56 protein-coding genes and 1 riboswitch (1 of these 57 only partly in view) are annotated in these 55437 nt (G+C 75.6%); of the genes, 31 read left to right on the forward strand and 25 right to left on the reverse strand.

All coding sequences use genetic code 11. The features are described 5' to 3' along the window. Positions 1 to 214 precede the first annotated feature (214 nt). Positions 215 to 1195, reverse strand: a complete 981-nt coding sequence (locus ACPCUX_RS15715; RefSeq protein ID WP_423389129.1) for a hypothetical protein — start codon at positions 1193 to 1195, stop codon at positions 215 to 217. Positions 1196 to 1807: 612 nt separating this feature from the next. Between ACPCUX_RS15715 and ACPCUX_RS15720 the strand changes: the two genes are divergently transcribed. Then, positions 1808 to 4069: a hypothetical protein gene (locus ACPCUX_RS15720; RefSeq protein ID WP_423389130.1), complete on the forward strand. Its 2262-nt coding sequence runs from the start codon at positions 1808 to 1810 to the stop codon at positions 4067 to 4069. Between the two features lie 134 nt (positions 4070 to 4203). On the opposite strand, the gene ACPCUX_RS15725 is transcribed toward ACPCUX_RS15720, so the two are convergent. The 3 genes from ACPCUX_RS15725 to ACPCUX_RS15735 form a co-directional block, all read right to left on the reverse strand. After that, complete coding sequence (locus ACPCUX_RS15725) at positions 4204 to 4884, reverse strand: hypothetical protein (RefSeq protein WP_137281267.1); 681 nt, start codon at positions 4882 to 4884, stop codon at positions 4204 to 4206. 71 nt (positions 4885 to 4955) lie between these two features. Continuing rightward, entirely contained in the window at positions 4956 to 6674 is a 1719-nt protein-coding gene (locus ACPCUX_RS15730; protein WP_423389131.1) for a tetratricopeptide repeat protein, read from the reverse strand. A gap of 19 nt (positions 6675 to 6693) precedes the next feature. Then, the gene (locus tag ACPCUX_RS15735) at positions 6694 to 8142 is read right to left on the reverse strand and encodes an ATP-binding protein (protein ID WP_423389132.1); all 1449 of its coding nucleotides are present in this window, start codon (positions 8140 to 8142) and stop codon (positions 6694 to 6696) included. A gap of 160 nt (positions 8143 to 8302) precedes the next feature. Here ACPCUX_RS15735 and ACPCUX_RS15740 point away from each other — a divergent pair, with 160 nt between their 5' ends. From ACPCUX_RS15740 to ACPCUX_RS15755, 4 genes are all read left to right on the forward strand, one after another. Further along, a complete protein-coding gene (locus tag ACPCUX_RS15740; protein WP_186381187.1) occupies positions 8303 to 8755 on the forward strand; it encodes a hypothetical protein in 453 nt (150 codons plus the stop codon). After that, the gene (locus ACPCUX_RS15745; RefSeq protein WP_423389133.1) at positions 8752 to 9108 is read left to right on the forward strand and encodes a winged helix-turn-helix domain-containing protein; all 357 of its coding nucleotides are present in this window, start codon (positions 8752 to 8754) and stop codon (positions 9106 to 9108) included. The genes ACPCUX_RS15740 and ACPCUX_RS15745 overlap by 4 nt, the downstream gene beginning before the upstream one ends. 86 nt (positions 9109 to 9194) lie before the next feature. Beyond that, a complete protein-coding gene (locus ACPCUX_RS15750; RefSeq protein ID WP_423389134.1) occupies positions 9195 to 9833 on the forward strand; it encodes a DNA-3-methyladenine glycosylase I in 639 nt (212 codons plus the stop codon). Positions 9834 to 9890: 57 nt separating this feature from the next. Next, positions 9891 to 11333 carry an L-serine ammonia-lyase gene (locus ACPCUX_RS15755; protein ID WP_137281271.1) on the forward strand — a complete coding sequence of 481 codons (1443 nt, stop codon included), beginning with the start codon at positions 9891 to 9893 and terminating at the stop codon, positions 11331 to 11333. Between the two features lie 12 nt (positions 11334 to 11345). On the opposite strand, the gene ACPCUX_RS15760 is transcribed toward ACPCUX_RS15755, so the two are convergent. After that, a complete protein-coding gene (locus tag ACPCUX_RS15760; protein ID WP_171468559.1) occupies positions 11346 to 11888 on the reverse strand; it encodes a DapH/DapD/GlmU-related protein in 543 nt (180 codons plus the stop codon). A gap of 20 nt (positions 11889 to 11908) precedes the next feature. Further along, on the reverse strand, positions 11909 to 13213 hold the full coding sequence (locus ACPCUX_RS15765; protein WP_423389135.1) for a glycosyltransferase: 1305 nt from the start codon (positions 13211 to 13213) through the stop codon (positions 11909 to 11911). Between the two features lie 153 nt (positions 13214 to 13366). Here ACPCUX_RS15765 and ACPCUX_RS15770 point away from each other — a divergent pair, with 153 nt between their 5' ends. The 4 genes from ACPCUX_RS15770 to ACPCUX_RS15785 all read left to right on the forward strand — a co-directional run bounded on the left by ACPCUX_RS15770 (position 13367) and on the right by ACPCUX_RS15785 (position 16953). Then, positions 13367 to 14017: a TetR/AcrR family transcriptional regulator gene (locus ACPCUX_RS15770; protein WP_232322674.1), complete on the forward strand. Its 651-nt coding sequence runs from the start codon at positions 13367 to 13369 to the stop codon at positions 14015 to 14017. Between the two features lie 39 nt (positions 14018 to 14056). Next, a complete protein-coding gene (locus ACPCUX_RS15775; protein ID WP_034654951.1) occupies positions 14057 to 14656 on the forward strand; it encodes a sulfite oxidase-like oxidoreductase in 600 nt (199 codons plus the stop codon). Beyond that, entirely contained in the window at positions 14649 to 15506 is an 858-nt protein-coding gene (locus ACPCUX_RS15780; RefSeq protein ID WP_085387059.1) for a ferredoxin reductase, read from the forward strand. Before ACPCUX_RS15775 ends, ACPCUX_RS15780 begins: the two co-directional genes overlap by 8 nt. Before the next feature lie 115 nt (positions 15507 to 15621). Continuing rightward, entirely contained in the window at positions 15622 to 16953 is a 1332-nt protein-coding gene (locus tag ACPCUX_RS15785) for a serpin family protein (RefSeq protein WP_423389136.1), read from the forward strand. Here the strand turns inward: ACPCUX_RS15785 and ACPCUX_RS15790 are convergent. Together ACPCUX_RS15790 and ACPCUX_RS15795 are read right to left on the reverse strand one after the other, a co-directional pair. After that, positions 16922 to 17536, reverse strand: coding sequence for a pyridoxamine 5'-phosphate oxidase family protein (locus ACPCUX_RS15790; protein ID WP_423389137.1), 615 nt, complete (start codon positions 17534 to 17536; stop codon positions 16922 to 16924). The two genes, ACPCUX_RS15785 and ACPCUX_RS15790, sit on opposite strands and share 32 nt — an antisense overlap. Before the next feature lie 95 nt (positions 17537 to 17631). Continuing rightward, positions 17632 to 18090: a hypothetical protein gene (locus ACPCUX_RS15795; RefSeq protein ID WP_051028531.1), complete on the reverse strand. Its 459-nt coding sequence runs from the start codon at positions 18088 to 18090 to the stop codon at positions 17632 to 17634. A 147-nt stretch (positions 18091 to 18237) separates the two neighbouring features. On the opposite strand from ACPCUX_RS15795, the gene ACPCUX_RS15800 reads away from it, so the two are divergent. Further along, positions 18238 to 19308, forward strand: coding sequence for an App1 family protein (locus ACPCUX_RS15800; protein WP_034654949.1), 1071 nt, complete (start codon positions 18238 to 18240; stop codon positions 19306 to 19308). Between the two features lie 66 nt (positions 19309 to 19374). Then, positions 19375 to 20232, forward strand: coding sequence for a hypothetical protein (locus ACPCUX_RS15805; RefSeq protein ID WP_423389138.1), 858 nt, complete (start codon positions 19375 to 19377; stop codon positions 20230 to 20232). Between the two features lie 149 nt (positions 20233 to 20381). Here ACPCUX_RS15805 and ACPCUX_RS15810 read toward each other — a convergent pair whose 3' ends face one another. From ACPCUX_RS15810 to ACPCUX_RS15835, 6 genes are all read right to left on the reverse strand, one after another. Then, positions 20382 to 21326 carry an aldo/keto reductase gene (locus ACPCUX_RS15810; protein ID WP_216608015.1) on the reverse strand — a complete coding sequence of 315 codons (945 nt, stop codon included), beginning with the start codon at positions 21324 to 21326 and terminating at the stop codon, positions 20382 to 20384. Positions 21327 to 21359: 33 nt separating this feature from the next. Continuing rightward, on the reverse strand, positions 21360 to 21776 hold the full coding sequence (locus ACPCUX_RS15815) for a MerR family transcriptional regulator (protein WP_171468565.1): 417 nt from the start codon (positions 21774 to 21776) through the stop codon (positions 21360 to 21362). 64 nt (positions 21777 to 21840) lie between these two features. After that, positions 21841 to 23028, reverse strand: coding sequence for a hypothetical protein (locus tag ACPCUX_RS15820; RefSeq protein WP_423389139.1), 1188 nt, complete (start codon positions 23026 to 23028; stop codon positions 21841 to 21843). Positions 23029 to 23151: 123 nt separating this feature from the next. Beyond that, positions 23152 to 23598, reverse strand: coding sequence for a DoxX family protein (locus ACPCUX_RS15825; RefSeq protein WP_009864071.1), 447 nt, complete (start codon positions 23596 to 23598; stop codon positions 23152 to 23154). Between the two features lie 36 nt (positions 23599 to 23634). Continuing rightward, the gene (locus ACPCUX_RS15830) at positions 23635 to 24282 is read right to left on the reverse strand and encodes a response regulator (protein ID WP_232322673.1); all 648 of its coding nucleotides are present in this window, start codon (positions 24280 to 24282) and stop codon (positions 23635 to 23637) included. 26 nt (positions 24283 to 24308) lie between these two features. Beyond that, positions 24309 to 25604 carry a sensor histidine kinase gene (locus tag ACPCUX_RS15835; RefSeq protein WP_144722978.1) on the reverse strand — a complete coding sequence of 432 codons (1296 nt, stop codon included), beginning with the start codon at positions 25602 to 25604 and terminating at the stop codon, positions 24309 to 24311. Between the two features lie 106 nt (positions 25605 to 25710). On the opposite strand from ACPCUX_RS15835, the gene ACPCUX_RS15840 reads away from it, so the two are divergent. Further along, a complete protein-coding gene (locus tag ACPCUX_RS15840; RefSeq protein WP_171468566.1) occupies positions 25711 to 26460 on the forward strand; it encodes a ZIP family metal transporter in 750 nt (249 codons plus the stop codon). A gap of 6 nt (positions 26461 to 26466) precedes the next feature. Here the strand turns inward: ACPCUX_RS15840 and ACPCUX_RS15845 are convergent, their stop codons facing one another. From ACPCUX_RS15845 to ACPCUX_RS15855, 3 genes are all read right to left on the reverse strand, one after another. Further along, complete coding sequence (locus tag ACPCUX_RS15845; RefSeq protein WP_061268954.1) at positions 26467 to 27111, reverse strand: lysophospholipid acyltransferase family protein; 645 nt, start codon at positions 27109 to 27111, stop codon at positions 26467 to 26469. A gap of 54 nt (positions 27112 to 27165) precedes the next feature. Next, positions 27166 to 28686, reverse strand: a complete 1521-nt coding sequence (locus ACPCUX_RS15850) for an amino acid permease (RefSeq protein ID WP_423389140.1) — start codon at positions 28684 to 28686, stop codon at positions 27166 to 27168. A gap of 142 nt (positions 28687 to 28828) precedes the next feature. Next, positions 28829 to 30451, reverse strand: coding sequence for a nucleobase:cation symporter-2 family protein (locus ACPCUX_RS15855; protein ID WP_423389141.1), 1623 nt, complete (start codon positions 30449 to 30451; stop codon positions 28829 to 28831). A 194-nt stretch (positions 30452 to 30645) separates the two neighbouring features. Here ACPCUX_RS15855 and ACPCUX_RS15860 point away from each other — a divergent pair, with 194 nt between their 5' ends. Then, a complete protein-coding gene (locus ACPCUX_RS15860) occupies positions 30646 to 31140 on the forward strand; it encodes a GNAT family N-acetyltransferase (RefSeq protein ID WP_423389142.1) in 495 nt (164 codons plus the stop codon). Positions 31141 to 31191: 51 nt separating this feature from the next. On the opposite strand, the gene ACPCUX_RS15865 is transcribed toward ACPCUX_RS15860, so the two are convergent. Next, positions 31192 to 32568 carry an 8-oxoguanine deaminase gene (locus ACPCUX_RS15865; RefSeq protein WP_043658049.1) on the reverse strand — a complete coding sequence of 459 codons (1377 nt, stop codon included), beginning with the start codon at positions 32566 to 32568 and terminating at the stop codon, positions 31192 to 31194. A gap of 141 nt (positions 32569 to 32709) precedes the next feature. Here ACPCUX_RS15865 and ACPCUX_RS15870 point away from each other — a divergent pair, with 141 nt between their 5' ends. Further along, complete coding sequence (locus ACPCUX_RS15870) at positions 32710 to 34032, forward strand: cation:proton antiporter (RefSeq protein ID WP_415297474.1); 1323 nt, start codon at positions 32710 to 32712, stop codon at positions 34030 to 34032. A 60-nt stretch (positions 34033 to 34092) separates the two neighbouring features. On the opposite strand, the gene ACPCUX_RS15875 is transcribed toward ACPCUX_RS15870, so the two are convergent. Then, a complete protein-coding gene (locus ACPCUX_RS15875) occupies positions 34093 to 35412 on the reverse strand; it encodes a glycoside hydrolase family 16 protein (RefSeq protein WP_085387044.1) in 1320 nt (439 codons plus the stop codon). 235 nt (positions 35413 to 35647) lie between these two features. Further along, positions 35648 to 36217 carry a TetR/AcrR family transcriptional regulator gene (locus ACPCUX_RS15880; protein WP_085387043.1) on the reverse strand — a complete coding sequence of 190 codons (570 nt, stop codon included), beginning with the start codon at positions 36215 to 36217 and terminating at the stop codon, positions 35648 to 35650. A 110-nt stretch (positions 36218 to 36327) separates the two neighbouring features. Between ACPCUX_RS15880 and ACPCUX_RS15885 the strand changes: the two genes are divergently transcribed. Continuing rightward, positions 36328 to 37170 carry an alpha/beta fold hydrolase gene (locus ACPCUX_RS15885; RefSeq protein ID WP_423389143.1) on the forward strand — a complete coding sequence of 281 codons (843 nt, stop codon included), beginning with the start codon at positions 36328 to 36330 and terminating at the stop codon, positions 37168 to 37170. Between the two features lie 70 nt (positions 37171 to 37240). Here ACPCUX_RS15885 and ACPCUX_RS15890 read toward each other — a convergent pair whose 3' ends face one another. Next, complete coding sequence (locus tag ACPCUX_RS15890) at positions 37241 to 38512, reverse strand: NYN domain-containing protein (RefSeq protein WP_114553626.1); 1272 nt, start codon at positions 38510 to 38512, stop codon at positions 37241 to 37243. 82 nt (positions 38513 to 38594) lie between these two features. On the opposite strand from ACPCUX_RS15890, the gene ACPCUX_RS15895 reads away from it, so the two are divergent. Genes ACPCUX_RS15895 through ACPCUX_RS15905 form a run of 3 tightly spaced genes read left to right on the forward strand, consistent with a single transcriptional unit; the run spans position 38595 to position 41095 of the window. Continuing rightward, a complete protein-coding gene (locus tag ACPCUX_RS15895) occupies positions 38595 to 39905 on the forward strand; it encodes an MFS transporter (RefSeq protein WP_423389144.1) in 1311 nt (436 codons plus the stop codon). Continuing rightward, positions 39902 to 40489, forward strand: a complete 588-nt coding sequence (locus ACPCUX_RS15900) for a sugar O-acetyltransferase (RefSeq protein WP_061268962.1) — start codon at positions 39902 to 39904, stop codon at positions 40487 to 40489. The genes ACPCUX_RS15895 and ACPCUX_RS15900 overlap by 4 nt, the downstream gene beginning before the upstream one ends. Before the next feature lie 3 nt (positions 40490 to 40492). Continuing rightward, complete coding sequence (locus ACPCUX_RS15905; RefSeq protein WP_085387039.1) at positions 40493 to 41095, forward strand: TetR/AcrR family transcriptional regulator; 603 nt, start codon at positions 40493 to 40495, stop codon at positions 41093 to 41095. Here ACPCUX_RS15905 and ACPCUX_RS15910 read toward each other — a convergent pair. Continuing rightward, complete coding sequence (locus tag ACPCUX_RS15910) at positions 41055 to 41636, reverse strand: GNAT family N-acetyltransferase (RefSeq protein WP_423389145.1); 582 nt, start codon at positions 41634 to 41636, stop codon at positions 41055 to 41057. The two genes, ACPCUX_RS15905 and ACPCUX_RS15910, sit on opposite strands and share 41 nt — an antisense overlap. Before the next feature lie 169 nt (positions 41637 to 41805). Here ACPCUX_RS15910 and ACPCUX_RS15915 point away from each other — a divergent pair, with 169 nt between their 5' ends. The 6 genes from ACPCUX_RS15915 (at position 41806) to ACPCUX_RS15940 (ending at position 45996) form a co-directional block, all read left to right on the forward strand. Continuing rightward, a complete protein-coding gene (locus tag ACPCUX_RS15915) occupies positions 41806 to 44103 on the forward strand; it encodes a carbon starvation CstA family protein (RefSeq protein WP_423389146.1) in 2298 nt (765 codons plus the stop codon). Next, positions 44100 to 44366 (forward strand): YbdD/YjiX family protein, encoded by a 267-nt coding sequence (locus tag ACPCUX_RS15920; RefSeq protein ID WP_415297478.1) that lies wholly within the window; start codon positions 44100 to 44102, stop codon positions 44364 to 44366. The genes ACPCUX_RS15915 and ACPCUX_RS15920 overlap by 4 nt, the downstream gene beginning before the upstream one ends. Positions 44367 to 44384: 18 nt before the next feature. Continuing rightward, positions 44385 to 44846 (forward strand): hypothetical protein, encoded by a 462-nt coding sequence (locus ACPCUX_RS15925; protein WP_423389147.1) that lies wholly within the window; start codon positions 44385 to 44387, stop codon positions 44844 to 44846. Between the two features lie 252 nt (positions 44847 to 45098). After that, positions 45099 to 45371 (forward strand): hypothetical protein, encoded by a 273-nt coding sequence (locus tag ACPCUX_RS15930; RefSeq protein ID WP_423389148.1) that lies wholly within the window; start codon positions 45099 to 45101, stop codon positions 45369 to 45371. Positions 45372 to 45391: 20 nt separating this feature from the next. Further along, positions 45392 to 45727: a type II toxin-antitoxin system Phd/YefM family antitoxin gene (locus ACPCUX_RS15935; RefSeq protein WP_415297481.1), complete on the forward strand. Its 336-nt coding sequence runs from the start codon at positions 45392 to 45394 to the stop codon at positions 45725 to 45727. Positions 45728 to 45852: 125 nt separating this feature from the next. Continuing rightward, complete coding sequence (locus tag ACPCUX_RS15940) at positions 45853 to 45996, forward strand: type II toxin-antitoxin system RelE family toxin (RefSeq protein WP_415297482.1); 144 nt, start codon at positions 45853 to 45855, stop codon at positions 45994 to 45996. Positions 45997 to 46018: 22 nt separating this feature from the next. On the opposite strand, the gene ACPCUX_RS15945 is transcribed toward ACPCUX_RS15940, so the two are convergent. Continuing rightward, positions 46019 to 46489: an META domain-containing protein gene (locus tag ACPCUX_RS15945; protein WP_170963617.1), complete on the reverse strand. Its 471-nt coding sequence runs from the start codon at positions 46487 to 46489 to the stop codon at positions 46019 to 46021. Between the two features lie 90 nt (positions 46490 to 46579). Between ACPCUX_RS15945 and ACPCUX_RS15950 the strand changes: the two genes are divergently transcribed. Beyond that, positions 46580 to 47200, forward strand: coding sequence for a hypothetical protein (locus tag ACPCUX_RS15950; protein ID WP_423389149.1), 621 nt, complete (start codon positions 46580 to 46582; stop codon positions 47198 to 47200). Here the strand turns inward: ACPCUX_RS15950 and ACPCUX_RS15955 are convergent. Together ACPCUX_RS15955 and ACPCUX_RS15960 are read right to left on the reverse strand one after the other, a co-directional pair. Then, positions 47178 to 48023 (reverse strand): siderophore-interacting protein, encoded by an 846-nt coding sequence (locus ACPCUX_RS15955; RefSeq protein ID WP_423389150.1) that lies wholly within the window; start codon positions 48021 to 48023, stop codon positions 47178 to 47180. The genes ACPCUX_RS15950 and ACPCUX_RS15955 overlap by 23 nt on opposite strands. A gap of 67 nt (positions 48024 to 48090) precedes the next feature. Further along, positions 48091 to 49056: an ABC transporter substrate-binding protein gene (locus ACPCUX_RS15960; protein WP_423389151.1), complete on the reverse strand. Its 966-nt coding sequence runs from the start codon at positions 49054 to 49056 to the stop codon at positions 48091 to 48093. Between the two features lie 86 nt (positions 49057 to 49142). On the opposite strand from ACPCUX_RS15960, the gene ACPCUX_RS15965 reads away from it, so the two are divergent. The 6 genes from ACPCUX_RS15965 to metE all read left to right on the forward strand — a co-directional run. Next, positions 49143 to 50315, forward strand: coding sequence for a sensor histidine kinase (locus tag ACPCUX_RS15965; RefSeq protein ID WP_034653820.1), 1173 nt, complete (start codon positions 49143 to 49145; stop codon positions 50313 to 50315). 59 nt (positions 50316 to 50374) lie between these two features. After that, on the forward strand, positions 50375 to 51181 hold the full coding sequence (locus tag ACPCUX_RS15970) for a LytR/AlgR family response regulator transcription factor (protein ID WP_409141560.1): 807 nt from the start codon (positions 50375 to 50377) through the stop codon (positions 51179 to 51181). After that, on the forward strand, positions 51178 to 51630 hold the full coding sequence (locus ACPCUX_RS15975; protein WP_409141507.1) for a heavy metal transporter: 453 nt from the start codon (positions 51178 to 51180) through the stop codon (positions 51628 to 51630). The genes ACPCUX_RS15970 and ACPCUX_RS15975 overlap by 4 nt, the downstream gene beginning before the upstream one ends. Then, positions 51627 to 53150, forward strand: a complete 1524-nt coding sequence (locus ACPCUX_RS15980; RefSeq protein ID WP_423389152.1) for a cation acetate symporter — start codon at positions 51627 to 51629, stop codon at positions 53148 to 53150. Before ACPCUX_RS15975 ends, ACPCUX_RS15980 begins: the two co-directional genes overlap by 4 nt. Positions 53151 to 53361: 211 nt before the next feature. Further along, positions 53362 to 53464: riboswitch (SAM riboswitch) on the forward strand. Positions 53465 to 53469: 5 nt separating this feature from the next. Beyond that, the gene (locus ACPCUX_RS15985) at positions 53470 to 54531 is read left to right on the forward strand and encodes a methylenetetrahydrofolate reductase (RefSeq protein ID WP_144679440.1); all 1062 of its coding nucleotides are present in this window, start codon (positions 53470 to 53472) and stop codon (positions 54529 to 54531) included. Between the two features lie 32 nt (positions 54532 to 54563). Continuing rightward, positions 54564 to 55437: the 5' end (the start) of a 5-methyltetrahydropteroyltriglutamate--homocysteine S-methyltransferase gene (gene metE / locus ACPCUX_RS15990; protein ID WP_137281301.1), read on the forward strand. The gene runs 1610 nt beyond the window's last position; 874 of the gene's 2484 nt are visible here — the first part of the coding sequence; its start codon is at positions 54564 to 54566; the stop codon falls past the right edge of the window.

Below are 55437 nucleotides of genomic sequence, written 5' to 3' on the forward strand. Positions count from 1 at the left end.
CGCCGTCCACCGCGGTCTTGGGCCCGTACCTCTTGGTCAGGCCGCGTGCTTCGATCATGCTCCCCCCTCGGGGTCGGTGACGATGACGCCACCGAACCTAGGGAGACCCGGGTGCCGGGCGATGCCCTCTCCTGGCCGATCTTCCGTCGGCACGTACACCGCTCGGGCGAAGCCCCCGTCCGCCGTTCGACCGACCCCTTGGCGGGAGGGAGCCTCAGTCGAGCTCGACGACGACGGCGCCGGACGGGTCACGCAGCACGGTGCCCTCGACCCTCACGGTGACCTCCAGCGGGCCCTGCGGCCATCGAGCACTCACCGTGTACGGGGCGGACGCGCGCACCTCCTCGCCGGCCACGAGGGAGAGCGGCTCCGCCTGGGCCCAGACGGCGGACGCCACCTCCACCCCTCCGTACCCCCGGAACACCCCGTCCGCGACGCTCTGCGGGCAGTCGCCGCCCGTGAGCCCGGAGGCGGTGCACGAGGCGAGCAGCTCGTCGATGCGCGCCTCGGCCTCGGTGGCCACCTCCGCGCGGAGCACGGGGTCGACGTGCAGCATCTCCGAGCGCAGCTCGGCTCCCGAAGGGGGTTGGACCGCGTCCATGTCCACGGGGAACTCCACCGTGAACGGCTCGCTGTCGCCGCCGTCGGGATCGATCGTGGTGAGGTCCTGAGCGTCGGCGAGCTCGAGGTCGTAGATGCCGGGAAGCAGCCGCAGCGGTCCCGACGTCGCGAGATCGACCGCGCCCGATCCCTCGACCACGATCTCCCCCGGGACGCCCGGACGGACGACCGGGAGACCGTGGTCGGACCAGACCGCGACCCTCGGCTCCCCTCCGACCGTCTCCGTGCTGACCACGAGCGTGCGCGCCTCCTCCTCGCCGTCGAGCCGGTACTCGACGTCCACCGAGGACTCCGGGCCGGACCCGGTCACGGAGGTGACGCGGGCCTCGACGGGGCGCACCGCCTCGGCGTAGACCGCGTCGTCGAGCGCGACCGGGCTGAGGACCGACGGATCGCTCAGCAGCTCGCCCGCTCCCGTGGCGTCGCCGTCGACGAGGCGGTCGAAGAAGGTGGTGACCACCTGCTCCGCAGCCCTCTCCTCGGAGCTCTGGAACGAGCACCCCGCCACCGCCAGCGGGACGACCGCGGTCGTCAGGCCGGCGGCCCACCTCGCCGCGCGTGACGACGCCCTCACCGGATCACCGCACCTGCTCGCGGACGGGCTCCGGAGCCGTCGACGGTGGTCCCGGGCTCGGCGTCGGTCTTCCGCGCCGTGCCCGGGCAGGACGACACGCCGGTCGGCGTACTGCGCTCCGTGCTGTTCCTCTTCCCCTTCTGCCAGACCCCCGCTCCGCCCCGGTCCCAGCAGCCGTCCGGAGCGTCACCGTCGAGCCGCACCGGAGCCCGCGCGTCGGGCGCGCCGTCGAGCACCGCCCTACCTTCGCCGATGAGCGCTGAGATCGCCTCATGAGCGGCGCGGCTCCGACTCCGGACGGCAGCGCTCGGGCTCCTCTCCGGCGCCCCGGGCGGGCGGCCGTTGCTCCGAGCGACGGTCTCGCGCACGGAGTACCTGATACTTCGGGCCCGTGACCGAATCGTGACGGCGAAAGTACCTAGTACTCGCTGTCCGTGGTGTCCGGGGCGTTGCTAGCGTCGCTGGGGATCTACCTGCTACTCCACGTCCCGCCAACGGTGGTGGGCGCACCGGCGCACTCCCGCGCCGAGCAGACCGGTACCCGCCTCTCCCGCAGCTCTCCCCTCGTGCCGACCGCCCCGCGACGACGCCGGGCGTGAGGAAGGACGACAGATGACGCAGCACGCTCTCCGACCGTCACGCACGCACACGGTCCTCACCTCCGTCGCGCTCGCCGTGCTGGCCCTCGCGGTCGCCGGCCTGGTCGCGTTCCTCCTCGTGTACAACGGCAAGGTCGCCGACGGCGCGACCCGCCTCGACGACGGCGCCGCCGAGCTCGACGCGGGCGCCGCGACCCTCGCCGACGGCACGACCGAGGCCCAGGCCGGCGCCCGCCGCCTCGCCGACGGGGCGGACGACCTCGAGGCCGGCGCGGGCGACCTCTCCGCCGGCGCTCGGAAGGCGTCCGACGGCGCCACCCAGCTCGCCACGGGCGGCGCCACCGCGCTGGACGGCGCGACCGAGCTCGCCGCCGGGGCGGACGAGCTCAACGCCGGGGCGGCACGCCTCGCCGCCGGGGCGGGCGACGCCGCGAGCGGCGCGGCCCGCCTCGCCGCGGGCAGCAAGGACCTCGACTCCGGGGCGGCACGCCTCGCCGCGGGGAACGCCCGTGCCGCCGACGGCGCGTCCCAGATCGCGTCGGGTGCGGGCACCCTGAAGGACGGCGCGGCCGAGCTCTTCGCCGGGAACGCGACGGCCGCGCAGGGTGCCGGGCTGCTCGCCGAGGGCACCTCGGCGCTCGCCAGCGGCGCGTCCGACCTCGCCGACGGCACGGCACGGCTCGCCGTCGGGGCGAGCACCGTCGCGGACGGCGCGTCGACGGTCACCACGGGCCTCACCGGCGCCGCGTCCGGCGCACGCGATCTCGCGACCGGGGCGAGCAGCGTCTCGGCGGGCGCGTCGACCCTGCGCGACGGCGTCGCCGCCACCGCCCGGGGCGCCGGCTCGCTCGCGCCGGGCGCGGCGACGGTCGCGGCGGGCGCCGAGCAGCTGTCCGCCGGAGCGAGCTCGTTGCAGGCCGGCACGGCGCTCCTTGCGCCGGGCGCGCAGCAGGTCGCGGCGGCGTCCGCCCAGCTCCGGGACGGCGCGACCGGACTCGCGGCAGGTCTGTCCACGGCTCGCGACGGCGCCGTCCGCCTGGCCGACGGGACGCGTTCGGTGGCCGAGGGTGCCGACCAGGTCCACGCGGGCGCGGACTCCCTCGCCGCACAGCTCCAGGGGCTGGCCGCGGCGACCGACGACCCGGCCCTCAAGGCGAAGCTCGACGCGCTCGCGGGTGCGGCGGGCTCGGTGCGCGACGGCGCGGCGCGGGTCGACGCCGGTGCAGGAGGGCTCGTCGCCGGCGCGTCCGCCCTGCGCGACGGGCTCGCGGGCGACTCCGGCGCCGCAGCGGGCGCGGCCCGGCTCGAGGCGGGTCTTCGGGACCTCAGCACCGGAGCCGCACGGGTGTCCACCGGCGCCCAGGAGGCGGACGCGGGCGCGACGCGGCTCGCGGAGGGTGCGGCCGGGCTCGCCTCCGGCGCCGCCGCGGTCTCCGGCGGGGCACAGAGCCTCGCCGCCGGGACGGCGCAGCTCTCCGGAGGGGCCGACGCCCTCGCCGCCGGTGCGAGCACGGTCTCGGCCGGCAACGCCTCGCTCGCCGGGGCGACCCGCGCCCTCGCCGACGGCGCCGCCAAGGTGTCGGGCGGCGCGACGACCCTGGCCGCCGGGAACGCGGCGTCGGCAGACGGCGCCGCCCGTCTCGCCGCCGGGAACACCGACGCGGCCGCCGCCTCGGCAGCGCTCGCCGAGGGCACGGCTCGCCTGGCCGACGGCGCCTCCCGGGTCGCGGGCGGCAACGCCCAGCTCGCCACCAAGACCTCCGAGCTCGCCGCAGGCGCGTCGGAGCTCGCGTCCGGCGCCGCCGACCTCAAGGCGGGGACGGCGAAGGCCGCGACGGGCGCGGGCGACCTCTCTGCCGGCACGGTGCGGCTGCGCACCGGCGCGGGCGACCTGTTCGCAGGGACCACGCGGCTGGAGGACGGGACGCTGCGCCTGCAGAACGGGCTCACGACCCTCTCGACGGGCGCGACGACCCTCGCCGCGGGCAACGCGGCGCTGGCCGAGGGCTCCGCGACGCTGCACGCCGGCACGACGACCCTGGCCGACGGCGCGTCCGACCTGCACGACGGCAGCACCCGCATCGCCGACGGCGCGGCCGCGCTCGCGGACGGCACGGGCACCCTCTCCGACGGCACGACGGAGCTCAAGGACAGCGTCGAGAACAGCCCCGTCGGACGGGTGTCGCTCGGCATGTCGGCGCTGGTCGGCGGGTCCGTGCTCGCGGGCGTCGCGGGCGTCGGGCTCGGGCTGCGCCGTCGGCTCGCGGCGGTCTGACGGACCGGCGCGCACGGCCGGGCGGCGTCCTCGCCGCCCGGCCCTCGGCTCGGGGGCGGCCTCACGTCGACGGTGCCGCCCTCGCGGGCGGCGGTCCCGGTGGACAGGACTCCGGGGTCGCCGCCCTTCTCTCGCTACCGGGCTGCAGGCCCGCCGCCACGGCGCGCGGCCGCGTAGCCGCGAGCGCGCAGCGCGTCCTCCCAGCCGTACGTGCCGAGGTGGCGCGGCGCGTGACCGGTGGGGTCGAAACGGACCTCGGGGTCGTCGCCGTCGTGCGCGGAACCCGTCTCGGGGCCGTGCAGCTCGATCGCGCCGAACCGGTGCCAGGCGCCGAGCGGGGTCGCCTCCAGCACCTCGAGCACCGGCGTGCCGACGACCCGCGCCGCGTCGTGGTCCGGCCGCAGGGCGAGCACGCGGGGACCGTGCGGCGACCGCAGCGGCATGAGCGTCGACAGCCAGCCGCCCAGCAGCGCGCGGCGCGGCACGAGGAGGAAGCGCGTGAGCCGCCCCCTCCCCGAGGAGGCGAACAGGACGTCCTGGGGCGCGCCGTCGTCGGTCCAGCGCACGGCGATCCCGACGACGTCCGGGAGCCCGCGCGGGAGGCCTGCCCCGAGGGACACGCGCACCGTGACGGGCGTGCGGCCCTGCGGGACGCTCGCCGCGCCCGCCTCGTCCTCCGCGACGACGAGCGTGCCGCGGAGGAGCACCCCGCGCGCGTGCATCGGGCGGCCGCCGCGCACGCGCGCGACCGTGCCGGTCACGGCCGCGAGCGCCGCGCCGACGGGTCGAGAGAGCGTCTCCACGAGTCCTGCCACGCGGCCACGGTCGCACCGCCCCGGGTCACCCGCACGGCCGCGGGCTCGTCACCCGCCCGGGGTGCCGGGGATCAGGGGGTCTGCTGCCCCGTGGAGCCCGGCGCCTGGAGATCCGAGAGATCCGGGAGGTCCGGCACGTCGAACGTGGGGACGTCGATCGTGGGGACGTCGAGGTCGCCCAGCCGCTCCTGGAGCTCCTCCTGGCGGACCCGGTCGTTCTCCTGGAGGCACGCGAGGCGCGCGGCGGGGCGCCCGGTGCACTCCTGCACCGCCGAGCCCGGGTCGCGCGGGGCACGCTCCTCCTGGACGTAGCGGCCGTCGGCGTCGTGCTCGTCGGGGGCGACGGGCAGCGCGGCGAGCGCGGCCGCCTCGGCGAGCAGCAGCAGGACCGTGGCGAGGACGAGGACGGCGCCGCCCAGCCCCGCGCGGACCGCGGCGGCCGTGCTCACGGGCGGGCGCTCGTCGGACACCGCGCGCTGCCGGGCCGCGACGCGCCACGCGGCCCACGTCCCGACGACGAGCGGCAGCACGTACGCCACCGCGGCCAGCGCCGCCACGGGGCGCGCGTCCTCGCGCGCGACCGCGCCCGGGCCGATGCTCCCGACGACGACCGCGACGATCCCGAGGACGACGGCACGGCGCACGACGGCGCCCCGCAGGCTCGCGCGCAGGGCCGCGATCCGCGCGGCTCCCGCCGTCCCGGGCGGCAGGTACCCGAGCTCGCGCGCCTGCGTGAACATCGCCGCGTGCAGCACCGCCGAGGTCACGGTCGTCAGGGCGAGCACGACCCCGAGCCCGACGAGGAACCAGCGGACGGCGACGGCGTCGCGCACGACGTAGAGCAGGGCGAGGCCCGCGAGGACGCCCGCCCACCCGACGGCGATCGCCACGACGGTGCCCCCGCGGAACGGGGTCCGGTGCAGGGTGCGGCGCAGCAGCCCGCGCGGGACCTGGAGCAGGACGGGCAGGACGCGCAGCGCGGTCACGCCCGTCCACAGGAGCACGACGACCCCCCAGACCGGCACGCTGCCCACGTGCGCGTCGCTCATCGCGAAGGCGACGACGAGCGCGACCGCCCCGACGAGCAGGACCGGCATCTCGACGAGCCGCAGCACCTGCTGCCACACGCTGAGGTGCAGCAGGTACCCGGCCTCGGCGTGCTCGGGGTTCATGGCGAGGACGCCGCTGTACCCCTGGGCGCTGCGGCTCGCGTCGAGCGCGAGGGCCGCGTCGAGGTAGAGGAGGTCCTCGTGCTCCGGTGCGACGGCGAGCCCCTGCCGCACGAGGGCGCGTGCCCGGTCGTCGTCCCCGAGGCGCGACCAGAGCCGGGCCGCCTGCGCGAGCCGGTCCGGGGCCTCGGGGGCGAGCTCGAGCGCCGAGGCGATGCGCTCGCGCGCGAGCCGCCGGTCGGTGCCGCGCACGCGCCCCGAGAGGAGGGCGTCCGCGAGCTGGAGGTGGTAGCGCGCGTCGTCGGGGTCGAGCTCGAGCGCGCGGCGTGCGGCGTCGCGCGCGCCCGGGACGTCACCGGTGTTCTGGCGCGCGACCGACAGCAGGTAGAGCGCGCCGTCGGCCGCGGGCTGGGCGGCGACCACCTGCTCCAGGAGGGGCAGCGCGTCGGCGGACCGCTGGAGGTGCAGCCGCACCCACGCGGCGGCGAGGAGGAGCCGCGGGTCGTCGGGGACGGCCGCGAGCGCCTCGTCGACCTCGTCGAGCGCGCGCTCGGGCCGCCCCATCTGGACGAGCATCTCGACGCGCGCGCCGACGGCGCGCGGGTCGACGGTCGTGGTCACCGTGGGCTGCCTCGCCGTCTCAGAGCATGCGTCGCGCGCGCAGGTACGCGGCGAGCTCGTCGTAGCGGCCGTCATTGTTCGCGAACGTCACGACGTTGCGCGCGGACTGGAGCCACGCCGTCGTGGACGGCCGCACGTCCGCGAGCGCCGACTCCATGTCGGCCATCGTGACGGGTCGCACCTGGCCGGACGCGATCGAGTCCATCATCGCCTTCTCGGCTGCCGTGGCCGCCAGGTGCTCCAGGTCCGCGCCGGAGAACCCTTCGGTGCGCCGCACGACGGCGCCCAGGTCGATCCCGGCGACGGGCCGCCCCGCGAGGTGGTGGCGCAGGATGGCCTCGCGCGCGGGCTCGTCGGGCGGCAGGACGAGCACGACGCGGTCGAACCGGCCCGGGCGCAGGAGCGCGGTGTCGACGTCCCACGGGTGATTGGTCGCGCCGAGCACGAACAGGCCGTCGTTGTCGGAGCCGATGCCGTCCATCTCCTGGAGGAGCTGGTTGACGACCGTCCGCATGCCCGACGAGCCGGAGTACTGCGCGCGCCTGCCGCCGATCGCGTCGACCTCGTCGAGGAACAGGACGGCCGGCGCGAGCTGCCGCGCCCGCTGGAACAGGGCGTGGAGGTTCTGCTCGCTCTCCCCGATGTACTTGTCGAGGATGTCCGCGAGCGTCACCGTGAGGAACCGCGCGCCGAGCTCGCCCGCGACCGCGCGCGCCATGTACGTCTTGCCGGTGCCGGGCGGCCCGTAGAGCAGCAGGCCGCCGCGCAGCGACTTGCCGAACGCCTGCGCGATGGCCTGGTTGCGCATCGGCTCCAGGAACGCCTCGCGGATGCGCTTCTTCACCGGCTCCAGTCCGCCGACGTCCGCCAGCGTCACCGTCTCGCGCGAGACCTCGAGCAGGCCCGACCCGTCGTCGGGGGCGTCGTCGCGCGCGGGCACGAGGAACGGCTGCCCGCCCCCGGGCGCCGGGTCGGCGTGGCCCTGCCCGGGTGCTGGGCTCGGGTCCGCGGGAGCGGGGCCCGGGGTGCCGACCGCAGGCTCCTCGACGAAGGGTGGCGGGACGCGCACGTCGAGCTCGTCCTCCAGCCGGTCCCAGTCGATGCCCGACGCCGGGCTCCCCGGCCCGGCGGGAGCGCCCTGCCCTGGGTGGTCCGGCGGCGCCGGGTGGTCGGACGGCGCAGGGTCGCCGGACGGCGCAGGGTCGCCGGACGGCGCGGGGTCGCCCGGCGCCTGCCCGGGCGCGGCGCCCGCCGGTCGCGACGCCGCCGCGGCGGACGCGGCCGCCTCCTGCACGAGCCGCAGCGCCTCGCCGTCGGCGGGGTCGATCCGCAGCCCGGCGCTCGCCTGCTCGAGCGCCTCGACGGGACGCCCCGCGGCGAGCAGGAGGCTCGCGTAGTGCACGCGCAGGGGCGCGCTCGTGGGCGCTGCCGCGACGGCGGCGGCGAGCGCGGCCAGGGCGTCGGACATGGGTGCTCCTCGGGGACGGCGTTCGGGACGACGGCGTCGTGCGGCCCGGGGCGGGGCACGGCCGGGACCAGTGTGCACGGGACCGGTGACGCGCACGATAGGGAGAGGTCCCCATGGAAACCACTTGCCATGATGGAAAGTAGATGCTTCGATGGCATCCATGAGCACCGACGACACGACCCGCACCGCACCCCTCGACGCGGCAGCCGCTCTCGACCGTGCCGACCGCCTCGCCGGCGCCACCCGGGCGCGCGGGTGGCGGTGGGTCCGGCTCTACCTGACGGGTTGGGCCGTCGCGAGCGTCGGGCTGGTGCTCGCGATCGGGCTCGGCGGCCGCGTCGGCTTCGTCGTCGGCATGGCGGCCTGGGTCGCGATCGTCACCGTCGGCGCCACGTGGGCGGGGCGGCAGGGTGCCCTGGCCGTCGGCACGCGACGCCGGATCGCCGTCGGCGCCGTGTCCTGGGCCGTGGTCTACGGTGCCGTGCTCGTCGCCGGGCTGGTGGTGTGGCCCGGCTCCGTGGCGTACTGGGTGCCCGCGGCGCTCGTGAGCGCCGTCCCGCTGCTCGTCGCGGCGTGGCGGCCCGCCCCGCGGGACGCGGCGGTGACGGCGTGACCACGCACCGTCCCCCGGCGGGTGACGGCTCCGCCGTCGACCACCACCCGCGCCACACGCTCGACGAGGTGATCCACTCCCCCGTGCGCCTCTCCGTCGTCGCCGCGCTCTCGGGCGTCGAGAAGGCGGACTTCCGAACCCTGCGCGACACCATCGAGCTGTCCGACTCGACCCTGTCGAAGCAGCTCACGGTGCTCGAGGACGCCGAGTACGTCGAGATCAGCAAGGAGCGCGCCGGACGACGCACGCGCACCTGGGTGCGCCTCACGCCCACCGGCGCCGCCGCCCTGCGCGCGCACCTCGACGCGCTGCGCGCGATCGCGGAGGTCGCGCTGCCCCCGGCCGACGCCTGACCACAGGATCCTCGGCGCGCGCGTCCGGACGCGCGCCGTCCACAGGGGCCGCGTGACTGTCGGCGGGAAGCGGCAGAGTGGGGCGCATGACGACCGAGAACGACGCGTCCACCCCGCTCGCCGTGCCCGACGACGCGCCGCCCGCGCCGCGCCCCGGCGCCCGCTGCTTCGGCGACGGCGACCCGCTCTACGAGGAGTACCACGACACCGAGTGGGGGGTGCCGGTGCACGGGGACACCGCGCTGTTCGAGCGCCTGGTCCTCGAGGGCTTCCAGTCCGGGCTGTCCTGGATCACGGTGCTGCGGAAGCGACCGGCCTTCCGCGAGGTGTTCGCGGGGTTCGAGCCCGCGGCGGTCGCGGCGTTCGACGAGCCCGACGTCGAGCGGCTCCTGGCGGACGCCCGCATCATCCGCAACCGCCAGAAGATCACGGCGACGATCGACAACGCGCGGGCGCTCCTCGCGCTGCAGGCCGGCGGCGGCTCGCTCGACGAGCTGGTGTGGTCGTTCGCGCCGCCCGCGCGCTCCGGCCGGCCCGCCACGTGGGGCGACGTCCCGAGCACGAGCCCGGAGTCGGTCGCCCTGTCGAAGGCGCTCAAGAAGCACGGCTTCCGGTTCGTCGGGCCCACGACGGCGTACGCGGCCATGCAGGCGTGCGGCCTCGTGGACGACCACCTCGCGACGTGCCCCGTCGTGCTGGGCCGGTCCGCCTCCGCACGGTCGTGACCGATCCGCTATAGCAAAATCCGCCCGCATCGTGGACGAGGTGCGACCATGGTGGGCATGAGCGCCTACGTCTCGGTCCTCGACCTGTTCTCCGTCGGCGTCGGCCCGTCGAGCTCGCACACCGTCGGGCCGATGCGCGCGGCGAAGGCGTTCGTCACGACCCTGGCCGCGGACGACACGCTCGGCACCGTGGCCGGGCTGCGGGTCGTGCTGTGCGGCTCGCTCGGCGCGACGGGCGTCGGCCACGGGACGCCGGACGCCGTCGTCGCGGGGCTGCTCGGCCTCGACCCCGAGACGTGCGACCCGGCGCGCGTGCCCGGGTCGTGGGAGAAGCTCGGCGACGGCGCGCCCGTCACGCTCCTGGGCCGCCACCGCATCACCATGACCAGCGACGACGTGCGCCTCGCGCCGCTGACGCGCATGCCCGGTCACCCCAACGGGATGCGCTTCACCGCGCTCGACGCCGACGGCACGACGGTCGCCGAGGAGGCGTACTACTCCGTCGGCGGCGGGTTCGTCCTCACCGCGGCCGAGCTCGAGGCAGCGGCCGCGAACGAGGCCGCCCAGGTCGGGGCCGAGCTCGCGGGCGAGGCGATCGACCCGCGGACCGAGCCGGCCGGCGTGCCGTTCCCGTTCGCCAACGCGGCCGAGCTCCTCGCGGTGTGCGAGCGCGAGCGGACGTCCATCGCCGCGGTCGCGTGGGCCAACGAGACCGCCCTGCGCCCGGTCGCCGAGGTCGAGGCGGGCGTCGACCGCATCTGGGACACGATGAGCGCGTGCGTCGACGCCGGGCTGGAGCGCGACGGCGTCCTGCCCGGGCGGCTCAAGGTCCGGCGTCGGGCCCGCGCGCAGCGCGAGCGCCTCGAGCTGGCCGACGAGCGCGGCGCCGACACGACGATCGAGTGGCTCCAGGCCTTCGCGATGGCCGTCAACGAGGAGAACGCCGACGGGCGGCGCGTCGTGACCGCCCCGACGAACGGCGCGGCCGGGATCATCCCGGCCGTCGGGCGGCACTTCCTGCGCACGCACCCGGACGTCGCCGCCGACCCGGCCCGCCGTCGTCGGGCGATGCGCACGTACCTGCTCACCGCCGCCGCCATCGGCGCGCTGTACAAGCGCAACGCGTCCATCTCCGGCGCGGAGGCCGGGTGCCAGGGCGAGGTCGGGTCGGCCTGCTCCATGGCCGCCGGCGCCGTCTGCGCGGTGCTCGGCGGCACGCCCGCCCAGGTCGAGAACGCCGCTGAGATCGCGATGGAGCACAACCTCGGCCTCACGTGCGACCCCGTCGGGGGGCTCGTCCAGGTCCCGTGCATCGAGCGCAACGCCATCGCCGCGTGCACCGCCGTCTCCGCCGCGCGCCTCGCGCTCCAGGGCGACGGCTCGCACGTCGTCTCGCTGGACACCGTCATCGAGACCATGCGCCAGACGGGCGTCGACATGTCGACCAAGTACAAGGAGACCTCGACGGGTGGCCTTGCGGTCAACGTCGTCGAGTGCTGAGCCGGCGGCCCCTCACCAGGTGCGGCGGACGTCCGCCCGCGGCCCGGTCACGAGGCTGCGCGGCGGGACGTCGTCGGTGACGACGGCGCCCGCGGCGACGACGGCGTCGCGACCGATGGCCACGCCGGGCAGGATGGTCGCGCCCGCGCCGATCCACACGTTCTCGTGGACGTCGATCGGGCCGCCGGTGAGCCAGACCTTGCGGTCGTCGGTGTCGACGGGGTGCCCGACGGTGATGAACGTGACCCGCGGCGCGACCAGCACACCGTCGGCGAGCCGGATGCCGGCGTAGTCGAGGAACGTGCAGTTCTGGTTGACGAAGACCCGCTCACCGAGGTCGAGGTGCAGACCGTGGTCGGTGAAGAACGGCGGGTAGATCGTCGTGCGCGGGGGCAGCGGTCGCCCGAGGATCTGCTCGAGGAGCCGCGCCTTGCCGTCCTCGTCGTCGAACGGGAGCACGTTGAGCCGCGAGGTGAGCGCGGTCGCCTCCAGCACGCGCTCGGACATGGCGCGGAACTCGGGACCGTGGATGCGCATGAGCAGGTCGCTGGGCATCCCCCGATCCTCCTCCCCCGTCAGCGTGCGGCACGGGGTGCGGCGCGCCGGGCGACGACCTCCTCCACGACCGCGACGACGCCGTCCTCCCCCGGCGCGACGGCGATGCGCTCGCCGAGGCGCGCGGCGGCCCGGGTGTACGCGGGGTCGTCGAGCAGGCGGCGCACCGCGCGTCGTATCTGGGCGGGTCGCGGCGTGCTGGTCCGCAGCCGTTCGCCCGTCCCGGTCCACGCGACGCGGGCCGCGACCTCCGCCTTGTCCTCCGTCTTCCCGGCGACGACGACGGGCACGCCGTGCCGCAGCGCGTGGTGCACGCCGCCGTAGCCGCCGTTCGTCACGAGGACCGACGTGCGCGGGAGCAGCGCGTCGTACGGGAGGTACTCGGCGGCGCGCGCGTTGGCGGGCAGCGTGCCGAGCGTCTCGACGGGCCGCCCGCCGGTGGCGGCGACGACGAGCACGTCCTCGTCCGCGAGCGCGCGCAGGGTCGGGACGAGGAGCTGGTGCGGGTCCTCGTTCGCGACCGTGCCCTGCGTGACGTGGACGACGGGGCGGCGCGTGCCGAGGTCGTCCCACCAGGCGGGGAGGTCGCCGTGCGCGGCGGCGGGTCGCGGCGGGCCGACGAACCGGACGGGCGTGACGACGTCGGGCCGCGGGTACTCGAGCTCGGGGACGGTGAGCTGCACGACGGCGTCCGCGTCGGCGGGCCAGCCCAGGAAGAAGGTGTCGCTGGGGGTGGCGCCGGTCGCGCGCACCATCTCCTGCGCGGCGCGCTGCGGCGCGGCGAACGCGACCCCCTCGACGAACCGGTGCAGCGCTCGGTTGCGCAGCACCCCGAGCGGCCCGCGCGCGGGCAGCACGCCGAGGCCGAACGGTGCGGTGAGGTCGCTCTTCAGCCCGAGCGGGAAGATGCCCAGCGCGAGCACGGGAGGGCGCCGGTCGGCCGGGGTGGCGACGAGCGCCATCGCGCCGAGGAACAGGGGCTCGACGAGAACGACGTCGGCCGGGCGCGCGGCGAGGGCGTCGACGACGGCGCGGTGCTGCGCGGCGCCCGGCCGGACGAAGATCTCGAGCATGTCGTGCCGGATCGCGTCGAGACCGGTGCGGCCCGCGCGGCCCGGGAAGGCGGCCGCGAGGTCGCGGTCGTCGAAGTCGGCGGCGGCGGGCAGCGGCACGTGCTCGGCGCCGGCCGCCTCCACGGCCGCGGCGAAGCGTGCGCCGGTGAGAAACCGGACCTCGTGGCCGTGCGCGACGAGCGCGCGCGTGACCGCGAGCAGCGGGGTGACGTGAGCGTGCACGGGGGTGGAGCAGAGCAGGACGGTGGCCATCGGTGTGCCTCTCTCGGGCGGCGCGGGACGCGCCGGTCGGACGGGAAGGGCGCGGGGACCGGGCCGTCCGCGCGAGGACGCCGAGGGGGAGGCGGCGTGTGAGAAGATCGGTAACCGTTAGGAGTATTCATCACCCTAGAGGGGTAGTCAATAGTGGTCCCCCGCGCCTACACGTCCGACCTCCGCGCCGAGCAGGCCGCGCGCACCCGCGAGCGCGTCGTGCGCGCGGCGGCCGAGGAGCTCGCCGAGCGCGGCTACGAGCGCACGACCCTCGCGCGCGTCGCCGAGCGGGCGGGCGTGTCGCTCGAGACCGTCAAGGCGCACGGGCCCAAGCGCGCCCTGCTCCTCGCGGCCTTCGAGGTGACGTTCGCGGGGTCCGAGGGTCAGGAGTCGCTCGCCGCTCGGCCCGAGGGCCGCGCCGTCGCCGGGACCACCGACCCCGAGGCCTTCCTCGACGGGCTCGTCGCGCTCGTGGCGGCGGCGAACGAACGCGTCGCGGCCCTGTGGTCGGCGTTCACGTCGGCGGCCCGCTCCGACGAGGCCGTCGCCGTCGAGCTCGCGGCGCTCCTCGACCGCCGTCGCGCGGACCTGCGCGCGAGCGTCGACGTGCTCGCGGACCACGGGTTCCGGCTGCGCGCGCCGCGGGACGAGGCCGCCGAGACCCTGTCCTACCTCCTCGCGCCGGAGGGCTGGACGCACTTCGCGGCCGGTGCGGGCTGGTCGCGCGAGCGGTACCGCGCGTGGCTGCGCGACGCCGTCGTGCGACTCGTCGCCGCACCGCCGCCAGGCGACGCGGACGCCTGACCCCTGGCGCGGCCTGGCGGGCCGCGCCTACCGTGAGCCATGAGCACCCTCACCCCCGGCTTCCAGGGCCGGCCACGCCCGCAGGGCGTGGCGCTCCCGCCGGGCCAGTACGTCGAGACCGGGTTCCCCGTGCTCTCGGCAGGGCCCACACCGCGCGTCGACACCGCGACCTGGCGCTTCGACGTCACCACCGAGACCGGCGCGACCCGCTCCTGGTCGTGGGCCGAGCTCCTGGCGCTCCCCCAGGACGAGCCGACCGTCGACATCCACTGCGTCACCCGCTGGTCGAAGTTCGGCACGTCCTGGCGCGGCGTCTCGCTCGACACGCTCCTCGGCGAGGTCGAGTCCACGGCCGACTTCGCGATGGTCGGCTGCTACGGCGGCTACACGACGAACCTCCCGGTCGCCGAGCTGCTCGGCGGCAAGGCGTGGGTCGTGCACACGTTCGACGGCGCCCCGCTGCACCCCGTGCACGGCGGCCCCGCGCGGCTCCTCGTGCCGCACCTGTACTTCTGGAAGTCGGCGAAGTGGGTCAACAGCATCACCCTCATGCCCATGGACCGGCAGGGCTTCTGGGAGCGGCTCGGCTACCACGACCTCGGCGACCCGTGGCGCGAGCAGAGGTACCAGGGTGACTGAGGCGCCTGTCCGCCTCGGCGCGCGGTACGCGACGCCGTCGCGCTGGCAGGTCGCGACGCTCGTCGACGCGTGGGCCGAGAGCCCGTCCGCGCGGACGCTCGTCCTCGAGGTCCCCGCGTGGCCCGGCCACCTCGCCGGCCAGCACGTCGACCTGCGCCTCACCGCGCCCGACGGCTACACCGCCGAGCGCAGCTACTCGATCGGCAGCGCCGCGACGCGCACCCCCCTGCCCGACGACGACCCCTCCCCGGGCGACCCGCCCGCCGTCCCGCACGGCGCGGCGCCCGACGGCGTCGCCCCCGCGCGCGTCGAGGTCACCGTCCAGCGGGTCCCCGGCGGCGAGGTCTCGACCTACCTCACCGACGTGTTCGCGGTGGGCGACGCGATCGAGCTGCGCGGGCCCGTCGGCGGGTGGTTCGTCTGGTCGCCGGAGCGCGACGCCGGGACGCCCGTGCTGCTCGCGGCCGGCGGCTCGGGCCTCGTCCCGCTCATGGCGATGCTCCGCACCCGGCGCGACGCCGGCGACCGCACGCCGTTCCGGCTCGTGTACTCGGTGCGCCGCCCCGAGGACGCGCTGTACGTCGAGGACCTCGACCGCCTCGCCGCCGCGCACGACGGGCTCGACGTCCACGTGGTCCACACCCGTTCGACCCCACTCGGCTCGATGCGCGGGCCCGGCCGCGTCGAGCGGCGTGAGCTCGCCGGGTGGGGCTGGCCGCCCGAGATCGAGCCCGCGTGCTTCGTGTGCGGGCCGACGGGGTTCGTCGAGGCCGTCGCACGGCAGCTCGTGGCGCTCGGCCACGACCCGGCGCGGATCAAGACCGAGCGCTTCGGGCCCGCGGTCGACTGACCGGGGCGGAGCGCGTCAGAGCCGCAGCGGTACCGCTGCGCAAGGACCGCGCTCCCGCCGACACAGTCGGAGAGAGGGCGGCGAGCGCGCCGCCCCCGACGGCCGGGGGGGATCGATGACGACGACGACCGCAGGACCGCACCGGGAGCCGAACCCGCCGCGGCGCACGCTGACCGCCCTGGCGACGACGGCGGCGCTGGCCGCGCTCACGGCGTGCGCAGGCGGCGCGCCGGCGGGCCCGGGCCTGCCCGTCGCCACCGCCGACACCGCGCGGGACGTCGTGCGCGTGGCCGACGCCGGTGCCACGCCGCGCGTGGTCGACGCGACCGAGCGGCTCGGCCTGACGATGCTCGCCGCGGCACCGCCCGAGGGGAACGTGGTGGTGTCGCCCGCGAGCGCCGTGGTCGCGCTCTCGATGCTGGCCGAGGGCGCGCGGGGCGACATAGCGCTCGCCCTCGACGACGCGCTCGGCGCGTCCGGCCAGGAGCGGACGGACGCGGTCAACGCCCTCCTCGCGTCGCTCGAGGCCTACGACGGCGACCCGGCGCAGGTCCGGGCGGACGATCTGCCGGAGAAGCCGCTCGTGCACGTCGCGAACCAGATCGTGCTCGACGACGAGGCCGAGGTCCACGAGCCCTACCTCGAGTCGCTCGCGGCCGGGTACGGCGCCGGGGTGCTGCACACGGACCTCGGGACGTCGTCGGGCATCGTGCCGCTCAGCGAGTGGCTCCGGTTCCACACGGGCGGGCTGATCGAGGAGAGCGCCATCGAGCCCGACATCTACCTGCGCCTCGTGCTCCAGAACGCGGTCCTGTTCGCCGCCCGGTGGAAGGCACCGTTCGACGTGAGCGACACGGCGCCGTCGCCCTTCACGCTCCGGGGCGGCGACACGGTGGACGTGGAGTCGCTGCGGCTCACGGAGACGTGGGCGTACGCCGAGGACGACGGGTGGCGCGCGGTCCGGCTGCCGTACGTCGAGGGGTTCCACGCCGACGTCGTGCTGCCGCCCGAGGGAGTCGATCCGGCGTCCGTCGCGCCGGAGCAGCTCCTCGCGCTGCGGGAGGCGCTGGACGCGGCACCCGGGCAGACGGTCGCGCTGACCCTGCCGACGCTCGACGTCCCCGCCGACGACCCGCTGGACTTCCGGCCCGCGCTCTCCGCCGCCGGGCTGGGCGGGCTCCTCGACTCGGTCACGCCGCCGAACCTCCGCGGCATCAGCGACGACAAGCTCTACGTCTCGCAGGCGTGGCAGCAGGCGCTCCTCCAGGTCGACGCCGAGGGCACCGTCGCGGCGGCCGTCACCGAGATCGGTGTGGCCGAGGACGCAGCGTCTGGCGTGGCGGAGAGCATCTCCTTCCGCGTGGACCGGCCCTACGTCTTCTCGGTGTCCGCCGACGACACCGGCTGGCCGCTCTTCACCGCGGCGATCCGGGATCCTCGCCACTGACGGCGTGCACCGCCCGGCCGTCGCTCGCGTCGAACCGCCACCGCATCGCCGCGTGCTCGGACGTGCGCTCGTACGCGAACACGACCTCGGGCCGCACGGCGAAGACGAGCGCCGGGTCGCCGTCGTGGAGGAAAACGCCGTCCCCGACGTCGAACGTCCAGTCGTCGCCGTACTTGCAGCGCCACCGCTCGGCGAGGCGGTGCAGCGCGGCGGCGTCGGTGACACGCGCGGCGGTGCCCTCGACGACGACGTCGAGCGCGTCCTCGTAGGCGTTCGTCCCGGTCGTGAGGACGACGCGCGCGTTCTGGGCCAGGTTGCGGGCCTTGCGCTCGTCGGGCCCGGTGGTCACGTGGAGGCGGCCGTCGGCGACCACCGTCATGAGCGGCGTGACGTGCGGGCGCCCGTCGGGCCGCACGGTCGAGATCCACGAGATCTCGGCCCGTTCGAGCGCGCCGCGCACCGTCTCCCACGGGACGGGGCGCGCGCCGGGAGAGCTGAAGCCGGGGACGAGGGTGCCCTCCGGTGCGTCGGGGGCGGCGGGTCGGGCGCCGGGTCGGGCGGCCGGCTGGTCGGCGGTGGTCATGGAGATCCCTCTCGTCGGTCCTGCCCCTGGGACCGACGAGCGCGCCCGGACTCATCGGTGGCGCCAGCAGGGGACCTGCGCCGACCGGCGGGACCTCACCGCACGTCGTCGGGGCCGGCCTCGTGGCCGGGGCGCCCCACCGTGCGCCGGTCCTGCTTCATCCGGGCCTCGAACAGGTGCCGCGCGCCGCCCGCGAGCTCGTCGCGCGCGGCGCGCTCGTGCTCGCGGAACGCCGACCAGTAGCCGTCGTCGTACTCCTCGACGAGCTGGAACGTCCAGCGGCCGGGGACGACGTTGCGCCCCACGAGGTCCGCCTCGATCCGGTCCGCGACCTCCGCGTGCCCCGCGGCGCGCAGCTTCTCGACCGCGTCGCCGAGCGCGAGGTCCGCCTCCCCGGTGAGCTGGTGGAACGTGTAGAGGTGCCCGCGCGCGCGTTCCGTCGTCTCGAGCGCCTCGCTCAGGGCACCGAGCGCCTCGACGGTCGCGTCGCTCACGCCGTCGGGCACGGGACGGCCGGGCAGGTCCGCAGGATTCCGGGAGGTCTCGTCGCTCACGCGGCCACGCTAGGCACGGCCCGCCGGGCCCGCACGCGCTCGTCGGCGACGGCCGCCGTCCCGAGCGACGACCGCCACCCCGCGCTCGTGGGCAGGCTGTGACAGGGTTGGACCCGCCACCCCCGACCGAGGACAGCGCCCCGAGCCATGCCACAGACCGCACCCGTACCGACCGTCCCGAGCGAGCCGACCCCGAGCCAGCGCCCCCACCGGGCCGCGCGGCTCGAGGACCGTTGGCGCGCCGTCGTCTCCCGCTTCCAGAAGGCCCGCGGGTGGCGCCCGCGCGTCGAGCCGTTCGCCGGCTACGGGAGCCCGCGCCGCGTGCGCGTGCTGGGCCGGGTGCTGCTCGCGAGCCCCGCGTTCGACCCGGCGCTGCACGAGCGCGAGTCCGCGGACCGCCGCGGCTGGCGCTACTTCTTCACCGCCCCGGCCCCGCGCGAGGAGGTCCGCGTGCGGGTGGGCAGCACGACGGTCGACCTCGTGTCCGACCGCGGCGGCTACCTCGACCGGGTGATCGACGTCGACCTCGCGCCGGGCTGGCACGACGTCTCGTTCCGGACGTCGGCGGGCGCGACGGCGACCGGCAGGGTGTTCGTCGTGGCCGACGGGCGCCGGCTCGGCGTCGTCTCGGACATCGACGACACCGCGATGGTGACCGCCGTCCCGCGCCCGTTCATCGCGGCGTGGAACACGTTCGTGCGGCACTCGAGCGCCCGTGTGCCGGTGCCGGGCATGGCGGCGCTGTACCGCGGCATCGCGACGTCGCGGCCCGGCACCCCGTTCGTCTACGTGTCGACGGGCGCGTGGAACACCGCCGCCAACCTGCGACGCTTCCTCCAGCGCCACGGCTTCCCGCCCGGCCCGCTGCTGCTCACCGACTGGGGCCCCACCAACACGGGCTGGTTCCGCAGCGGCCCGGAGCACAAGGACACGTCGCTCGACCGGCTGTTCCGCGAGCTGCCCGACGTCGACTGGCTGCTGATCGGCGACGACGGCCAGCACGACCCCGACATCTACGCGCGCGCCGCGCGGCGCCACCCGGGCCACGTCGCGGCCGTCGCGATCCGCGAGCTGACGCCCGCGCAGCAGGTCCTCGCGCACGGCTCGCCGCTGCCCGCGCCGGGCAGCCTGCCGGGCGACGTCGGGGGCGTCCCGACGGCGCACGGGCCCGACGGCGACGCGCTCACCCGCTCGCTCGCCCAGGTCCTGCGTCGCTGAGACCGGTGCCGTCGGTCCTCCGCGGTTCCGGATGCCGCGCCCCGGCGGGAGTGGTTGCCTGAGGACATGACCACGCCCGGAGGCCCGTTCCCCACGCCCGACCCCGAGCCCGCGCCGACGCGCCGCACGTGGCCGTGGATCGTCGTCACGGTCGTCGCGGTGCTGGTGATCGCGCTCGTCGTGTGGCTGGTCAACCGCCCGACCGACGACGGCCCTGCCGTCGAGACGCCCGCGCCGTCGACCAGCGCTCCCGCGAGCCCGTCCCCCACCGACGCGGCGTCGCCCACCGACGGCGCCTCGACCCCCGCCGCCGAGGGGTGCCCCGCGACCGGCGACGGCGTCCCCGCCGGGGCGGGCACGCACGAGATCGTCGACGTCGACGGCGACGGCCGCCCGGACACGGCGTGGCTCACCGGCGGCGCGGACCGCACGTTCGGCATCACGACGGCGTCCGGCGCCACGTTCTCCGCACCCGTCGAGTCGGCGAGCCCGCAGCCCGCGAGCGCGATCGTCCAGCTCGTCGCGGCGGGCGACGGGACCGCGCCGATCGCGCTCGTCGACACCGGCCGCGAGGTCCTGCTGCTCTCGGCCGCCGACTGCGCCCTGACGCCGACGCAGAACGCGCAGGACGAGCCCTACACGTTCGACAAGGGCTTCACGGGCTTCGGCACGGGCGTCGGCTGCACCGAGGTCGACGGCGCGCTGCGCCTTGCGGGCTTGAACGCCGTGCCCGACGACGGCTCCACCTTCACGGTGTCGCGCACCTTCGTCGACCTCGACACGGGCGCGAAGGTCGCGACGAACGGCGAGGAGGAGACGGTCGCCCAGGACGCCGCCGCGGACGACCCGGTCGTCACGACGGCGCAGGAGACGAGCTGCGGCGACCTCGTGGCCGGCCAGGACGGCCCGGTCGAGCCGCAGTAGCCCCGCCGAGCCGCAGCAGCCCCGTCGAGCACGACCTTGCTGTCGTCACCAGGCCGATGCCGACAACAAGGTCGTGCTCGACGGGGAGCAGGCTCGGGGTCGTCACCGCACCGGGGGTGTCTGCGGCGGCGGTCAGCGAGCGTGAGCGGTCAGCGGGCGTCGGCGAAGCGGTCCAGCTGGCTCGGCGACAGCGTGACGTCGCGCGCGGCCATCGCCTCGTCGACCTGCTCGATCCTGCTCGCCCCGACGATGGGCGAGATCCCCTGGCTCATGAGCCAGGCCAGGACGACCTGGTTCGGCGTCGCGCCGGTCTCCCGGGCGACCTCGTCGAGCACGCGGAGCACCCGCTCGGTCCCCGGGTGGGCGTAGCCCGCGGAGAACGGGCGGTCCGCACGGGTGTACCCGCCCATCATCAGGGGCGTGTAGCACCACAGGTCGAGCCCTTCCGTGCGGGCGTGGTCGAGGTCGTCCGGGGTCAGGAGCTTGTGGCCCGCCTCCGGGACGGTCGTGCCCGGGCGGGGCTGCACGAGGGAGTGCCGGAGCTGCAGCGCCGACCACTCGGCCACGCCCTGCCGACGCGCGAGGTCGCGTGCCTGCTGCACCCGCCACGACGCGTGGTTGGCCGCGCCGATGCGGCTCGCACGACCCTCGGCCACGGCCTCCCCGAAGGCGGCGACCGTCTCGCCGAGGTCGACCGTCCGGTCCTCCGCGTGCGCCCACAGCAGGTCGACGTGGTCGACGCCGAGGCGGTCGAGGCTCCCGTCGAGGCCCGCCCTGACGGCGGACGCGGAGAGGCCCTCCGCGCTCTCGGGCCACGCGTGCGCGACCAGCGGGTCCTGCCGGACCTTGGTGGCGAGCCCGACGGCGGAGCGCACCCCCGGGTTCGCCCGCAGCCAGGCGCCGAGCACGCGCTCGCTGGCGCCGCCCAGCCCGCTCGGGTCGGTCCAGAAGGCGTAGCAGTTCGCGGTGTCGAGCCAGTGGCCGCCCGCCTCGACGAAGCGGTCGAGCAGCCGGAACGCGGTGGACTGCTCCACGCGCGTGCCGTGGTCCATGGTCCCGAGGACGATCTGAGGAGCGTTCATCTGTGCGGTCATGCCCCGATGCTCGATGCTGGAGCGCGCTCCAGGTCAACAGGTGCTCGACGGCTCGGCCGGCTCCCCTTCGACGCTCGGGCCCGGGCTCTCTCCCGACTGCTCGCGGTAGTACGCGATCTTGTCGTCCAGCACGCCGAGCGCGAGGTCGATCCGCGCCCTGCGCTCGCGGAGCTCCCGCCGATGGCCCTGGAGGAACGCGACCCGGTCGGCGGGGCTCCCCTCGCGGCGCAGGAGCGAGGTGAACTCGCGCAGCTCGGCGATCCCCAGCCCGGCGTCCCGCAGGCACGTCACCAGCCCGATCCAGAACAGGTCGTCGCCGTCGTAGGCGCGGTGCCCGCCGGCCGTCCGGGCGATCGGCCCGATGAGTCCCTCCCGCTCGTAGTAGCGGAGCGTGTCGAGGCTGACACCTGCTCGGGCGGCGGCCGCCTGCGGTGTGAGCGTGTCGGACATGAGGAGCCTCTCTCTGCACGATCGGTACCCGACCCTGATTCTGGGTCCTGGTGCACGCCCCAGGTCAATGCCGGGCCCGGGCTCCCCCGCGCCCGCACACCCGGCACGTGCCACGGCGGCGGAGCCAGTAGGCGTAGGTCGCCGCGCCGAGCGCGAGCGACCAGACCGGCCACAGGAGCGTCGGCCCGACGGCGCCCCACGAGTCCGCCGTCAGGGCCAGCCGGCTCTCGCCGAACCCGAGGACGATGAGCGAGAGCCCCGCGGGGAGCACCGCGACCGCGACGACCGTCGCGGGGACCACCGCGAGCCCGACCGGCACGCGGCGGCCCGCGAGCCCGACCGTCCAGCGCGGGAAGACCTCGCCCCAGCGCTGGAACAGGCCGAGCGTGAGCACCGCGCCGACGAGCGCGAAGCCGCCCAGGCCGAGCGCCGCGACCCAGCCGTCGTCCCCGGCGAGCTGCGCGACGTCGTCGGGCGAGAAGCCGAGCGGGATGCCGAGCACCCAGGCGATGCGCGTGACCGCGTAGAAGGTGGGGATCGCGGCGGCGACGAGCGCGGCCGTCCGGCCCCAGCGCGCCGCGGCGGCGGGCGTGGTCCACGCCGGGTCGCGGCCGTCGTGGCGGCGCCCGCAGGACGCGCACGCCCCGGCCCCGCGGCGCACGAACCGCCACGTCGAGGCGACGAGCAGGGCGCCGCCGCCGAGGAGCGCGAGCTGCGTGAGCGGGCCGGCGCCGAGGAAGTCCTCGAACGCGGCGCGGATCACGGGGTCGAACGGCGCCATGACGAGCGTGACCGGCAGGTACCCGAGCCGGGCGAGGATCGACGCGTCGGTGAGGGCGAGCACCCCGGCCGAGACGACCGCGGTCGCCGCGACGGTCAGCGCGCGGTCCGCCCGGGCGACGGGACCGCGCCGTCCGCCGAGCCACGCGCGCAGCGCGGTGGCCGCACCGACGAGCGCGAGGACCGCGACCCACGGCGTGAGGGTCGCGCCCGGGACCCTGCTCAGGGCGCCGAACGACAGGTCGTTCGCGGCACCGACGGCGAGCGTGCCGCCGGTCAGGGTGACGACGAGCGCGACGACGCCGCCGAGGGTCCACCACGCCGCTGCGGCGGGGGCGACCCAGCGGCCACGGGACGGCCGCCCGGGACGGGCGGGTGGTCCGCCGCGGGTGGACGGTCGGTGGTCGTCGGCCGACGGCGCGGGTGCCGGCGTGCGGTCGGACAGGGGCGGGTGCGGTGTCGAGGTGGTCATGCCTCGACGCTCCCGGACCCCGCCCGCCAGCGGATCCCCCGGCGCGGCGAGCCCGCTCCCCCGCGCGGGTGACCGCGCTCCGGCGCGACCGGTCCGGCAGCGACCGGCCGGCGCGTCAGGGGATCAGTCGCGCGGGCGCGCCCGACGCAGCGCCCGGAGGGCGCCCGTGGACCAGAGCGCCCACGCCACGAGCACGGGCTGGAAGAACAGGCGCCCGAACCGCTTGGCGTCGGTGTCGAGGCCGAACCCGTCCTGGTGCTCGAGCCACTGCCCGACGTTCCCCGGGAAGATCACCACGAAGAACGCGGCGGCGACGAGCCCCACGGCGACGCGCCACCGGGACAGCACGACGAGCGACCCGCCGAGCGCGATCTCGACGGCGCCCGACGCGAGCACCGTCACGTCGTCGTCCACGGGGAACCAGGACGGGACCTGCGCCTGGAACTCCTCGCGCGCGACCGTGAGGTGGCTGATCCCGGCCCCGACCAGGGCGAGCCCCAGCGCGACGCGTGCGACCGTCGCGACGGGCGGCACGGGCGGGGCGGGGCGGGTGAGCACGGAGAGGTCCATGGCGCGATCGTCGCACCGGGGCGGTCGGCGCGCGCGTCAGCCCGCCCGCACGAACCCCGACTCGTACGCGCGCACCACGGCCTGTGTGCGGTCCCGGACGCCGAGCTTGGCGAGGACGTTGCCCACGTGCGTGCGCACGGTCTCGACGCCGAGGTAGAGCTCGGCCGCGATCTCCGCGTTCGACAGCCCCTGCGCGACGAGCCGCAGCACCTCCCCCTCCCGCTCGGTCAGGCGCGCGCCGCGCAGCGCGTCGCCCGTGGGCGGGTGCGCCGTCGCGAGGCGTCGCACGGCGTCGGGGAAGAGCAGCGACTCGCCGCGCGCGACGACGCGCACCGCCTGCGCGACCTCCTCCGGGCGAGCGCGCTTGAGCAGGAACCCGTGCGCCCCGGCCCGGAGCGCGTCGAGCACGTGGTCGTCGTTCTCGAAGGTCGTGAGCACGAGGACGCGTGGTGCGCCGTCGCGCGCGAGCAGCGCCCGCGTCGCCGCGATCCCGTCGACGCGCGGCATCCGCACGTCCATGAGCACGACGTCGGGCCGCGCCCGCGCGACGACGCCCGGCACCTCCGCGCCGTCCCCCGCCTCGCCGACGACCTCCAGGTCCGGCTCCGCGTCGAGGATGACGCGCAGCCCCGCGCGCACGAGCGGCTCGTCGTCGACGAGCACCACGCGGACCGTCCCCGTCACGGGACCGCTCCTGCCCGGGCCCGCGCTCATCGCGACGACCCCGCGCGCGGGAACGTCGCGCGCACGACCCAGGCGCCGCCGTCGGGCGCGGGACCGGCCGCGACCTCCCCGCGCAGCAGGTGGGCCCGTTCGCGCATGCCCGCGAGGCCGCGGTGCTCGCGCGCGGCGCCGTCGGGTGCCCGACGCCGCGCGCCCGCCCCGAGCGGGTTGCGCACCTCGACGACCAGCGCGTCACCGGGACCGGGCGCCACCTCGACGGCGACGGGCTCGCCGGGCGCGTGGCGCAGCGCGTTGGTCAGCGCCTCCTGCACGACCCGGTACGCCTCCTGCGACACGGCGCGCGGGACGTCAGGCAGCGCGGCGCCGTCCCGCGCGAGCCGCACGTCGGCGCCCGTGCCGCGCGCGTCGTCGAGCAGGGCGTCGAGGTCGGCGAGCGTGCGGGCCGGGGCGCGGGGCGGCGCCCCCGGGACGTCCGCGCGCAGGAGGCCGAGCACGTGGTCGAGGTCCGCCATCGCGCTGCGGCCCGTCTCCTCGATCGCGGCGAGCGCACGGCGCGCCGCGGGCGGGTCGGAGTCCAGCAGGCGTGCCGCCGCGGCCGCCTGGAGCGTCGTGACGGTCAGGGCGTGGCCGACCGAGTCGTGCAGCTCGCGCGCGAGCCGGCCCCGCTCCGCCGCACGGTCAGCGGCCGCCTCCAGCTCCGCGATCTGCTCCGTCTGGTCCGGGCCGAGCAGCGGCAGGGCCGCCTGGCGCAGCACGGCGCGCGCGAGCACCACGACGTACGGGACGGCGAGCAGCACGAGCACCGCGGTGAGCAGCCACGTCCACGCGGGCAGCGCCTCCCACGGTCGCCAGTCGGCGAGCAGCACCGGCTCGACGCCCGTCGCGGACAGCACGAGCTGCGTCGCGACCGGGACCCCGAACAGCACCACCACCACGACCGCGGCACCGAGGGCCAGGTGCAGCGCGTACCAGGCCGCGGCCCGCCAGCGCGTCGCCGCGCCCGGCGGGGCGGCACCGGCCGCGGGCAGCGGCACGTCGACGTCGAGGAACGTCCGCGCCGCCGCGATCTCGAGCGTGCGCACGGGCGCGAGGAACGGGGGCGTGCTCGCGAGGACCGCCGTCACGAGCGCCAGGACGACCGTCGCGACGCGCGGCGTCTGGAGGGACGCGAACATCTGCACGAACCCCGCGACGAGCACCACGTACGCCCCGGCGACGACGCCGCCGACCACGAGGAGCACCCCGGCGCGCACGGTGGCCGTGCTGCGCAGCGGGGCGAGCACCCGTCCCCACCCTCGCGGCGGGCGCGCGTCGGTCGTCATGGCCCCCAGTCTCACCGCGCCGCCCGCGCGGCACATCCCCTCGACGGGGGAACCGCGACGTGCGCGACGCCGCGCGCCCCGGCACGCCCGCTGGTCCAATGGGAGCGTGATCGGGTTCTGGTGGGGCCTCGTCGGGGCGTCGTCGCTGCTCCTCGGGGCCGCGCTCGTCTTCTGGCGCCCGCCGGGCCAGCGGCTCGTCGGGCTCGTCATGGCGTTCGGCTCGGGCGTGCTCATCAGCGCCGTCGCCTACGACCTCGTGGAGGACGCGTCGACCCGCGCGAGCGGGCTCGTCCTGCTCGCGGGCCTCGCGGGCGGGGCGCTGACGTTCTTCGTCGGCGACCGGATCATCGACCGGATGGGCGGCGAGGGCCGCAAGCGCTCCACGGGCGTGCAGAAGGAGTCGGTCCAGGCCGCGGGCGGCACCGGCGGCGCGGCGATCGCGCTCGGCACCGTGCTCGACGGCATCCCCGAGTCCGTGGTGCTCGGCGCGACGCTCATCGGGGGCGGCGGGGTGAGCGTCGCGATGCTCGCCGCCGTCTTCGTGTCCAACCTGCCGGAGGCGATGTCGGCGACGGCGGGGCTGCTCAAGGCCGGCACGAAGCCGTCGCGGCTGTGGGCGCTGTGGGGGTCGACGACGCTCGTCTCGGCGCTCGCGGCCGGGGTCGGCTACCTCGCGCTCGACAGCGCGTCGCCCGCCGTCGTGGCGGTCACCCAGGCGTTCGCCGCGGGGGCGCTGCTCACCATGCTCGTCGACACGATGATCCCCGAGGCGACGGAGTTCGGCGGACCGGTCACCGGGCTCGTCACGGTGCTCGGGTTCGCGACGGCGTTCGGGCTGAGCTCGATCGGCGGCTGACCGCCGTCAGGCCGCGAGGTCCTGGCCGCTCATGCGGTGGATCGACGCCATGACCTCGTCCGTGAGCTCGCGCCGCGCCTGCGCCGGCTTGGTCCCGGCCGTGATCTGGCGCTGCGGGTCGATGGGCTTGCCGAAGTGCACCTCGACGCGGTGCAGGCGCGGGATCCGCTTGCCGACCGGCTGGACCTTGTCCGTGCCGCGCACGGCGACGGGGACGACGGGCGCGTGCCCGGCGAGCGCGAGCCACGCGACGCCCGTGCGGCCCGGGTGCAGCTTGCCGTCGCGCGAGCGCGTGCCCTCGGGGTAGATCCCGAACGCGCCGCCGCGCTGGAGCACCTCGAGCGCGTCCTCGAGCGAGCGCTGCCCGGCGCGCGGGTCGTCGCGCTGGACGGGGATCATGCCGATCGTCGTGAAGAACCACCGCGACAGGCGGCCCTTGATCCCGCGGCCCGTGAAGTACTCGGCCTTGGCGAGGAACGTCACGTGCCGCGGCGCGACGATCGGGATGAGCAGCGAGTCGATGAACGACAGGTGGTTGCTCGCGAGGATCACCGCACCGTGGCGGGGGATGTTGTTGCGTCCTGTCACCTGGGGCCGCAGCAGCACGTAGGCGAGCAGCGACAGGATGAGCCTCAGGACGCGATAGGTCATCCGTTCATTGTGCACCGTCCGGGGCGCACGTCCGTGCACGCCGTGGACGACGACTCACCCGTCGGCGCGCGCCCCCACCGCCGCACCGCGCCGCACCCGGCCCCGCCGGGTGACGAGGTACACGGCGAGGATCACGGCCACGAGACCCGCGGTGGACACGAGCTGGGCGCGCGCGGCGGCGTCGGTCAGCATGAGGACGGCGAGCGCCGCGAGACCCACGAGCACCGCCCACGTGAGCCACGGGAAGCCCCACATGCGCAGCGTCATCGGCTCGCCCGACGCGCGGGCCTGCGCCTCGATCCGACGGCGGAGCCGCAGCTGCGAGACGGCGACGAGGACCCACACGACGAGCAGCGCGGCGCCCACGGCGTTGAGCAGGATGCCCAGCAGCGCCTCCGGCAGGAGCCAGTTCAGCCCGACCGCGACGAGCGCGAAGAACACGGAGACCAGCACCGACACCCAGGGGACGTCGCGCCGCGACACGCGCCGCAGCGCGCGCGGGCCGTCGCCGCGCCCGGCCAGCGAGTAGGCCATGCGCGACGTGCCGTACACGTTCGCGTTGAACGCCGAGAGCAGCGCGACCACGACGACGACCTCCATGACGCGCGCCGCGCCCGGCAGCCCGGCGAGGTCGAGCACCGCGACGAACGGGCTCTCGGCGAGCAGCGGCGAGTCCCACGGGAGCACGAGCACCATGATCGCGACCGAGCCCAGGTAGAACACGAGGATCCGCCACACGATGCTGCGCGTCGCGCGCGCGACGGCGGTGCGCGGCTCGCGCGCCTCGGCGGCGGCGATCGTGACGATCTCGATGCCGCCGAACGCGAAGACGACGACGAGCAGCCCCGCCGCGATGCCGCCCCATCCCTCCGGGGCGAAGCCGCCCTGGCCGAGCAGGTTCGACGTGCCGACGGGCTCCGTCCCGGGCAGCAGGCCGAGCACGAGCAGCACGCCGACGACGAGGAACCCGACGATCGCCGCGACCTTGACGAACGCGAACCAGAACTCGAGCTCGCCGAACTGCCGCACGCCCCACAGGTTGATCACGGCGAACACGACGACCACGGCGAGCGCGACGCCCCACTGCGGCACGTCGGGGTACCAGCCGGTGACGATGCGCGCGGCCCCGGTGATCTCGGCGCCGAGCACCATGACGAGCATGAACCAGTACAGCCAGCCGAGCAGGAACCCGGCCCACGGCCCGAGCGCCTCCTCCGCGTAGACGGAGAACGACCCGCTCGCGGGGCGCGCGCTCGCCATCTCGGCGAGCATCCGCATCACGAGGATGACGACGACGCCCGCGATCGCGTACGACACGAGCACGGCCGGGCCGGCGGTGGCGATCCCGACGCCGGAGCCGAGGAACAGCCCGGCGCCGATCGCGGAGCCGAGGCCCATCATCGTGAGGTGCCGTGTGCGCAGCCCGCTGCCCAGGTGGTCGGCGCCGGGGTCGGCGCTCGGGTCGGCGCCGCTGTCGACGGTCGCGTCGCCGGTCGGGCCGGTCGTGGACGGCCGGGTCTCGGCCGGGGCCCCGCTCGCGGACGGTGCCGGGCGTTCGGGCGTGGGGGTGCTCATGGTGCGGTCCTGCGGTCGGGGTCGGGACGCCGTGCTCGACGCCGACCCACGACGCTACACGGCCCGAGCGCGACGACGCCCCGCACCCGGCGTGAGGGACGCTCGGGGTGCGGGGCGGCGTCGGGCACGACGCTGTGCCGCGCTACGGGGTCGCGGTCCGCGGGAGCGGGGCGACGGCGTGCTGGCGCGGCGCGGCGGTGCCGTCGCCGGGCGTGGCCGGGTCGCCCGCTCCGGCGGCGGTGCCGGCCTGTCGTCCGTCCCCGTCCGGCGCCGGGGCGTCGGGCGTCGGCGCCGCGGCGTCGACGGCGACCGGTCGGCGCGTCGAGCCGTTGAGGACGCCGTCGTCCTGGAGGTCCTCCAGGTCGTCGTCGTCCACGGCGTTCGCGCCGTGCTCCGCCCCGGCCGCGAACACGGACGGGTCCGGCGGCGTGCCGAACTTCAGGTGGTTGAAGAGCAGGTTCAGCAGGATCGCCATGACCGCGGCCGAGCTGATGCCCGAGTGGAAGATGATCCCGAACCACGTGGGGAACTGGTCGTAGAAGTCGGGCTTGGCGATGGGGATCATCCCGAACGAGATCGACGCCGCCACGATGATGAGGTTCATCGGGCGCGAGTAGTCGACCTTGGCGAGCGTGCGGATGCCCGACGCCGCGACCGAGCCGAACAGGACGACGCCCGCACCGCCGAGGACCGGCGTCGGCACCGCGGCGACGACGCGGCCGAGGACGGGCAGCAGGCCGAGGATCACGAGGATCGCGCCGCCCGCCCCCACGACGAACCGCGACTTCACGCCCGTGATGGCCACGAGACCGACGTTCTGCGCGAACGCCGACTGCGTGAAGGACCCGAAGAACGGCGACACGATGGACGACGCCATGTCGGCACGGAGGCCGTCGGCGATGCGCTTGCGGTTCACCTTGGTGCCGACGATCTCGCCGACGGCGATGATGTCGGCCGTCGTCTCGGTGAGTGTCACGAGGATGACGATGAGCATGGAGATGATCGCGGCGATCTCGAACGTCGGCGCCCCGAAGCCGAGGAACGACGGGAACGCGGCGACGGGGCCGTCGCCCACGCCGGAGAAGTCGGCCTTGCCCAGCGCGAGGGCGATGAGCGTCCCGACGACGATCGCGATGAGGATCGACAGGCGCGAGATCGTGCCGCTGCCGACCTTGGACAGCAGGATGACGATCGCGAACGTCAGCGCGGCGAGGCCGATGTTGCTCACCGAGCCGTAGTCGGGCGCGCTCGCGTTGCCGCCCATCGCCCAGTTGGCCGCGACGGGCATGAGCGTGAGCCCGATCGTCGTGATGACGACGCCCGTGACCACGGGCGGGAAGAACCGGATGATCTGCGCGAAGAACGGCGTGATGAGCAGGCCGATCACGGAGGCGACGAGCACCGCGCCCAGGACGCCCGGGATCCCTCCCCCGCCGTTGACGATCGCGACCATCGTGGACACGCCCGCGAAGGACACGCCCTGGACCAGCGGCAGCTGGGACCCGAAGAAGGGGATGCCCACCGTCTGCAGGATCGTCGCGAGGCCGCCGATGAAGAGGGACGCTGCGACGAGCATCCCGATCTCGGCGCCGGTCAGGCCCGCGGCGCTCCCCACGATGAGCGGCGGGGCGATGATGCCGCCGTACATCGTGAGCACGTGCTGGAACCCGTACCCGAACGTCGACCCGATGGGCAGCCGCTCGTCCTCAGGGCGTACCGGACGCAGTTCGGCGCCGTCCGTGGCCTTCGTGGCTCGCGCGTTCATAGCGGACCTCCTCGTCAGCTATCGTTCCGCTTGGCGGAAAACTACTTCCACTATTCGAACGCCAAGTGTGACCCGTGTCAAGTCCCCGACGACAACTCGTCCGCGGCCGGGCGAGGCGCGGGCACCCCGACGGCCGCGCGTCCGGTGCGGCAAAGCGCTGGCACCACGTCGCGCGCGCTCCCTACGCTCCAGCGGTGACCACGAGCCTGCGCCCCTACCGCCCCGCCGACCTCGACGCGGTCGTCGAGCTGTCGCTGCGCGCGTGGGAGGGCGCGTTCGCCTCCTGGCGCGAGATCCTCGGGGAGCGCCTCTACGACCTCGCCTACCCCGACTGGCGCGGCAGCCAGGCGGCGGAGGTGCGGGGCGCGTGCGAGAAGCACCCCGCGACGACGGTCGTCGCGGAGCGCGACGGCCGGGTCGTCGGGTTCGCCACCACGGTGCTCGGCGAGCCCGCGCCGGAGGGCACGCGCACCGCCGACCTGGAGATCATTGCCGTCGACCCCGACGTGCAGGGCGACGGCATCGGCCGCCGGCTCGTGGAGGCCGCCCTCGCGCTCATGCGCGACGCCGGGTGCGCCTACGCCAACGTCTGGACCGGCGGCGACCCGGGCCACGGCGCCGTGCGCGCCCTGTACGAGTCGAGCGGCTTCACCGCCCTGCCCGTCGTCCACTACTACCGCGAGCTCTGAGCCGGCGGGGACGCCCGGGCGTCGGCCCGACCCGTCCCCGCCGGCCGCGGCTCACCCCGCGACGAGGCGCCGGGCCGCCGCCGAGTGCTCGGCCGCCAGGGCGCCGAGGTCGAGCCCGGGGATCGCGCCGTCGACGACGCGCCACGCGCCGCCCACCATGACGCGGTCCGCGCGGTCGGCGCCGCACAGCAGGAGCGCGGCGACCGGGTCGTGGGCGCCCGAGAAGCGCAGCTCGTCGAGCCGCCACAGCGCGAGGTCGGCCTGCTTGCCGACCGCGAGCACGCCGACGTCGTCCCGCCCCAGCACGCGCGCCGAGCCCCGCGTCCCCCAGCCGAGCGCACGGGTCACGGGGATGTCCGCGCCGTACCGGAGGCGCTGGAGGTAGAGCGCCTGGCGCGCCTCGAGGATCATCGTCGAGGCGTCGTTCGACGCCGAGCCGTCGACCCCGAGACCGACCGGCGCGCCCGCGTCCTCCAGCTCCACGGCCCGGGCGATGCCGGACGCGAGGCGCATGTTCGACGTCGGGCAGTGCGCGACGCCGGTCCCCGCCGCCCCGAGGCGGCGCACCTCGTCGTCGTCGAGGTGGATGCCGTGGCCGAGCCAGGCGCGGTCCGTGAGCCAGCCGACGGACTCCAGGTAGTCGACCGTGCGCATCCCGAAGCGCTCGCGGCAGAAGTCCTCCTCGTCGACCGTCTCGGCGAGGTGCGTGTGCAGGCGGACGTCGAGCTCCTCCGCGAGCGCCGCGCTCTCGCGCATCGCGTCGGTCGTCACGGAGAACGGCGAGCAGGGCGCGAACGCGATCTGCACCTGCGCCCCGGCGCCCCGCTCGTGGTACGTGTCCACGAGCCGCCGCGAGTCCGCGAGGATCGTGTCGAGGTCCTGGACGACCGACTGCGGCGGCAGGCCGCCGTCGTCCTGGCCGAGCGTCATGGAGCCGCGCGTGAGGGTCGCGCGCATCCCGAGCCGCCGGACCGCCGCGACCTGGAGGTCGATCGCGTCGTCGAGACCGTCCGGGAACACGTAGTGGTGGTCGGCCGCCGTCGTGCAGCCGGAGAGCAGGAGCTCGGCGAGGGCGACGGTCGTCGCGAGCTCGTGGTCGCGCGGCGTGAGGCGCGCCCAGACCGGGTAGAGGCGCTGCAGCCAGGGGAAGAGCGGGGCGTCGGCGACCGGCCCCCAGGCCCGCGTGAGCGTCTGGTAGAAGTGGTGGTGCGTGTTGATCAGGCCTGGCGTGAGCACGTGCTGCGACGCGTCGAACGTCTCGTCGACGGGAGCGGACGGCTGCGCGCCGGCCGCGACGAGCTCGACGATCACCCCGCCCTCGACGACGAGGCCGCCGCGCGCGTCCGGGGCGCCCGGGGAGTCGTCGGCGGTGAACACGCCGAGCGGGTCGCGGACCCACGTCCTGGTCGCTGCGTCGGTGCTGGTCATGGTGCCTCCTGGTGGCTCATCGCTCACCGGGGCGCGGCTCCGGCGCCACGGTGCGCCGGCTCAGTGGTCCTGTCTGCCGATCCAGGTGCCGCGCGTCACGCGGCCCGGCCGACGCTAGGCCGGGCCGCGACCGCCGTCAAGATGCGCCCGCCGCTTCCCGCGCGCGACCTCGGCCGCTGCGCCATCCTGGTGCTCGCCGCCGCCGACCACCGGGAGCCGTCCGTGAACGTCTACGCCCCGCTCGTGCCGGTGTTCGTCGTCGCCCTGGTGGCGCCGCTGCTCACGGGCCTCATGCCCGTGCGGTCGCGCGTCCCGCAGGTCGTCGTGCTGCTGCTGGGCGGCATCCTCGTCGGGCCGTCCGCGCTCGACCTCGCCACGCCCGACGACGTCACGCTCCTCTCGGACCTCGGCATGGGCTTCCTCTTCCTCCTGGCCGGGTACGAGCTCGAGCCGAGCCTCCTGCGCGAGCGCGTCGGTCGGCGGGCCGGAGCGGCGTGGCTGACGTCGCTCGTCGTCGGCGCCGTGCTCGTCCTCGCGATCGTGGGCCACGACTCGCCGCACGCCGTCGCGGCGGGGGCGATCGCGCTCACGACGACGGCGCTCGGCGTGGTGCTCCCCATCCTGCGCGACGGCGGTCAGCTCGGCTCGCGGCTCGGCCGTGCGGTGCTCGTGGTCGGCGCGGTGGGCGAGCTCGGCCCGATCGTCGCCATGGCCGTGCTGCTCGGGACGCGCGAGAGCGGGGTCGCGGCGATCCTGCTCGTCCTGTTCGCGGTCGTCGCGGTCGCGCTGTCCGCGCTGCCGGGCCGGCTGGGGCGCCTCAAGGCACTCGGCGGCGACCGCCTCTTCAGCGCGGCGGAGCACGGGACCGGCCAGAGCACGCTGCGCCTCACGGTGCTGCTGCTCGTCGTGCTGCTCGCGCTCGCCGCGGGCCTGGGCTTCGACGCGGTGCTGGGCGCGTTCGTCGGCGGCATGGTGCTGCGACGCTGGGCGCCCGGCGACGTCGAGGCGCTGGAGAAGAAGCTCGACGCGGTCGCGTGGGGCGTGTTCGTGCCGGTGTTCTTCGTGAGCTCCGGCATGGGCCTGGACATCGACTCCATCGTCGCGTCCCCGCTGCTGCCGCTGACGTTCTTCGCGCTCATGGTGGTCGTGCGGGGCGGCCCGGTGCTCCTGTGGTTCCGGCGCGAGCTGCCGTCGGTCGAGCGCGTCCAGACCGCGCTCTACGCGGCGACCGCGCTGCCGCTGCTCGTCGCGCTCACGGAGATCGCGGTCGAGCAGGGCGCCATGACGTCGCAGGTCGGGGCGGCGCTCGTCGGCGCGGGCGTGCTGTCGGTGATCGTGCTGCCGATGGTCGCGAGCAGGCTCGGGCCGCGCGAGCCGGGCGGCCGCCCGCCCGGACCGGGCGAGCAGGGCGAGCCGGGCCCGCGCGTCGACCCGCCCGACGACGCGGCGACCGCGCGCGGGTGACGCACCCCGGGGTGCCCCGCCCGCGCGGCCGGTCGCCGCGGTCGCCAGGTCAGCCGGGTGTCAGAGCGTCCACTGCTGGGCGGTGGTGCCGTTGCACGTCCAGGTCTGCAGCCGCTGGCCGTCGTGCAGGGGCGCGCCGCCCGTGGCGTCGAGGCAGAGCCCGGACTGCGGGTTGCGCAGCGCCTTGCTCCCCGCGTCGTACGCCCACTTCTGCGCGCCGGTCCCGTTGCACGTCCACACCTGCACGGCGGCGCCGCGCGTCGTCGAGCCGTCGCGCACGTCGAGGCACTTGCCGAGCGCGCGGACGGTCCCGTCGGAGCCGCGCGTCCAGGTCTGCGCGGCGTTGCCGCTGCACGTGACGATCTGCACCGGGTTGCCGTCGGTCGGGTCCGCCCACGGGACGTCGATGCACATGCCGTTCGCGGCACGCACCGCGCCGGTCCCCGTGGGCAGGCCGGTGCCGGGGTTCCCCGGGTTCGACGAGCCCGAGCCGTTGTCGTAGACGCGCACGTAGTCGACCTTCATCTGCTGCGGGAGCTGGGTCGTGCCGTCGGGGTAGCCCGGCCACTGCCCGCCGACCGCGACGTTGAGGATGAGGAAGAACGGCTGGTCGAACACCCAGGCGTTCGCGCCGACGCTCGCGCGCGTGACGCGGTGGAACTGCTGGCCGTCGACGAACCACGTGATCTCCCCCGGCTTCCAGTCGACCGCGAACGTGTGGAACGTGTCCGCGAACGACCAGCCCTGCGGGTGCTGGTACATGCCCGTGATGCCGGAGCCGCCGGAGTACCCCGGGCCGTGCACCGTGCCGTGCACGCGGTGCGGCTCGAACCCGACGTTCTCCATGATGTCGATCTCGCCCGACGACGGCCACGGCGTCCCGGGGAAGCTCCCGCCGAGCATCCAGAACGCCGGCCAGATCCCCTGGCCCCGCGGGATCTGGATGCGCGCCTCGATGCGCCCGTACTGCGGCTGGTACTTCCCCTGGGTCGTCATGCGCGCCGACGTGTACGACCCGTCGCCCTCGCGGCGCGCGGTGATGACGAGGTTGCCCTGGCCGTCGAGCGCGGAGTTGGCGCGCGAGGCCGTGTAGTTCTGGAGCTCGGCGTTGCCCCACCCGTGCGCGCCGGTCTCGTGGTTCCAGACGGCGGGGTTCGGCGCCGAGCCCGCCGCGCCGTCGAACTCGTCGGACCACAGGAGGTCGCCGGGTGCGGCGGCGGCCGACGTCGCGGGCACGGTGACGGCGAGCGCCGCCGCGGCGGCCGTGAGCGCGGCGACGAGCGCACCCGCGAGGCGCCGCCGGGCGCGGGGTCGGGGCCCGACAGAGGTGCCGGGTGGGGTCGTGGGCGGGGTCAGGGAGCGGTGACGTGCGAGGTCCATCGTTCCTCCAGGTCCGGCGGCGGTGCCGCCTGCGTCTCGCCACGGTGCGGGACATGCTCTCGGCGCGACTCTGCACCGGGCGGGGGCCGTTCCTCGGCCCTCCGTCCGCGACCCTACGGCGGCGCGAACACGCCGAGCAAGCGCTCTCTCGGCGTGTCGTGGGATCGCTCCCATCTCGCTTCCCCGCCACCCGGGCACGCGGGCGGCCCGACCGCCCCGGGAACGCCCCGGGACGTCAGGCGGTCGCAGGGACCGCCGCGTCGAGGATCGCCTCGGCCGCCCGGCGCGCCTGGCGCGCGACGTCGAGGTCCTGCGTGATAGCCGCCGTCGTCTGGGCGCCCTCGGCGAGCAGCACGACCTGGAGCGCGACGTCGTCGGGCAGGCCCGCCTCGCGCACGACGTCGCGCGCGTACCGCTGGAACGACTCCTTGTGCTCGCGCACCGCGGCGGCGACGCCGGGCGACGTCGCGCCCAGCTCGCCGAACGAGTTGATGAACGCGCACCCGCGGAAGCCGTCCTCGCGGAACCACGCGTCGAGGAAGTCGAACACCGCGAGCAGGCGGTCGCGGGGCGTGGCCGCTCCCGCGGCGGCCTGCGCGATCCCCTCGTCCCACCGGCGCGTGCGCTGGCGCAGCACGGCCACGACGAGGTCGTCCTTGGACGGGAAGAGCGAGTAGATGCGCTTGAGCGACACCCCGGCCTCGGCGCGGACGGCGTCCATCCCGACGGACTGCACGCCCTGGGCGTAGAACAGCCGGTCGGCCGCGGCCACCACGGCCGCGCGGGCGCTCGCGTCGTCGAGCATCGCTCATCTCCTGTTCACGTCGTACCGCTTGCGCGGAGAACCATCGTTCTCTAGTGTAGCGACTCACGGGAGAACGATCGTTCTCCCGACGTCGCGAAGGGAGCACGACCATGGGGTACATCACCGTCGGGCAGGAGAACTCCACCGACATCGAGCTCTACTACGAGGACCAGGGCGCCGGGCAGCCGGTCGTCCTCATCCACGGCTACCCGCTCGACGGCCACAGCTGGGAGCTGCAGAAGCGCGAGCTGCTCGACGCCGGCCACCGCGTCATCACCTACGACCGTCGCGGGTTCGGCGCGTCGAGCAAGGTCGGCAGCGGCTACGACTACGACACGTTCGCAGCCGACCTCGACACCGTCCTCGAGACGCTCGACCTGCGCGACGTGATCCTCGTCGGCTTCTCCATGGGCACCGGCGAGCTCGCCCGCTACGTGAAGAACCACGGCCACGAGCGCGTCGCCAAGCTCGCGTTCCTCGCCTCGCTCGAGCCCTTCCTCGTCCAGCGCGACGACAACCCGGAGGGCGTCCCGCAGTCCGTGTTCGACGGCATCGTCGAGGCCGCGCGCTCCGACCGCTACGCCTGGTACACGCAGTTCTACAAGGACTTCTACAACCTCGACGAGAACCTCGGGACCCGCATCAGCGAGGACGCCGTGCACGCGAGCTGGATCACCGCGATCGGCTCCGCGCCCGTCGCCGCGTACGCGGTCGTGCCGACCTGGATCGAGGACTTCCGCGCCGACGTCGAGGCCGTCCGCGCCGCCGGCAAGCCGACCCTGATCCTGCACGGCACGAAGGACAACATCCTGCCGATCGACGCGACCGGGCGCCGCTTCCGCCAGCTCGTGCCGGACGCCGAGTACGTCGAGGTCGATGGCGCTCCCCACGGCCTGCTCGTCACGCACGCGGCCGAGGTCAACGAGGCGCTGCTCGCCTTCGTCGGGCGCTGACCGCGACGCCGGTCGGCAGGTCCGGGCGCCGGGGTGGTCCCCGGCGCCCGGCGCCACGGCCGAGTGAGCGTCAGGCGACCGTCACGCGGTAGTCGTCGGCGTCGTCGTCCCAGGCGAGGTCGACGGCGCCGGCGGCCTGCGCCGCCTTGCAGAACTGCAGGAACCCGCGGTACCCGAGCGCCTTCTCGCTGAAGTCGGGGCGCTTCTTGCGGATCGCGTTCTTCAGCCCGGACAGGACCGTCGAGCCGCCCTCCTCACGGACCACGTCGCGCACGAGCGCGAACGCCTGGTCCGTGTCGCCCTGCGCGGGCAGCGACACCTCCGGGTCGCCCGTCGCGGGGCCGGGCGCGAGCTCCACGAAGCTCCGGTCGGCGAGGAACCGCAGGAACTCGCCGAAGTTGCGGAACCCGTAGTCCGCCTCGCTGAACGTCGGGTCCTTGCGCAGCAGCGTGCGCTTGAGCACCGACGCGGTGACCGGACCGCTCGTGGACGCCTCGAGGTCGGCCAGGGTCTGCGCGACGCGCACCTCCATGGGGACGTCCTCGCCCGACGGCGCGTCGTCGTCGGCCTCGGAGGTCGTCGCGACGAGCGCGGGCTCGTCGGCCGGCTGCTCGACGGGCGTCGTCTCGCCGTCGACCTCGGCGTTCTCGGTCACGACGGGCTCGCCCCGGCGCGACGAGCGCCCGACGGCCTCGCCGAGCTCCGCGAGCGCCGCGGCGGCCGGGGTCTCGACCTCCGGCTCGGCGATCTCGGTCGCCTTGCGGCGCCCGGACGTGCGGCCGCCGGTGCGCTTCGCCTTCGCGCCACCGGACGTCGTCCCGGCGCGCCCACCGCGGACCGAGCGAGACTCCGGCTCGTCGGGGACGTCGACACCCTCGAGCCGGTCGTAGAACAGGAACTCGTCGCACGCGGGCGGCAGGAGGCGGGACGTCGACTTCTCGACGCCGACGCCGATGACGCGCTTGTTCAGCTCGCGCAGCTTGTGGACGAGCGGGGAGAAGTCGCTGTCCCCCGTGCACATGACGAACGTCGAGATGTAGTCGCGCTCGAACGCCATCTCGATCGCGTCGACGACCATCTTGATGTCGGCGGCGTTCTTGCGGGACGCCCCCATGCGCTGGGGCATCTCGATGAGCTCGACCTGGTGCCGCGTGAGCGAGCGACGGTCCTCGTCGAAGTACGACCAGTCCGCGTACGCCCGCCGCACGACGACGCGCCCGCGCACGGCGAGCGCGTCGGCGATCGGGCCGAAGTCGAACGTCATGCCGCCCAGGTGCTCGCGCGCCCCGAGCGCGAGGTTCTCGTAGTCGATGAAGACGGCCAGTCGCTCCTCGGTGTCCATGCCCGCCAGCCTAGGCGCAGACCACGGCCCCGACCCCGCGCGGATGTGTACGGGCGTACACATCGTGTGTACGATCGTCCGCATGCCGCCCCCCATCCTCGCGGGCCCGGCGCCGGACGTCCGGCGTGCGCGGGTCGCCGTCGCCGCGCTGTTCCTCACCAACGGCGCGCTGTTCGCGAACCTCGTGCCGCGGTACCCCGAGATCAAGGCCGGGCTCGACCTGGGCAACGCCACGTACGGGCTCGCCGTCGCGGCGTTCCCCGCGGGGGCCATCACCGCCGGGCTCGCCGCCGCGGCGCTCGTCCGCCGGTTCGGGTCGGCGCGCGTCGCCGTCGCCGGCACCGTGCTCACCGCGGCCGGGCTGCTGCTCGCGGGCCTGGCGCCCGCCCTGCCGCTGCTCGTCGTCGCGCTGTTCGCGGCGGGGGCGATGGACGCGTTCACCGACGTCGCGCAGAACGCGCACGGCTTGCGCGTGCAGCGCCGGTACGGCCGCTCGATCATCAACGGCTTCCATGCGCTGTGGTCGGTCGGCGCCGTCGTGGGCGGCGGGATGGCGGCCGCCGCCATCGCGCTCGGCCTGCCCCTCGGCGTCCACCTCGCGATCACGGGCGCGCTCTTCGCGGTGGTCGCGCTCGTCGCGCTGCGCTGGTGCCTGCCCGGGCTCGACGGCGAGGCGCCCGACGCCGTCGCGGCGGAGGCCGCCGCGACCCCGGCCGGTGCCCCGGCAGGCGCGGAACCCGCAGGGACCGGCGCAGCACTCGCGCGCGCGTCCCGGGGCCGCACGGCCGCCGTCCTCGCCGCGCTCGTGCTCGTCGCCGTCGCGGGCACCCTCGTCGAGGACGCGGGCAGCACGTGGGCCGCGGTCTACCTGTCCGGGTCGCTCGGCGCCCCCGCGACGCTCGCCGCCGCCGGCTTCGTCGCGCTCGTCGGCGCCCAGTTCGTCGGGCGCCTCGTCGGGGACCGCCTCGTGGACCGCTTCGGTCAGCGCGCCGTCGCCCGGACCGGGGGTGCGCTCGTCGCGCTCGGCACGGGCCTCGCGCTCGCGTTCCCCTCCGTGCCCGGCACGATCGCCGGGTTCGCCGCCGCCGGGTTCGGTGTCGCGACCCTCGTCCCGGCCGCGATGCAGCAGGCGGACGAGCTCCCCGGGCTGCGCGCGGGCACGGGCCTCACGCTCGTCTCGTGGCTCATGCGGCTCGGGTTCCTCCTGTCGCCGCCGATCGTCGGGCTCGTCGCCGACGCCACGAGCCTGCGGACCGGCCTGCTCGTGCTCCCGCTCGCGGGCGTCGTCGTCGTGCTGCTCGCCGGCGTCCTCGCACCGCGCCGCGCCACCACCTCGCCGCACCACCCCGCCCCGCACGACCGCACCCTCGAGTCCCAGGAGACCAGCGCATGACCACCGACTACTTCGCCGGCGACGACCGCACCAGCTACGAGCGCATGGCGGCGGGCGACCTGTACGTCGCCGACGACCCGGAGATCGCGCGCGGCGTCCAGCGCGGCCTGCGCCTCGTCGACGCCTACCACCGGGCGGTGCTCGACGGCGACGACGACGGCGCCCGCGCGATCCTCACGGACCTGCTCGGCTCGCTCGGCGAGGGCGCGTCGGTGAAGCCCCCGCTCGCGGTGGACTTCGGCAGCAACGTGCACCTCGGCGACCGGACGTTCGTCAACTCCGGGCTCACCGCGCTCGACGTCGCGGCGATCACCATCGGCGACGACTGCCTCCTCGGGCCGAACGTCCAGCTCCTCACCCCCACGCACCCCGTCGACCCCCAGCCGCGGCGCGACAAGCTCGAGGCCGCCGAGCCCATCACGCTCGGCGACAACGTGTGGCTCGGCGGCGGCGTCATCGTGTGCCCGGGCGTGACGATCGGCGACAACACCGTCGTGGGCGCGGGGTCCGTCGTCACGCGCGACCTGCCCGCGAACGTCGTGGCCGTCGGCAACCCGGCGCGCGTGATCCGCGAGAACATCTGACCCGTGACCGAGACCCCCGCGCCTCCCGGCCCGACGGGCCGCGCGCGCCGCCACGACCCGGAGCGCCGCGACCGCATCATCGACGCGTGCCTCGACGTGATCGCGGAGCACGGGGTCGAAGGGACCTCGCACCGGCGCGTCGCGGCGGCGGCCGACGTCCCGCTCGGCTCCATGACGTACCACTTCGCCGGGATGGACGACCTGCTGCGCGAGGCGTTCGGCCGGTTCACGCGCGAGGCCGCCGCGCAGTTCGAGCGCCGCATGGGCGACGCGCGCACGCCCGAGGAGGCCGTCCAGGCCGTCACGACGCTCATCACGCACGACGTCTTCGCGACGCAGCGCGACCTCGTCCTGTCGCACGAGCTCTACACGCTCGCGGCGCGGGACCCGGCCTACCGGACGCTCACCAACGACTGGATGCGTCGCAGCCGCGCCGCGCTGGGCCGCCACTTCGACCCCGCGACATGCCGCGTGCTCGACGCGTTCATCGAGGGCATGACGATCCACCGCGCGCTCGACACCGAGCCGCACGACGACGTCGACGTCCTCGGTGCGGTCCGCCGCCTCACGCGGGTCGGGCCGCCCGTGCCCCCTCCGCCGCGGTGACGTCGAACAGCTCGCACGTCACGCCGTAGTACGCGTCGGTCCTGCCGCGGGGGGTCATGCCGATCCGTCGGCACACCGCCTGGGACGCCGCGTTGTCGGGGTGCGTCACGGCGACGACCCGGTCGAGGCCCCGCGCGAACGCGTGCGCGAGGACGGCCGAGGCCGCCTCCGACGCATACCCGCGGCCCCACGCGGTGGGGTGGAAGTGCCACCCGATCTCCGTGTCGCCGGACGGCTGCAGCGGGTCGCCCGTGCCCGACGCCGGGATCGACTTGAGCAGGATGGTCCCCACGGGCGCGCCGTCGGGCAGACCGGCGCCGTCGTCCTCGCGCGGGACGACCGCCCAGACGCCGTGCGTGCCGTCGTCGACCTCGGCCCACGCGGCGACGCGCGCGAGCGCCTCGTCCCGGTGCTCCAGGACGCGCGGCGTCGTCCCGACGTACCGCATCACGTCCCAGCGGGAGTAGATGTCGAGGACGGCGTCGGCGTCGTCGGGCTGCCAGGGGCGGAGGGTCAGTCGGGGCGTCGTCAGCGTCTGCACCGCCCCAGGCTACGAGGCGCGCGCAACCTTCTTCCCGCGCCGTTCGTCGCACACCGACCACCGTTCGTCGCACACCTCGACCGCCCGCCGCCGTGACGTGGATCACGGTCCGCCGCGGTTCCTAGCCTTCCGTGGTCGGACCGCAACGACGCGACCCTGGAGAGGCTCGATGACGACAGACACCCGCGCGGCGCGGAACGCCGCGGACGACGACCCGGAGATCGCGCCGAACCCGTCCCTGCCCCCCACCGCGGTGCCCGAGGAGCTTCCCGGGGCACAGACGCGCACCCGCTGGACGCCGCAGAAGATCGCCCTGTGGGCCGCGATCTCGCTGCTCGGCGGCATCGCGTGGGTCATGCTCGCGGTCGTCCGCGGCGAGACCGTGAACGCGATCTGGTTCGTGTTCGCCGCCGTGTGCACGTACCTCATCGGGTACCGCTTCTACTCCAAGGTCATCGAGCGCTACATCACGCGCCCCGACGACCGCCGCGCCACGCCCGCCGAGGCCCGCGAGGACGGCAAGGACTACGTCCCGACCGACCGGCACGTGCTGTTCGGTCACCACTTCGCCGCGATCGCCGGCGCGGGCCCGCTCGTCGGTCCCGTGCTCGCCGCGCAGATGGGCTACCTGCCCGGCACGATCTGGATCATCGTCGGCGTCGTGCTCGCCGGCGCGGTGCAGGACTACCTCGTCCTGTTCTTCTCCATGCGCCGCGGCGGGCGGACCATCGGCCAGATGGCGCGCCAGGAGCTCGGCCGCGTGGGCGGCACCGCCGCGATCGTCGCGTCGCTGCTCATCATGATCATCATCGTCGCGATCCTCGCGCTCGTCGTCGTCAACGCGCTCGGCGAGAGCCCGTGGGGCGTGTTCTCCGTGTCGATGACGATCCCCATCGCGCTGTTCATGGGCGTGTACCTGCGGTACATCCGGCCCGGGAAGATCACCGAGGTCTCGGTCATCGGCTTCGTGCTGCTGCTCGCCGCGATCGTCGGCGGCGGCTGGATCGCGGACACCGCGTGGGGCGCCGAGCTCTTCCACCTCGACCGCACGACCATCGCGGTCGGCGTCATCGTGTACGGCTTCGTCGCCGCCGTCCTGCCCGTGTGGCTCCTGCTCGCGCCCCGCGACTACCTCTCGACGTTCATGAAGGTCGGCGTCATCGTCGTCCTCGCGGTCGCGGTGATCGTCGTGCGGCCCGAGATCACGGTGCCCGCGATCAGCGAGTTCGCGAGCGGCGAGACGGGCCCGGTCGTGTCCGGGGCGTTGTTCCCGTTCCTCTTCGTCACGATCGCGTGCGGCGCGCTGTCCGGCTTCCACGCGCTCATCGCGTCGGGCACGACGCCGAAGCTCGTCGAGAAGGAGCGCCAGACGCGCTTCATCGGCTACGGCGGCATGCTCATGGAGTCGTTCGTCGCGATCATGGCGCTCGTCGCCGCGATCTCCATCGACCGCGGCATCTACTTCGCGATGAACTCGTCCGCCGCCGCCACGGGCGGCACGGTCGAGGGCGCGGTCGCGTTCGTCAACGGGCTCGGCCTCATGGGCGTCAACCTCACGCCGGACATGCTCACGTCGACCGCGGAGGCCGTCGGGGAGCCGTCGATCGTGTCCCGGACGGGCGGCGCCCCGACGCTCGCGCTCGGCCTCGCGCACATCATGCAGCAGCTCGTGGGCGGCACCGCGATGATGGGCTTCTGGTACCACTTCGCCATCATGTTCGAGGCGCTGTTCATCCTCACCGCCGTCGACGCCGGCACGCGCGTCGCGCGATTCATGCTCCAGGACACCCTCGGCAACGTGTCGCCGAAGTTCCGCGACGTCACGTGGCGGCCGGGCGTGTGGTTGTGCACCGCGATCATGGTCGCCGGGTGGGGCAGCATCCTCTACCTCGGCGTGACCGACCCCCTCGGCGGGATCAACACGTTCTTCCCGCTGTTCGGCATCGCGAACCAGCTCCTCGCGGCCATCGCGCTCGCCGTCGTGCTGGCGATCGTCGCCAAGCGCGGGCGCAGCTACCAGCGCTGGCTGTGGATCGTGGCGGCGCCGCTCGCGTTCACCGCGGTCATCACCATCTGGGCGTCGATCGAGAAGATCTTCTCCCCCGTCCCCGCGGTCGGGTACTGGGCCAACCACAACGCGTTCAAGGACGCGCTCGCCGCCGGCGAGACGTCGTTCGGCACCGCCGGCTCGGTCGAGGCGATGGAGGCGGTCGTCCGCAACACGTTCGTCCAGGGCACGCTCTCGATCGTGTTCGTCGTCCTCGCGATCGTCGTCATCGTCGCGTCGGTCCTCGTGACCGCGAAGGCGCTGCGCGACGGCGGCGGCGCCAACCACGAGGACCCGCCCGTCGCGTCGCGCCGGTTCGCCCCGGCCGACCTGTTCGCGACGAAGGCCGAGAAGGCGATCCAGAAGGAGTGGGCGGCGCTGCCGCCCGAGAAGCGCCCTGCCGCGACGGGGCACCGGTGACGGTGCGGCACGGGACGCAGGGTCCCGCCACGACGGTCCGTGCGACCGTCGTGGCGGGGCTCCGCACCGCGGCGGCCCGCGTGCACGACGGCGCGGCCCACGTCCGCTGGTACGTGCGGCAGGTGATGGGCGACGACGCGTACGCGACCTACGCCGCGCACCAGCGCGCGGTGCACCCTGGGGGCGTCGTCATGACCGAGCGCGAGTTCTGGCGCATGCGGCACGCCGAGCAGGACGCCAACCCGGGGTCGCGCTGCTGCTGACGGCCTAGGCTCGGCGCCGTGCTCCGCGTCCCCCTCGACCTGCTCCTGCCGCGGGTCTCCGTCGCCGACGTCCGGCAGCGCGCCGCGGAGCTGCCCCGCCGCGGGCAGGAGGTCCGGGTCCGCGTGCGCGACGACGTGCTCGTCGCCCGCCGCTGGGCCCCCGGCGCGCACGCGAGCGGGCACAGCGTGCTGCGCGCCCGGCTCACCGAGGAGCCCGACGGCGTCCGCGTGCGCGGGACGGTCGCCCCGAGCGGGCTGGACCTCGTGCTGGTGGCGATCTGGCTCGCCGCAGCCGCCGGGATCGCGACGCTCGGCGCCGTCTACCAGAACGGGGTCGCGTGGCTCGTCGCGCTCCTCCCCCTCGCCTTCGGCGCGGTCTTCGCCGCCTGGCTGCCCGGGGCCGCACGGTCCGGTCACGACGTCCTACTGCGGGCGCTCGCCGCCCTCGGCGAGGGGCCCGACCTCCGCGGGCCACGGTGACGGGCGTGGCCCGCCCTCCCGCCCGCATCACGTCCGACCCGCCGCGGGGCACGTTCTCCGCGTGCACCCTCGTGCTCGCCACCGACCCCGTGACGGCGGCCAGGTGGGTCGCCGCCGCGTTCGGCGCGCTGCGCTGGAAGCGCCGGGCGTCCGACGTCGCGCACCGCGAGGGCGCGTCGTTGTGGGAGGTCGGGGGCGCGGCCCGCGCGTTCTTCCTCGACGACCTCGACGTGCTCCGCCTCGTCACCCCGCGTGCGGCGGCGTTCTTTCTCGCACGGGCGGGGCGTCGCTACGGTCCAGCCCGACGGCGCCGCGCACCGCACCGTCGTCACGCTCTCCCTGGTCGAGGGCCAGCTCTCGTGCCGCGAGAGCTTCGGCGCCGTCGCGCGGCACCTGCACGAGGCCGCGGTCCGCGCCGGTGCGCTCCCGCCCGACGACGTCCCGGTGTGGACGAGCGCCTACGACCTGCCGGCCGGCTCCCCCGGCCACCCGCGGTCGCGCAAGCGCCTGTTCCGCGGCTCCTGAGCACCCTTACCTACCCGGGCATGACGATCCCCGTCTCGCTCTCGGGCGAGACGTCGAGTCGGCAGATCACCGAGAATCCAGGGGTGCGGACATACCCCCTGAGCAAAGCGACGACCAACCTCTCCGCCCTGGTCGACGAGGTGGAGAGCACCCACCAACCGGTGACGATCACCCGTCACGGGAAGGCGGCGGCGGTGCTGATCGCGTCGGAAGACCTCGCGACGCTCATGGAGGCTCTGGCATGGCTGTCCGACCCTGACCACGCGGCCGAGATGGCCGAGGCCGAGGGGGCGGTGGCGCGGGGCCGCAGCCTGCGCCTCGCCGAGGTGCGCGAGCAGCTGGCCTCGCGTCGGTGACCGACGCCGATGGTCGGTGAGAGGTGCGCGTGAGCCCACCGGCCGCACGCTCCACCCGCTCCCGCCACGCCTGCCGATGCCGTGATTCACTTCTGCGACAACCACTCGCGTCGAACCCCTACCGGGTGACGAAGGCGCTCGGGGCCGAGCTCGCCGGCCAGCGCGCCGGGTACGTCGGGATCGGGTTCCGCGTCCTGGTCCGCATCGACGACGACCAGCGTCTGGTCACCGTGATGCGGATGGCCTACCGGGCCGACGCCTACCGGTAGCCCAGGACGGGCGGTACGAGAGTCAGCCCCGTTCCAGCCGCGCGAGCTCGACGCCGTCGTGGTCGACCAGCACGAGCACGGCACCGTCGAACCCGGCGCGGGAGGAGCGGGCCAGGAGATCCGGCACCGGCTCGCCCTCGCAGCCGATCTCGGTGTGCCCGCCCGAGGTGACGACCAGGCGCCCCTCGGCGCCGACTCGCCAGGTGCCGTCCGCGACGTTGCACCCGTCGGTCCCGGTCCACGAGCCGTCCTCCGCGAGGACGACGTGCGGGTCGGTCGCATAGTCGGTGCCGGGCTGCCAGCGGCCGACCAGGTCGCCCGCGGTGGCGGGCGCCGTGCCGTCGGGCAAGGGTGGGGCCGTCGTCGGCGCCGGCCCGGCCGTCTCCCCCGGGCGGAGGGGCGCGTCGGCGCCCGGTCCGGCGCACGAGGCGAGGAGCGCCACGGCGAGCACCGGGAGGGCAGTCGTCCTGCGCGGGGGACGTCGTCGGGTCATGTCTCGATCGTGTCTCCCGGTGGGCGAACCTTGCACCGCCCGGGCGGGCCGCCCGGCGCGACGGCGCGGCGCCGTGGGACGATGCCGCCCGTGACGGAGCTGACCTTGCACGACGACGCCAAGCGCCGCGTGGTGCGCGCCAACCTCACGTTCGCCGCGGTCCTCGTGCCGATCCTCGGGCTCACGGCGGTCTCCCTGGGGATCAGCATGCGCAACCTCGCCCTCGCGCTCGGCTACGCGTGCGTCGTGCTCGCGATGATCCCGCTGACGTACGTGCTCGCGCGCCGCTTCACCGACCGCTCCCGCGTCACGTTCGGCGACGGGTCGGTGACGGTCCAGGGCTGGGGCCGGCCGCGGCGGTTCACGGTGGCCGAGATCGAGCGCGTCGTCACGGTCGACAGCATGGGGTTCGGGGGCACGACGCCGACGCACCACCTCATCGTCGTGGGGCCGACGAAGCGCCTCGCCCTGCTGGTCGGACAGATGTGGGACCGCGACCAGCTCTCGGCCGTCGCGCTCGACCTCGCGCACCGCGGCGTCCCGCTCAACCCGGTCCACCAACCGGTCACGCCCGTGCAGCTGCGGGCGATGGACCCCCGGCTCGTGCCGTGGCGTCAGGCGCACCCGGCCGCGCTGGGCCTGTTCGTCGGGCTCGGGGTGCTGCTGTTCTTCCTGGTCGCGTTCGTCGTCATGGTCGCGTTCCTCGTCTGAGCGTCGCGTCCGGCCGGGCGCGGTCGTGCCAGTAGCCCTGGGCGTGCACGCGCGACCGCGCCACGCCTGCCGCCACGAGCTCGGCCCGGGCGCGCGCGACCGTGGCGCTCTCCGTCGCGCACCACGCGTAGAAGCCGTCGCCCGCGGAGGCCGCGGACCGGCCGTGCTCCGCGACCCAGTCGCGGACGGCGCCCAGCACCGCCCGCTCGGCGCCCCGGCGTCGCGCGCGGGGCACGCGCTCGACGTGCACGGTCGCGGGCACGTCACCGAGCGGGGCGTCCGCCGGGTCGTCGGCCTCGACGAGCACGTGCGCCCGGGCGTCGGGGCCGAGGCTCGCGAGGATCCCGCGCACCGCGGGCGCGGACGTCTCGTCCGCGACGAGGAGCACGTGCCCGACGGCGGGCCCCGGGTCCCACTGCGTGCCGTGGTCGGTCACGCCGTACCGCGCGTGCGGCGCGGACAGCAGGACGCGGTCCCCGACCGCCGCCCGCCGCGCCCAGGCGCTCGCCGGGCCCGCGGGCTCGTGCAGGTACAGGTCGAGGTCGACCTCGGCGGCCTCCGACCGCACGGCCACGGGCGTGTACGAGCGCATGACGGGGCGCTCGTCGTCGTCGAGCGCGGACCACTCACGGCGCCACGTGCTCTCGTCCGCGAGGCGCGCCCGGCGCGCGAGGCGGTCCGCGCCCGGCCCCGGGAGCAGGATCTTCACTCGCTGGTCGAGCCCGACGTCGGCGCACACGGCGAGGTCCGGACCGGCGAGCGTCACGCGCACGAGGCGCGGGCCGACGTCGTGCACGCGCGCGACGGTCGTCGGGAAGAGCACGTTGGGCGACCGATGGAACCGGCACCCGGCCGGGCTCCCGGCGGTCGCCGGAGGCCCGGCCGCCGCGTCAGGAGCCGGCACGGTCCTGCAGGAAGCGCTCGACGTCGTCGAGCACGGCCTGCCCGCCGAGCGGCCCGACGCCGCTGATCCAGGAGGACTGGTCCACGACGCGCACGTCGGGGAACGACGCGGCGTTGAGCGGGATCTCCGCGGGCACCGCGGACGCGTCGTCGGGGTCGGCGGCCGAGACGAGCACGAGGTCGGCGGCGGCCTCGGTCACGCGCTCCGGGGACAGGTCCACGGAGATGTCCTCGCCCCACTCCTGCTCCGGCGTCGTGAACCCGACGCACTCGAGCGTGCTGCCCGCGAACGACCGCGGCCCGTACGCGGACACGATGCCGTCGCGCGGGCGCAGGAGCTGCGCCGTGCCGGAGACGCCGTAGTCCTCCTGGAGCTGGGCGCACCGCGCGTCGTAGGCGTCGAGCAGGGCCTGGGCGTCCGCCTCGCGGCCGAGCGCGCGGCCGACGAGCAGCACGTTCTCCTGCCACGGGTCGGTCTGGGTCGCTATGAAGACGGTCGGCGCGACGCTCGCGAGCTGGTCGTACAGGTCGGAGTGGCGCGACTCCGTGCCGAGGATGAGGTCCGGCTCGAGCGCCGCGATGGCCTCGAGGTTCGGCTCGGGGACGGTCCCGACGACCTCGATCGCCTGCGCCTCCTCGCCGAGGTACGCGGGCACGCCCGCCTCGACGCTCAGCACGGCGGCGCCCACGGGGACGACTCCGAGCGCGACGGCGGTGTCCGTCTCGACGGGCTCGAGCGTCACGACGCGCTGCGGCGCCGCGTCGAGCTCGGCGGTCCCCCGCGCGTGCTCGACGGCGTACCCCGCCGCGGTGTCGTCCGGCGCCGGCGCACCGGTCGCCGCGGGCTCGGGGTCGGACGAGCACGCCGCGAGGAGGGTCGCGGCGAGCACGAGGGCGGTGGTGGTGACGCTGCGGCGCACGCGCGGGCTCGACGTGGTCCGGGAGATCGGCACAGGAGGTTCCTTCGTCATGGGATAGGACTGCCTAACCTTATCTGCCCCACCGGGGTGGGTGACGCCGCGCTGGATACGATCACTGCATGTCCGGGCCCGTGTTCGCCGGCGCCGCCGCCGGTCTCGTCGTGGGCGTCCTGCTCACCCTCGGGCTCGTGCTCGCCTGGCGGCTCGCGCGCGGGTCGCGCGAGCTCGGGAGCGACTCCGACCGGGCGACGTTCCGCACCCTCCACCTCGCGTCGCGCGCCGCGACGCACCTGCGCGACGGGCTCGACGGCGACGACGTCGGCCGCGCGGCCCGCTCCCTGCGCCAGCTCCTCGGCGCCGACGCGCTCGCCGTCGTCACGGCGGACGGCGCGGTCGCCCTCGACGGGAGCTCGACGCTCGAGCCCGACGCGCGGCGCGTCGCCGAGCGCGTCCTCGCGACGGGACGGCGGCACGTCGAGAGCGGCGACGTCGAGGACGCCGTCGGGGCGCCCGTCGTCGCGGGCGGGCGCGTCGCCGGGGTCGTCGTCGCGTTCGCCGACACCGTGCGGCCGCCGCTCGTGCGCGCGACGGGCGAGGTGGCGCAGTGGTGCGCGGCGCAGCTCGAGCTCGCCGAGCTGGAGGCGTCGCGCACGGCGCTCGCCCAGGCCGAGCTCCGCGCGCTGCGCGCCCAGATCAGCCCGCACTTCGTCTACAACGCGCTCGGCGCCATCGCGTCGTTCATCAGCACCGACCCCGAGCGGGCGCGCGACCTCGTGCTCGACTTCGCCGACTTCACGCGCTACTCGTTCCGCGGGCGCGGCGACTTCACGACCCTCGCCGACGAGCTGCGCTCGATCCACTCCTACGTCGAGCTCGAGCGCGCCCGGTTCGGCGAGCGCCTCGCCGTCACCCTGCAGATCGCGCCGGAGTCGCTGACGGCGGTCATCCCCTTCCTCTCCGTGCAGCCGCTCGTCGAGAACGCCGTGCGCCACGGCCTGGAGCCGCGCGAGCACGGCGGCACGATCGTCATCACCGCGCGCGACGAGGGCACCCAGACGGAGATCACGGTCGAGGACGACGGCGTCGGCATGGACCCGGCCGTCGTGCGCGAGCTCCTCACGTCGCGCGACACGACGCACGTGGGCCTGCGCAACGTCGACACCCGCGTGCGCCAGCTCTACGGCGACGACCACGCGCTCGACATCGAGACCGCGCCCGGCTCGGGCACGCTCGTGCGGCTGCGCGTCCCGCGGTCGCAGCCGCTGCACGAGACGGAGGTGAGCGTGCCGTGACCACCCCGGACCCGGCTCCGGCCGGCGGTCTCCCCGGCGGGGCGGGCGACGCCGTCGGGCTGGACGTGCTCGTCGCCGACGACGAGCGGCCCGTGCTCGACGAGCTCGTGGCCCTGCTCCGCCGCGACCCGCGCGTGCGCACCGTGCGCGGGGTCGCGAGCGGCTCGGAGGCGCTGCGCGAGCTCTCGTCGCGCACGGTGGACGCGGCGTTCCTCGACATCCACATGCCGGGGCTGACCGGCCTCGACCTCGCCCGCGCGCTCTCGCGGTTCGCCGACCGCCCGGCGGTCGTGTTCGTGACCGCCGACGAGGCGCGCGCGCTGGAGGCGTTCGACGTCGAGGCCGTCGACTACGTGCTCAAGCCCGTGCGGCGCGAGCGGCTCGCGCGGGCCGTCGACCGCGTCGTCGAGCGGGTCGCGGAGCGCACCGCGGCGGGGCGCGCCCCCGCGACCGACGCGGCAGCGCCCGCCAGCGCCGCCGCTCCCTCGCCCGCGGCCGGTGGCCCGGCGGGAGGCGCCGCCCCGGCCGACGAGACGCTCGTCGTGACGGTCGGCACAACGACGCGGCTCGTCCGGCGCAGCGCGGTGCGGTGGGTGCAGGCGCAGGGCGACTACTCCCGGCTCGTGACGGACACCGAGCAGTTCCTCGTGCGCGAGCCGCTCTCCGACCTCGAGGAGCGGTGGGCGCCCGCGGGGTTCCTGCGCGTGCACCGGTCGTACCTCGTGGACCGCGCGGCCGTGACCGCGGCGCGGTTCGGCGGGGCGCAGCCCGCGCTCGTCGTCGCCGGGCACGAGGTCCCGGTGAGCCGCCGCATGGTGCCCGCGGTCCGCGAGGCGCTCCTCGGGCCGCACCGGGGCGCGCCGTGACGGGCACCGACCCGCGTCGGGACGCGCGCGTGCGCGTCCGGTCCACGGACGTCCCCGCGGGCCCGAGCCCCGGCGAGGGCACCGCCCCGCGGGGCGGCGCGGCGTCGGGCACGGCGCGGGCTGGCGAGCCCGACGACGCCGCGACCGCGTACACGCGCGGGCTCGTCCGGGCCCAGCTCCGGCTCGGGCTGGCGTGCGTGGCGTCGTTCCTCGCCGTCGTCACGCTGCTCACGGTGACGATGAGCGGCGTGCCCGCGCTGGACGACGTCGTGGTGCTCGGCGTGCCGCTGCCGTGGCTCGTGCACGCGTACGGCTTCTACCCCGTGATCGTCGCGTTCGCGGTCGTCTTCGCGGTCGCGGCGGCGCGCAACGAGCGCCGGTACCGCGCGCTCGCCGAGAGCGCGGGCGCGCCCGACGAGCCCGGCCCCGACGACGGCGGTGCGCCGTGACCAGCACGCTGCCCCTCGTCGCGATCGCGCTGCTCCTGCTCGCGACCGGGCTCATCGGGTTCTACGGCCTGCGGATCTCGCGCACCACGAGCGACTTCTTCGTCGCGTCGCGCACCGTGCGGCCGGTCTGGAACGCGTCGGCGATCAGCGGCGAGTACCTGTCCGCGGGCACGTTCCTCGGGCTCTCGGGCCTCGTGCTGCTGTCCGGCGCGGAGGCGTTCTGGTTCCCCGTGGGGTACGCGGCGGGCTACCTGCTCGTCCTGCTGTTCGTCGCGGGCCCCCTGCGGCGCAGCGGCGCGTACACGATCCCCGACTTCGTGCACGCCCGGCTCGACTCCGTGGTCGCGCGCCGCGTGACGAGCGTGCTCGTGCTCGTCATCGGGTGGCTCTACGTGGTGCCGCAGCTCCACGGGGCGGCGCTCGTCATCACGAGCGTGGCCCCGGTGCCGCCGTGGGTCGGCTCGGTGGGGATCGCGGTCGTGGTGAGCGCCGTCGTCGCCGCGGGCGGGATGCGCTCCATCACGTTCGTCCAGGCGTTCCAGTTCTGGGTCAAGCTCACCGCGCTCGCGGTGCCGCTCGTCGTCGTGCTCATGGCGCTCGGCGGGGCGTTCGAGCCCGGCGGCGCCGTCGTCACGTTCGACCCCGCCGCCGTGTTCCCCCACGAGGCCGGGCCGGGCGGCCTCGACGCGTACGCGACCGTCTCGCTCCTGCTCGCCCTCCTGCTCGGCACGACCGGCCTGCCGCACGTCCTCGTGCGCTTCTACACCTCGCCCGACGGCGGCTCGGCCCGCCGCACGACCGTGGTCGTGCTCGTCATGATCAGCGTGTTCTACATGGTGTCGAGCACGCTCGGGCTCGTGGCGCGGGTCGTCGCGCCCGACCTCGCGGCGCCCGGGGTGGCGGACACCGTCGTCCTCACGCTGCCGACCCGCCTCGTGCCCGGGCTCGGCGGCGAGCTCCTCGCCGCGCTCGTCGTCGCCGGGGCGTTCGCCGCGTTCCTCGGGACGTCGTCGGGGCTCGTGGTCGCTCTGGCGGGCGTCGTGAGCCAGGACCTGTTCGGCGGCACCGTGCGGTCCTTCCGCTGGTCGGCGGTCGCGTGCACGCTCATCCCGCTCGCGTTCGCGCTCGTCACCATCCCGCAGGGCCTCGTGACGAGCGTCGGGACGGTGTTCGTCTTCGCGGCGTCGGCCCTGTCCCCCGTGATCCTGCTCGGCGTGTGGTGGCGCGGCCTCACCGCGCGCGGCGCGGTGGCGGGCATGGTCGTGGGCGCCGTCCTGTGCGCGACGGCGCTGCTCGCGTCGTCCGCGCTTGTCGCTGCGGGGTACGGGAGCCCGTCCGGCAGCACGGCCGACGGCGTCCCCGGCGTCGTGCGCGCCCTGCTCGCCCAGCCCGCCGCCTGGACCATCCCGCTCGCGACGGCGACCGTCGTCGTCGTGTCGGTCCTCGACCGGCGCGGCCCGCCGGTGCGCACCGACCGGTTCCTCCGCCGCCTGCACGTGCCCGAGCGCCGTCGGGCCTGAGACCTGGAAGGCCGACGACGACCCTTCGCCGCGCTCGGCGTCTGGGACCTCGCTCGAGCACCTGAAATCCGTAGCGTAGGAAACCTGAAATTCGTAGCGTAGAGAGCCTGAGATCCGTAGCGCGGGGCGCCGCTACGCCTCCGGCCGATCCCTCCGCATCTCACCTGGCGGGCGCTCTCGACCGCATGTCGGATGGGTCGTAGGATCGTGCCAACCATCCAGAGCGGTCGAGAGTCCTGGCTCGACGACACCGCAGCAACCCGCCGACGGAAGCCTCCCGAGGACAAAGGTGCTAACGCCAGGGTCGATGGAGTGACGCATGACCTCAGAGGCATCCTTCGCGCACCGTCCGGGCCGTCCTCGGCCGACGGTGTCGTTCGAGCTCATGCCCCCGCGCCGACCGGACGCGGCCCCGAAGTTCTGGGAGACGGCACGCCGTCTCGTCGCGACGCACCCCGACTTCGTGTCCGTGACGTACGGCGCCGCGGGCACCGACCGCGCGACCGCGCGCCAGGTCGTCGGACGCCTGCTCCAGGGCACGCCCGTGCTGCCGATCGCGCACCTCACGTGCGTCGGGGCGTCGCGCGAGGACGTCGAGTCGGTCATCACCGACTTCCTCGACGAGGGCGTGCGGAGCTTCCTCGCGCTGCGGGGCGACCCGCCGCGCGACCAGCCGGACTGGCAACCCGCGCCCGACGGCGTCCGGTCGTCGACCGAGCTCGTCGCCCTGCTGCGCGAGGTCGAGGCGTCGCGCTGCGCGTCCGACCCCGCCGTCGCGCTGCGCGGCGCGGCCCGGCCGCTGACGATCGCCGTCGCGACGTTCTGCGACGGGAACCCCGCCGCCGGCACGACGCGCACCCAGGAGGTGCGCCGCCTCTGGCAGAAGCAGCAGGCCGGCGCGAGCTTCGCGATCACGCAGCTCTTCTACGACGCGTCGTCGTACACCGACTTCGTCGCCGAGGCCCGCGCGGCCGGCGTGACGATCCCCATCCTCGCCGGGCTGCTGCCCACGACGGAGCCCGCGCGGCTCCGTCGCGTCGAGGAGCTCACAGGCGTGCGCGCGCCCCAGCAGCTGCTGGACGCGCTCGACGCCCTGCCCGACCCGGAGGCGCAGCACGCCTACGGGATCGCGTACTCGGTCGACCTCGCGCAGCGCGTCCTCGACGCGGGCACGCCCGGTCTGCACGTGTACACGTTCAACAAGCACCGCGCCGCTCTTGACCTGCTCGAGGGTGTCCACCTCGGCGGCGGGTCGGTCGGGACCGGGGGCGGCGCCAGCGCCGCCGCCGCCCCGCTCGTCCCGGACCTGGCCAGCGGGCCGTGGGTCACCGGCACCTCCCTGCCCACGACGAGCGCCGCCACGCACGGCGCGCCCGTCTGACCGGTCCTCCGGACCAGCAAGAGGTTTCGATCATGGCCACTTCCGTACACTCCCCTACCCAGAACCCGGTCGGTTTCCCCGCCGGCACCGTGCTCGGCTACCCGCGCATCGGTCGCCGCCGCGAGCTGAAGAAGGCCGTCGAGGCGTTCTGGGCCGGCAAGACCTCGGCCGAGGAGCTCGAGGCCACGGCCCGCGAGCTGCGCCTCGCGACCGTCCGCCGGCTCGTCGACCTCGGCCTCGGCGCCGACGACGCGTCCGTCCCCGGCTCGTTCTCCTTCTACGACCAGGTGCTCGACGTCGCCGCCTCCCTCGGGGCGGTCCCGTCGCGGTTCGCGTCGCTGACCGACGACGCGGGCCGCCTCGACCTCGCGGGCTACTTCACCGTGGCGCGCGGCCAGGGGGACGACGCCCCGCTCGAGATGACCAAGTGGTTCGACACGAACTACCACTACCTGGTCCCCGAGATCGGCCCGGACACCCCGATCCGCTTCGTCGACGACCGCGTCGTGCGCGAGTTCGTCGAGGCGAAGGAGGCCGGTGTCGTGACGCGGCCCGTCGTCGTCGGGCCGGTCACGTTCCTCGCGCTGTCCAAGGCCGCGGACGACGCGCCCGCCGGGTACTCGCCGCTCGACCGCCTCGACGACGTCGTCGCCGCCTACGCCGACCTGCTGCGCGCGCTTGCCGCGGCGGGGGCGCCGTGGGTCCAGCTCGACGAGCCGATCCTCGTCACCGACTCGGTCGACGTGCCGTTCACCGAGCTCGCCGCCGCCGTGGGGTCCGCGTACCGCGCCCTCGCGACCGACCTCCGCCCGGTGCCGAGCCCGGGGTCTTCGGCGGCCTCGTCCGCAAACCCGGCGGCAACCCCTGGTTCGGCGCAGGACGCGCGGCCCGCGATCCTCGTCGCCA

Origin of the sequence: Cellulosimicrobium sp. AB352, from assembly GCF_049538415.1 — a bacterium.
GTDB lineage: Bacteria > Actinomycetota > Actinomycetes > Actinomycetales > Cellulomonadaceae > Cellulosimicrobium > Cellulosimicrobium funkei.

Coding starts and splice junctions, on each gene's coding strand:
- ACPCUX_RS15720 (WP_423389130.1), top strand. CDS start 1,808: ATGACGCAGCACGCTCTCCGACCGTCACGCACGCACACGGTCCTCACC.
- ACPCUX_RS15735 (WP_423389132.1), bottom strand. CDS start 8,142: ATGTCCGACGCCCTGGCCGCGCTCGCCGCCGCCGTCGCGGCAGCGCCC.
- ACPCUX_RS15740 (WP_186381187.1), top strand. CDS start 8,303: ATGAGCACCGACGACACGACCCGCACCGCACCCCTCGACGCGGCAGCC.
- ACPCUX_RS15750 (WP_423389134.1), top strand. CDS start 9,195: ATGACGACCGAGAACGACGCGTCCACCCCGCTCGCCGTGCCCGACGAC.
- ACPCUX_RS15755 (WP_137281271.1), top strand. CDS start 9,891: ATGAGCGCCTACGTCTCGGTCCTCGACCTGTTCTCCGTCGGCGTCGGC.
- ACPCUX_RS15760 (WP_171468559.1), bottom strand. CDS start 11,888: ATGCCCAGCGACCTGCTCATGCGCATCCACGGTCCCGAGTTCCGCGCC.
- ACPCUX_RS15765 (WP_423389135.1), bottom strand. CDS start 13,213: ATGGCCACCGTCCTGCTCTGCTCCACCCCCGTGCACGCTCACGTCACC.
- ACPCUX_RS15775 (WP_034654951.1), top strand. CDS start 14,057: ATGAGCACCCTCACCCCCGGCTTCCAGGGCCGGCCACGCCCGCAGGGC.
- ACPCUX_RS15785 (WP_423389136.1), top strand. CDS start 15,622: ATGACGACGACGACCGCAGGACCGCACCGGGAGCCGAACCCGCCGCGG.
- ACPCUX_RS15790 (WP_423389137.1), bottom strand. CDS start 17,536: ATGACCACCGCCGACCAGCCGGCCGCCCGACCCGGCGCCCGACCCGCC.
- ACPCUX_RS15800 (WP_034654949.1), top strand. CDS start 18,238: ATGCCACAGACCGCACCCGTACCGACCGTCCCGAGCGAGCCGACCCCG.
- ACPCUX_RS15805 (WP_423389138.1), top strand. CDS start 19,375: ATGACCACGCCCGGAGGCCCGTTCCCCACGCCCGACCCCGAGCCCGCG.
- ACPCUX_RS15810 (WP_216608015.1), bottom strand. CDS start 21,326: ATGACCGCACAGATGAACGCTCCTCAGATCGTCCTCGGGACCATGGAC.
- ACPCUX_RS15815 (WP_171468565.1), bottom strand. CDS start 21,776: ATGTCCGACACGCTCACACCGCAGGCGGCCGCCGCCCGAGCAGGTGTC.
- ACPCUX_RS15820 (WP_423389139.1), bottom strand. CDS start 23,028: ATGACCACCTCGACACCGCACCCGCCCCTGTCCGACCGCACGCCGGCA.
- ACPCUX_RS15825 (WP_009864071.1), bottom strand. CDS start 23,598: ATGGACCTCTCCGTGCTCACCCGCCCCGCCCCGCCCGTGCCGCCCGTC.
- ACPCUX_RS15835 (WP_144722978.1), bottom strand. CDS start 25,604: ATGACGACCGACGCGCGCCCGCCGCGAGGGTGGGGACGGGTGCTCGCC.
- ACPCUX_RS15845 (WP_061268954.1), bottom strand. CDS start 27,111: ATGACCTATCGCGTCCTGAGGCTCATCCTGTCGCTGCTCGCCTACGTG.
- ACPCUX_RS15850 (WP_423389140.1), bottom strand. CDS start 28,686: ATGAGCACCCCCACGCCCGAACGCCCGGCACCGTCCGCGAGCGGGGCC.
- ACPCUX_RS15855 (WP_423389141.1), bottom strand. CDS start 30,451: ATGAACGCGCGAGCCACGAAGGCCACGGACGGCGCCGAACTGCGTCCG.
- ACPCUX_RS15865 (WP_043658049.1), bottom strand. CDS start 32,568: ATGACCAGCACCGACGCAGCGACCAGGACGTGGGTCCGCGACCCGCTC.
- ACPCUX_RS15870 (WP_415297474.1), top strand. CDS start 32,710: ATGCGCCCGCCGCTTCCCGCGCGCGACCTCGGCCGCTGCGCCATCCTG.
- ACPCUX_RS15875 (WP_085387044.1), bottom strand. CDS start 35,412: ATGGACCTCGCACGTCACCGCTCCCTGACCCCGCCCACGACCCCACCC.
- ACPCUX_RS15880 (WP_085387043.1), bottom strand. CDS start 36,217: ATGCTCGACGACGCGAGCGCCCGCGCGGCCGTGGTGGCCGCGGCCGAC.
- ACPCUX_RS15885 (WP_423389143.1), top strand. CDS start 36,328: ATGGGGTACATCACCGTCGGGCAGGAGAACTCCACCGACATCGAGCTC.
- ACPCUX_RS15890 (WP_114553626.1), bottom strand. CDS start 38,512: ATGGACACCGAGGAGCGACTGGCCGTCTTCATCGACTACGAGAACCTC.
- ACPCUX_RS15895 (WP_423389144.1), top strand. CDS start 38,595: ATGCCGCCCCCCATCCTCGCGGGCCCGGCGCCGGACGTCCGGCGTGCG.
- ACPCUX_RS15900 (WP_061268962.1), top strand. CDS start 39,902: ATGACCACCGACTACTTCGCCGGCGACGACCGCACCAGCTACGAGCGC.
- ACPCUX_RS15915 (WP_423389146.1), top strand. CDS start 41,806: ATGACGACAGACACCCGCGCGGCGCGGAACGCCGCGGACGACGACCCG.
- ACPCUX_RS15935 (WP_415297481.1), top strand. CDS start 45,392: ATGACGATCCCCGTCTCGCTCTCGGGCGAGACGTCGAGTCGGCAGATC.
- ACPCUX_RS15945 (WP_170963617.1), bottom strand. CDS start 46,489: ATGACCCGACGACGTCCCCCGCGCAGGACGACTGCCCTCCCGGTGCTC.
- ACPCUX_RS15965 (WP_034653820.1), top strand. CDS start 49,143: ATGTCCGGGCCCGTGTTCGCCGGCGCCGCCGCCGGTCTCGTCGTGGGC.
- ACPCUX_RS15985 (WP_144679440.1), top strand. CDS start 53,470: ATGACCTCAGAGGCATCCTTCGCGCACCGTCCGGGCCGTCCTCGGCCG.